Annotated in this window: 54 protein-coding genes, 2 tRNA genes and 1 riboswitch (1 of these 57 cut by a window edge); of the genes, 21 read left to right on the top strand and 35 right to left on the bottom strand. The window is 72.5% G+C overall.

The annotated features are described in order from the left end of the window. The first annotated feature begins 130 nt into the window (after positions 1-130). Positions 131-604 carry a thioredoxin-dependent thiol peroxidase gene (gene bcp, locus ACIRVF_RS21390; RefSeq protein WP_360425146.1) on the top strand — a complete coding sequence of 158 codons (474 nt, stop codon included), beginning with the start codon at positions 131-133 and terminating at the stop codon, positions 602-604. 129 nt (positions 605-733) lie between these two features. Here bcp and ACIRVF_RS21385 read toward each other — a convergent pair whose 3' ends face one another. Beyond that, a complete protein-coding gene (locus ACIRVF_RS21385) occupies positions 734-3127 on the bottom strand; it encodes a chitinase C-terminal domain-containing protein (protein ID WP_402820218.1) in 2394 nt (797 codons plus the stop codon). A 294-nt stretch (positions 3128-3421) separates the two neighbouring features. Here ACIRVF_RS21385 and ACIRVF_RS21380 point away from each other — a divergent pair, with 294 nt between their 5' ends. Then, the gene (locus ACIRVF_RS21380; RefSeq protein ID WP_402819870.1) at positions 3422-4282 is read left to right on the top strand and encodes an HNH endonuclease; all 861 of its coding nucleotides are present in this window, start codon (positions 3422-3424) and stop codon (positions 4280-4282) included. Between the two features lie 64 nt (positions 4283-4346). Next, a tRNA-Leu gene (locus ACIRVF_RS21375) sits at positions 4347-4421 on the top strand. A gap of 66 nt (positions 4422-4487) precedes the next feature. On the opposite strand, the gene rdgB is transcribed toward ACIRVF_RS21375, so the two are convergent. The 4 genes from rdgB to ACIRVF_RS21355 all read right to left on the bottom strand — a co-directional run bounded on the left by rdgB (position 4488) and on the right by ACIRVF_RS21355 (position 6906). Further along, positions 4488-5093 carry an RdgB/HAM1 family non-canonical purine NTP pyrophosphatase gene (gene rdgB / locus ACIRVF_RS21370; RefSeq protein WP_402819867.1) on the bottom strand — a complete coding sequence of 202 codons (606 nt, stop codon included), beginning with the start codon at positions 5091-5093 and terminating at the stop codon, positions 4488-4490. 31 nt (positions 5094-5124) lie between these two features. Beyond that, entirely contained in the window at positions 5125-5514 is a 390-nt protein-coding gene (locus tag ACIRVF_RS21365) for a hypothetical protein (RefSeq protein ID WP_402819864.1), read from the bottom strand. A 145-nt stretch (positions 5515-5659) separates the two neighbouring features. Beyond that, positions 5660-6385, bottom strand: a complete 726-nt coding sequence (rph, locus tag ACIRVF_RS21360) for a ribonuclease PH (protein WP_402819861.1) — start codon at positions 6383-6385, stop codon at positions 5660-5662. Positions 6386-6489: 104 nt separating this feature from the next. Further along, positions 6490-6906, bottom strand: a complete 417-nt coding sequence (locus ACIRVF_RS21355) for a glucose PTS transporter subunit EIIB (RefSeq protein WP_402819858.1) — start codon at positions 6904-6906, stop codon at positions 6490-6492. A 222-nt stretch (positions 6907-7128) separates the two neighbouring features. Between ACIRVF_RS21355 and ACIRVF_RS21350 the strand changes: the two genes are divergently transcribed. The 4 genes from ACIRVF_RS21350 (at position 7129) to ACIRVF_RS21335 (ending at position 12962) form a co-directional block, all read left to right on the top strand. After that, entirely contained in the window at positions 7129-8418 is a 1290-nt protein-coding gene (locus tag ACIRVF_RS21350; protein WP_402820216.1) for a PTS transporter subunit EIIC, read from the top strand. Between the two features lie 531 nt (positions 8419-8949). Next, on the top strand, positions 8950-10209 hold the full coding sequence (locus tag ACIRVF_RS21345; RefSeq protein WP_402819855.1) for a PTS transporter subunit EIIC: 1260 nt from the start codon (positions 8950-8952) through the stop codon (positions 10207-10209). 363 nt (positions 10210-10572) lie between these two features. Further along, positions 10573-11679, top strand: coding sequence for an LLM class flavin-dependent oxidoreductase (locus tag ACIRVF_RS21340; RefSeq protein WP_402819852.1), 1107 nt, complete (start codon positions 10573-10575; stop codon positions 11677-11679). Beyond that, positions 11676-12962, top strand: coding sequence for an LLM class flavin-dependent oxidoreductase (locus tag ACIRVF_RS21335; RefSeq protein ID WP_402819849.1), 1287 nt, complete (start codon positions 11676-11678; stop codon positions 12960-12962). The genes ACIRVF_RS21340 and ACIRVF_RS21335 overlap by 4 nt, the downstream gene beginning before the upstream one ends. Positions 12963-12968: 6 nt before the next feature. Here the strand turns inward: ACIRVF_RS21335 and ACIRVF_RS21330 are convergent, their stop codons facing one another. Together ACIRVF_RS21330 and ACIRVF_RS21325 are read right to left on the bottom strand one after the other, a co-directional pair. Next, positions 12969-13715 (bottom strand): MBL fold metallo-hydrolase, encoded by a 747-nt coding sequence (locus ACIRVF_RS21330; RefSeq protein WP_402819846.1) that lies wholly within the window; start codon positions 13713-13715, stop codon positions 12969-12971. Between the two features lie 239 nt (positions 13716-13954). Then, on the bottom strand, positions 13955-14143 hold the full coding sequence (locus ACIRVF_RS21325; RefSeq protein ID WP_402819843.1) for a MerR family transcriptional regulator: 189 nt from the start codon (positions 14141-14143) through the stop codon (positions 13955-13957). A gap of 188 nt (positions 14144-14331) precedes the next feature. On the opposite strand from ACIRVF_RS21325, the gene ACIRVF_RS21320 reads away from it, so the two are divergent. Continuing rightward, on the top strand, positions 14332-14784 hold the full coding sequence (locus ACIRVF_RS21320) for a type II toxin-antitoxin system PemK/MazF family toxin (RefSeq protein WP_402819840.1): 453 nt from the start codon (positions 14332-14334) through the stop codon (positions 14782-14784). Positions 14785-14823: 39 nt separating this feature from the next. Here ACIRVF_RS21320 and ACIRVF_RS21315 read toward each other — a convergent pair whose 3' ends face one another. The 7 genes from ACIRVF_RS21315 to clpS form a co-directional block, all read right to left on the bottom strand. After that, entirely contained in the window at positions 14824-15792 is a 969-nt protein-coding gene (locus ACIRVF_RS21315; protein ID WP_402819837.1) for a PLP-dependent cysteine synthase family protein, read from the bottom strand. 75 nt (positions 15793-15867) lie between these two features. Further along, entirely contained in the window at positions 15868-16146 is a 279-nt protein-coding gene (locus ACIRVF_RS21310; RefSeq protein WP_402819834.1) for a MoaD/ThiS family protein, read from the bottom strand. Positions 16147-16267: 121 nt separating this feature from the next. Continuing rightward, positions 16268-16387, bottom strand: a complete 120-nt coding sequence (locus tag ACIRVF_RS21305) for a putative leader peptide (protein WP_317621128.1) — start codon at positions 16385-16387, stop codon at positions 16268-16270. A 139-nt stretch (positions 16388-16526) separates the two neighbouring features. Then, on the bottom strand, positions 16527-16958 hold the full coding sequence (locus tag ACIRVF_RS21300) for a Mov34/MPN/PAD-1 family protein (protein ID WP_402819831.1): 432 nt from the start codon (positions 16956-16958) through the stop codon (positions 16527-16529). A 54-nt stretch (positions 16959-17012) separates the two neighbouring features. Further along, positions 17013-18467 carry an amino acid permease gene (locus ACIRVF_RS21295; RefSeq protein WP_402819828.1) on the bottom strand — a complete coding sequence of 485 codons (1455 nt, stop codon included), beginning with the start codon at positions 18465-18467 and terminating at the stop codon, positions 17013-17015. A 221-nt stretch (positions 18468-18688) separates the two neighbouring features. Further along, entirely contained in the window at positions 18689-19261 is a 573-nt protein-coding gene (locus ACIRVF_RS21290) for a DUF2017 domain-containing protein (RefSeq protein ID WP_402819825.1), read from the bottom strand. Between the two features lie 83 nt (positions 19262-19344). Beyond that, positions 19345-19638 carry an ATP-dependent Clp protease adapter ClpS gene (gene clpS, locus ACIRVF_RS21285; protein WP_030284071.1) on the bottom strand — a complete coding sequence of 98 codons (294 nt, stop codon included), beginning with the start codon at positions 19636-19638 and terminating at the stop codon, positions 19345-19347. A 140-nt stretch (positions 19639-19778) separates the two neighbouring features. Here clpS and ACIRVF_RS21280 point away from each other — a divergent pair, with 140 nt between their 5' ends. Together ACIRVF_RS21280 and ACIRVF_RS21275 are read left to right on the top strand one after the other, a co-directional pair. Next, positions 19779-21095 (top strand): nicotinate phosphoribosyltransferase, encoded by a 1317-nt coding sequence (locus tag ACIRVF_RS21280; RefSeq protein WP_402819822.1) that lies wholly within the window; start codon positions 19779-19781, stop codon positions 21093-21095. 240 nt (positions 21096-21335) lie between these two features. Further along, a complete protein-coding gene (locus tag ACIRVF_RS21275) occupies positions 21336-21929 on the top strand; it encodes an isochorismatase family protein (protein WP_402819819.1) in 594 nt (197 codons plus the stop codon). Positions 21930-21973: 44 nt separating this feature from the next. On the opposite strand, the gene ACIRVF_RS21270 is transcribed toward ACIRVF_RS21275, so the two are convergent. Next, a complete protein-coding gene (locus ACIRVF_RS21270; RefSeq protein ID WP_402819816.1) occupies positions 21974-22978 on the bottom strand; it encodes a hypothetical protein in 1005 nt (334 codons plus the stop codon). Between the two features lie 256 nt (positions 22979-23234). On the opposite strand from ACIRVF_RS21270, the gene ACIRVF_RS21265 reads away from it, so the two are divergent. Both ACIRVF_RS21265 and ACIRVF_RS21260 read left to right on the top strand, forming a co-directional pair. Then, on the top strand, positions 23235-23888 hold the full coding sequence (locus ACIRVF_RS21265) for a hypothetical protein (protein ID WP_402819813.1): 654 nt from the start codon (positions 23235-23237) through the stop codon (positions 23886-23888). Between the two features lie 461 nt (positions 23889-24349). Beyond that, entirely contained in the window at positions 24350-24790 is a 441-nt protein-coding gene (locus ACIRVF_RS21260) for a hypothetical protein (protein WP_402819810.1), read from the top strand. 96 nt (positions 24791-24886) lie between these two features. Here ACIRVF_RS21260 and ACIRVF_RS21255 read toward each other — a convergent pair whose 3' ends face one another. Together ACIRVF_RS21255 and ACIRVF_RS21250 are read right to left on the bottom strand one after the other, a co-directional pair. Then, positions 24887-25453, bottom strand: a complete 567-nt coding sequence (locus ACIRVF_RS21255) for a DinB family protein (protein ID WP_402819807.1) — start codon at positions 25451-25453, stop codon at positions 24887-24889. A gap of 129 nt (positions 25454-25582) precedes the next feature. After that, positions 25583-25792: a winged helix-turn-helix transcriptional regulator gene (locus ACIRVF_RS21250; protein WP_402819805.1), complete on the bottom strand. Its 210-nt coding sequence runs from the start codon at positions 25790-25792 to the stop codon at positions 25583-25585. Positions 25793-25834: 42 nt separating this feature from the next. Here ACIRVF_RS21250 and ACIRVF_RS21245 point away from each other — a divergent pair, with 42 nt between their 5' ends. Both ACIRVF_RS21245 and ACIRVF_RS21240 read left to right on the top strand, forming a co-directional pair. Next, on the top strand, positions 25835-25993 hold the full coding sequence (locus ACIRVF_RS21245) for a hypothetical protein (RefSeq protein WP_402819803.1): 159 nt from the start codon (positions 25835-25837) through the stop codon (positions 25991-25993). 40 nt (positions 25994-26033) lie between these two features. Next, on the top strand, positions 26034-26597 hold the full coding sequence (locus tag ACIRVF_RS21240) for a GNAT family N-acetyltransferase (protein ID WP_402819800.1): 564 nt from the start codon (positions 26034-26036) through the stop codon (positions 26595-26597). Here the strand turns inward: ACIRVF_RS21240 and mycP are convergent. The 4 genes from mycP to ACIRVF_RS21220 form a co-directional block, all read right to left on the bottom strand. Beyond that, positions 26591-27844 carry a type VII secretion-associated serine protease mycosin gene (mycP, locus tag ACIRVF_RS21235; RefSeq protein ID WP_402820213.1) on the bottom strand — a complete coding sequence of 418 codons (1254 nt, stop codon included), beginning with the start codon at positions 27842-27844 and terminating at the stop codon, positions 26591-26593. The genes ACIRVF_RS21240 and mycP overlap by 7 nt on opposite strands. A gap of 76 nt (positions 27845-27920) precedes the next feature. Beyond that, entirely contained in the window at positions 27921-29309 is a 1389-nt protein-coding gene (locus ACIRVF_RS21230; RefSeq protein WP_402819797.1) for a hypothetical protein, read from the bottom strand. A 29-nt stretch (positions 29310-29338) separates the two neighbouring features. Further along, on the bottom strand, positions 29339-29779 hold the full coding sequence (locus ACIRVF_RS21225; protein ID WP_402819794.1) for a hypothetical protein: 441 nt from the start codon (positions 29777-29779) through the stop codon (positions 29339-29341). A 96-nt stretch (positions 29780-29875) separates the two neighbouring features. Next, positions 29876-30574 carry an endonuclease V gene (locus ACIRVF_RS21220; protein WP_402819791.1) on the bottom strand — a complete coding sequence of 233 codons (699 nt, stop codon included), beginning with the start codon at positions 30572-30574 and terminating at the stop codon, positions 29876-29878. Positions 30575-30772: 198 nt separating this feature from the next. On the opposite strand from ACIRVF_RS21220, the gene ACIRVF_RS21215 reads away from it, so the two are divergent. Next, positions 30773-31021, top strand: coding sequence for a hypothetical protein (locus ACIRVF_RS21215; protein WP_402819788.1), 249 nt, complete (start codon positions 30773-30775; stop codon positions 31019-31021). A 34-nt stretch (positions 31022-31055) separates the two neighbouring features. Here the strand turns inward: ACIRVF_RS21215 and ACIRVF_RS21210 are convergent, their stop codons facing one another. Beyond that, positions 31056-31826 carry an RDD family protein gene (locus tag ACIRVF_RS21210; RefSeq protein ID WP_402819785.1) on the bottom strand — a complete coding sequence of 257 codons (771 nt, stop codon included), beginning with the start codon at positions 31824-31826 and terminating at the stop codon, positions 31056-31058. A 199-nt stretch (positions 31827-32025) separates the two neighbouring features. After that, the gene (locus ACIRVF_RS21205; RefSeq protein WP_402819782.1) at positions 32026-33534 is read right to left on the bottom strand and encodes an RDD family protein; all 1509 of its coding nucleotides are present in this window, start codon (positions 33532-33534) and stop codon (positions 32026-32028) included. Between the two features lie 544 nt (positions 33535-34078). On the opposite strand from ACIRVF_RS21205, the gene ACIRVF_RS21200 reads away from it, so the two are divergent. Then, entirely contained in the window at positions 34079-34495 is a 417-nt protein-coding gene (locus ACIRVF_RS21200) for an SsgA family sporulation/cell division regulator (protein WP_355671848.1), read from the top strand. A gap of 158 nt (positions 34496-34653) precedes the next feature. Here ACIRVF_RS21200 and ACIRVF_RS21195 read toward each other — a convergent pair whose 3' ends face one another. The 3 genes from ACIRVF_RS21195 to ACIRVF_RS21185 form a co-directional block, all read right to left on the bottom strand. Further along, positions 34654-36045, bottom strand: coding sequence for a glycosyltransferase 87 family protein (locus ACIRVF_RS21195; RefSeq protein WP_402819779.1), 1392 nt, complete (start codon positions 36043-36045; stop codon positions 34654-34656). 333 nt (positions 36046-36378) lie between these two features. Continuing rightward, positions 36379-37836 carry a sensor histidine kinase gene (locus ACIRVF_RS21190; protein ID WP_402820210.1) on the bottom strand — a complete coding sequence of 486 codons (1458 nt, stop codon included), beginning with the start codon at positions 37834-37836 and terminating at the stop codon, positions 36379-36381. Between the two features lie 17 nt (positions 37837-37853). After that, the gene (locus tag ACIRVF_RS21185) at positions 37854-38558 is read right to left on the bottom strand and encodes a response regulator transcription factor (RefSeq protein WP_402819776.1); all 705 of its coding nucleotides are present in this window, start codon (positions 38556-38558) and stop codon (positions 37854-37856) included. A gap of 145 nt (positions 38559-38703) precedes the next feature. On the opposite strand from ACIRVF_RS21185, the gene ACIRVF_RS21180 reads away from it, so the two are divergent. Both ACIRVF_RS21180 and ACIRVF_RS21175 read left to right on the top strand, forming a co-directional pair. Continuing rightward, positions 38704-39252, top strand: a complete 549-nt coding sequence (locus tag ACIRVF_RS21180) for a hypothetical protein (protein WP_402819773.1) — start codon at positions 38704-38706, stop codon at positions 39250-39252. Positions 39253-39422: 170 nt separating this feature from the next. After that, positions 39423-39980, top strand: coding sequence for an Lrp/AsnC family transcriptional regulator (locus ACIRVF_RS21175; protein ID WP_402819770.1), 558 nt, complete (start codon positions 39423-39425; stop codon positions 39978-39980). 15 nt (positions 39981-39995) lie between these two features. Here the strand turns inward: ACIRVF_RS21175 and ACIRVF_RS21170 are convergent, their stop codons facing one another. From ACIRVF_RS21170 to ACIRVF_RS21160, 3 genes are all read right to left on the bottom strand, one after another. Then, a complete protein-coding gene (locus ACIRVF_RS21170) occupies positions 39996-40802 on the bottom strand; it encodes a S16 family serine protease (RefSeq protein ID WP_402819767.1) in 807 nt (268 codons plus the stop codon). A gap of 51 nt (positions 40803-40853) precedes the next feature. Next, positions 40854-41504 carry an IclR family transcriptional regulator gene (locus ACIRVF_RS21165; protein WP_030284022.1) on the bottom strand — a complete coding sequence of 217 codons (651 nt, stop codon included), beginning with the start codon at positions 41502-41504 and terminating at the stop codon, positions 40854-40856. 372 nt (positions 41505-41876) lie between these two features. After that, positions 41877-43709, bottom strand: coding sequence for a DEAD/DEAH box helicase (locus ACIRVF_RS21160; RefSeq protein ID WP_402820207.1), 1833 nt, complete (start codon positions 43707-43709; stop codon positions 41877-41879). Between the two features lie 307 nt (positions 43710-44016). Between ACIRVF_RS21160 and ACIRVF_RS21155 the strand changes: the two genes are divergently transcribed. After that, a complete protein-coding gene (locus ACIRVF_RS21155; protein WP_402819763.1) occupies positions 44017-44445 on the top strand; it encodes an SsgA family sporulation/cell division regulator in 429 nt (142 codons plus the stop codon). A 71-nt stretch (positions 44446-44516) separates the two neighbouring features. Here the strand turns inward: ACIRVF_RS21155 and ACIRVF_RS21150 are convergent, their stop codons facing one another. The 3 genes from ACIRVF_RS21150 to ACIRVF_RS21140 are packed head-to-tail and all read right to left on the bottom strand — an operon-like array spanning position 44517 to position 49011. Further along, positions 44517-47057 carry a bifunctional lysylphosphatidylglycerol flippase/synthetase MprF gene (locus tag ACIRVF_RS21150; RefSeq protein WP_402819760.1) on the bottom strand — a complete coding sequence of 847 codons (2541 nt, stop codon included), beginning with the start codon at positions 47055-47057 and terminating at the stop codon, positions 44517-44519. Then, entirely contained in the window at positions 47054-48370 is a 1317-nt protein-coding gene (locus ACIRVF_RS21145; RefSeq protein ID WP_402819757.1) for an alpha/beta hydrolase, read from the bottom strand. Before ACIRVF_RS21145 ends, ACIRVF_RS21150 begins: the two co-directional genes overlap by 4 nt. Then, positions 48367-49011 (bottom strand): class F sortase, encoded by a 645-nt coding sequence (locus ACIRVF_RS21140; protein WP_402819754.1) that lies wholly within the window; start codon positions 49009-49011, stop codon positions 48367-48369. Before ACIRVF_RS21140 ends, ACIRVF_RS21145 begins: the two co-directional genes overlap by 4 nt. Before the next feature lie 455 nt (positions 49012-49466). On the opposite strand from ACIRVF_RS21140, the gene ACIRVF_RS21135 reads away from it, so the two are divergent. Continuing rightward, entirely contained in the window at positions 49467-50777 is a 1311-nt protein-coding gene (locus ACIRVF_RS21135) for a hypothetical protein (protein ID WP_402819751.1), read from the top strand. 18 nt (positions 50778-50795) lie between these two features. On the opposite strand, the gene ACIRVF_RS21130 is transcribed toward ACIRVF_RS21135, so the two are convergent. Both ACIRVF_RS21130 and ACIRVF_RS21125 read right to left on the bottom strand, forming a co-directional pair. Further along, positions 50796-52235 carry an MFS transporter gene (locus ACIRVF_RS21130; RefSeq protein ID WP_402819748.1) on the bottom strand — a complete coding sequence of 480 codons (1440 nt, stop codon included), beginning with the start codon at positions 52233-52235 and terminating at the stop codon, positions 50796-50798. Between the two features lie 94 nt (positions 52236-52329). After that, a complete protein-coding gene (locus tag ACIRVF_RS21125; RefSeq protein WP_402819745.1) occupies positions 52330-52644 on the bottom strand; it encodes a DMT family transporter in 315 nt (104 codons plus the stop codon). Between the two features lie 44 nt (positions 52645-52688). Then, positions 52689-52754: riboswitch (guanidine-III (ykkC-III) riboswitch) on the bottom strand. 83 nt (positions 52755-52837) lie between these two features. Here ACIRVF_RS21125 and ACIRVF_RS21120 point away from each other — a divergent pair. Next, positions 52838-52909, top strand: a tRNA-Cys gene (locus ACIRVF_RS21120). A gap of 93 nt (positions 52910-53002) precedes the next feature. Here ACIRVF_RS21120 and ACIRVF_RS21115 read toward each other — a convergent pair. After that, positions 53003-54387: the 3' portion of a xanthine dehydrogenase family protein molybdopterin-binding subunit gene (locus tag ACIRVF_RS21115; RefSeq protein ID WP_402819742.1), read on the bottom strand. It continues 946 nt past the right edge of the window; only the last 1385 of its 2331 coding nucleotides appear in the window; its start codon lies beyond the right edge, outside the window — the gene reads right to left on this strand; it ends in the stop codon at positions 53003-53005.

Raw genomic sequence — 54387 nt, 5'->3', positions numbered from 1 at the left:
GTCGTCCTGTCGTCCTGTGGGACCAGCCCAGTCTGTCAGCTGCCGGGCACGGACGCGCGGCCCCACCCACCAACGGGGGTAAGTTTGCCGTGGTACGACCGTCCGTCCCAGCCTCCAGGAGAGTACGACCGTGACTGAGCGCCTCCAGCCCGGCGACACCGCGCCCGCCTTCAGCCTGTCCGACGCCGACGGCAACCAGGTCTCCCTCGCCGACCACCTGGGCCGCAAGGTCATCGTCTACTTCTACCCGGCCGCGCTCACCCCCGGCTGCACCAAGCAGGCCTGCGACTTCACCGACAACCTGGAGGTCTTCGCGGGCGCCGGCTACGACGTCATCGGCATCTCCCCCGACCAGCCGGAGAAGCTCGGCAAGTTCCGCGAGAAGGAGGACCTCAAGGTCACCCTGCTCTCCGACCCGGACCACCGGGTGCTGGAGGCGTACGCCGCCTACGGCGAGAAGCAGAACTACGGCCGCACCTACCAGGGCGTGATCCGCTCCACGATCGTCGTGGACGAGCAGGGCAAGGTCGAGCGGGCGCTGTACAACGTCAAGGCCACCGGACACGTCGCCAAGCTGCTGCGGGACCTCAAGGTCGAGGCCTGACCACTCCCTCCCTTCTTTCCTTCCGTTTCCGTCCTTCCTTCCGCGGCAAACGCAGCGGTGGCGGCCCACCCCCCGACCGGGTGTGCCGCCACCGCCGTTCCTCACCTCCGGTGACCGCCGCCGTCGGGCTCAGCAGGCACCGAGGTCGCTCCAGACGCCCCAGGCGCCGCTGGCGGCCGGGTCGTCGCCCTTGGTCCACCACTTGTTCTGGTAGTAGCGGCCCTTCCAGGACACCTTGGTCGGCGTCGCGTAGGTGGTCCCCGCGTCCCAGCCGGGGGCGGCCGTGCAGGTGCCCGAGGTCGGGGTCGGCGTCGGCGTCGCGGTCGGCGTCGCGGTCGGCGTCGCGGTCGGGCTGGGCGTCCCGGTGGGGGTGCCCGTCGGAGTCGGGGTGGGAGTGCCCGTCGGGGTCGGGGTCGGAGTGGGCGTCGGGGTCGGGGTCGGAGTGGGCGTCGGCGTGCCGCCCTCCACCGCGCCCCGGGTCAGGTCGCCCTTGATCCCGTACGGCGTCCCGCCCACGTTGACCGTCCAGTTCGACGGAGTGGACACCGGCAGGTAGTAGACGAAGTCCATGTCCACCGAGGCCCCCGGCGCCAGCGACTGCCAGCCCGGCAGCTTGACCGACACCCGGTTGTAGGTGCCCTTCAGCCCGCCCGCGTTGCCAGGGCCCGGGTTGTCCTGCCGGATCACCTGCAGCCCGAAGCCGGACTGGTCCTTGGCGTTGCCCGGGGCCGAGTTGCTGTAGTCGAACTGGAACTCGGTGCCGCCCGGCAAGGTCAGCGTCGAGTTGTTGACGATGTGCAGCTTCGGGTTGATCGGGTAGTTCGAGTCGCCCAGCGCGAAGTTGGTGAACGACACGTCGATCGGCAGGGTCTGCTGCGGCAGCGGGACGGTCGAACGGGTCGCGCCGTACGGGCTCGCCGACTTGAACCTGTCGTACATCAGCGAGGTCAGCGTCGAGCCGGGGACGTACTCGCCCTTGCCGCCGTTGGCGGTGGCGTCCCACCGGTAGTCACCCGCGAGCTCCCAGATCATCGCGCCGCCGGCGCCCTGGTTGACGATGTAGTCCGCCTTGGCGCCCACCGACTGCTCGTCCTCGGTGGACAGGAACACCTTCTTGGTGTCGTTCCACAGCCACGGCGCCGCCAGCGAACTGCTGTAGTTGCGGGTGTAGCTGCCCTGCAGCGCGGTGTCGGTCACGCCGTACCTGGCCAGGTAGTCGGGCAGGATGCCCTTCTCCAGGTTCTTGGCGTGCCACATCGGGTTCGACCCGGCCGGGGACTCCTTGCCCGCGTCGTCCTTGTCGTTCCAGATGTTGTCGATGCCGACCGCGCCGTCACCGCAGGCGGTCAGCCCGGAGCCGGCCGGGCAGGTGGTCGCGGCGGCGGTGCCCCACAGACCGTTGGTGCCGCCCTGGACGTTCTTGAAGCCACGGGTGTAGTACGGCAGGCCGACGTTGATCCGCCCGCCCGGCATCGCGCCGCGGAAGTAGTGGTACGACCAGTCGGCGTTGAGGTAGCCGATGCCGCCGTACTGCCCGGTGCCGTACACGTTGGCGGCCGCCAACTCTCCGTCCCTGCCGTCGTCGTAGAGCGAGGCGTTCGGACCGACGTACTTGTTCCAGGCACCGTGCAGGTCGTACGACATGATGTTGACGTAGTCCAGGTACTGGGCCACCTGGAAGGTCTCCATGCCGCGCAGCAGGTAGCCCGAGGACGGCGCCGCGACCGACAGCAGGTAGTGCCTGCCGTCGGCGGCACCCGCCTTGTCCAGGCTCTCCCGCAGGGTCTTCATCAGCGCCGCGTACCCCTTGGCCAGCGAGCCGCGCTTGGAGTTGGCCAGCTGCCAGTCCAGCGGGTTGCCGGCGTCCTTCATCGAGGTCGGGTACTCGTAGTCGATGTCGACGCCGTTGAAGCCGTACTTGCGGATGAAGTCGACGGAGGAGGCGGCGAAGGTGTCGATGCCGGCCTGGTTGACGCTGCCGTCCGGGTTGACCGTCATCGAGTAGAAGCCACCGGAGCCGACGCGCTTGCCGTCGTCCCCGAAGTAGCCGCCGGTTTCGGCCCAACCACCCACCGAGATCAGGGTCTTGACGTTCGGGTACTGCTTCTTGAACTTCGTCAGCAGGTTGAAGTGGCCCTTGTACGGCAGTGTCGGATCCAGCTCCGCGCCCGGCACCCCCGGGAAGGAGATCCCGGTGGCCTCGTTGGTCGGGCCGTCCGCGCCGACCGAGAGCTTGTTGTCCCCGCCGACGTGCCCGAAGGCGTAGTTGAGGTGGGTGACCTTGTCCCAGGGGACGTCGCTCACCAGGTACGGCTGGTCGCCGTTCCTGCCGGTGCGCCAGCCGGTGAAGTACCCGATGATGCGGCGCTGGTGGTCCGCGCCCATCTTCTCGCGCCCAGCGGTGTCGTAGACCGAACAGTACGGGACGTCCACCCCCGGCGTCTGGTACAGCCCGTCCGGCCGGCACGCCGCGTTGTCGACCGCCGCCGACGCCTGCGAGGGCACCGCGCCCAGCGTCGCCATCACCAGCCCGGCCAACGCCGCCGCCGCCAACGAGGCCGTACCCGCCCGGGCGGCGGAGCTCTTTCGGATCAACACTCGGTCCTCCAGGAGAGAGTGTCGGCACGCGCCCGTGGGGAGAGCACGCACGTGGGGGATTCAATTGGCGCCGAAGCTATGTGGTCTGGACCACGCAGGTCAATAGGTCTGTACCAATTGGCAAACACTTCCCAAACCCCCGACAGGCCGTAACCCTTCCGCCCGCCGATCGTTGCCAGACCGGAGAAGGGGGCTCACGAGCCCACAGGGGGAACAACCATGCCGGTCAAGTACACCCGCGAACTGCTCGCCGCCCTCGCGGCCGAGTCCAGCAGCGTCAACGAGATGATGCGCAAACTCGGCGTGCCGATGGCGGGTGGCACGCACAGCTACCTGAGCAAGCGACTCAGGCACTACGGGATCGACACCTCGCACTTCAACCACGGCAGGCCTGACTACGGACGGCGGCAGTACTCACGGGAGGCCCTGGTCGAAGCCGCCGCGAACAGCGACAGCATCAACGCGATGATGGCCTACCTGGGCGTCACCCCGTACGACAGCCTCTACGGATACCTGAAGAAGCGTCTGGCTGACTTCGGCATCGACACCTCGCACTTCAGGCTCAGGGGCTACGGCCGCAGCAGGGTCGAAGCCGTCCCGAAGGAGACCCTGGCGCAGGCCGTCGCCGAACACCGGAGCGTCCGAGGCGTGATCCTCGCCCTCGGGATGACCGACTGCGGCAGTACGCAGACGCTGGTGCGGGAAGCCATCGACTTCCACCGCCTCGACACCGACCACTTCACCGGACGGGCACACAACAAGGGGCAGAAGGCCGGACCGCGACGCACGCCCGAGGAGTTGCTGGTTCGGCGCCCGCCGGGCAGCCAGCGGGTCCCCGGCGATCGGCTTCGGACCATGCTCGTGCACATCGGGCATCCGAACGTCTGCGAGTCGTGCGGCACTCCCCCGACCTGGCTCGGACACCCGATGACCCTGGAGGTCGACCACATCAACGGCGACTGGCTGGACAACCGGCGGGAGAACCTCCGCCTGCTCTGCCCCAACTGTCACGCCATCACGCCGACCTACTGCGGCCGGAACATGAACCGCACCGGCCCCCGGAGGGACGTCGCCGCATAGCTCAATCCGATTTCGAGAAAGCGGCCGCAGCGGGATCCACCTAACGGTAGGCTTGCTTTGACGTGCGCCCGTACTCCAGCTGGCTAGAGAGATGCGGTTTAGGTCCGCAGTGTCGTGGGTTCGAGTCCCACCGGGCGTACTCAGCGAAATGGCCCGTTGCCCTTCGATTCGAAGGGCAACGGGCCACCGTCGTTCCTCCGGCGAATCAGCCGATGAGGTCCTTGACCACCGGGGCCAGAGCCCGGAAGGCCTGGCCGCGGTGGCTGATGGCGTTCTTCTCCTCGGCCGTCAGCTCGGCGCACGTACGCGTCTCGCCGAGGGGCTGGAGGATCGGGTCGTAGCCGAAGCCGTTGGTGCCGGCCGGGGCGGTGCGCAGGGTGCCGAGGAGGCGGCCCTCGACGACGCGTTCGGTGCCGTCCGGCAGGGCGAGGGCGGCGGCGCAGAAGAAGTGGGCGCCGCGGTGGGGTTCGGCGATGTCGGAGAGCTGGGCGAGCAGCAGTTCCAGGTTGGCGAGGTCGTCGCCGTGCTTGCCGGCCCAGCGGGCGGAGAAGATGCCGGGCGCACCGTTGAGCACGTCCACGCAGAGGCCGGAGTCGTCGGCGACGGCGGGCAGGCCGGTGGCGCGGGCGAGGGCGTGGGCCTTGAGCAGGGCGTTCTCGGCGAAGGTGACGCCGGTTTCGGGGACGTCAGGGATCTCGGGGTAGGCGTCGGCGCCGACGAGTTCGACGTCCAGGCCGGCATCGCCGAGGATGGCGCGCAGTTCGGCGACCTTGTGCTGGTTGCGGGTGGCGAGGATCAGACGGGTGGACATATCGCCCACCCTACCGAGAGCGCGGAGGGGTTCAGCCGGTGCAGACCGAGGTGAGGTTGCCCGCCGCGTCGCCGAGTGGCTTGAGGTCGGGGGCCTGCTTGTTGTCGACGGCCTGCTGGACCTTGTCGGCCTGCTTCTGGAGGTCGGTCACGGCCTTGGCGACGTCGGTGTTCTTTGCGCTCTTGCCGATCTGGTCGAGGTCGCTCTTGAGCTTCTGGAGCGCCTTCCCGGCGGCGGCCGAGTCGTTGCTGGAGTTGTCGTAGGCCTTGGTGAGGTCGGCGATGTCGCCGGTGACCTTGACTGCGGTGTTGCCGCAGTCGATGGCCTTCTGGGCGGCGGAGCAACTGACCATGCTGAGCGGGAGGATCGCGATCAGTCCGGCCACGGCGAGGGCGGCGGGGCGGGCGATGCTCGACGGCATCCGGTCCTCCTGGTGGGCGGGGGTTCCGTGGGGAGGGACGCGCGCCACCGGGTGCGCGGTTCCCGCAGCGAGGGCGCTGCGGGAACCGTACGGGCTGCGGCCCGCGCGTGTACAGCGGGCCGCACAGGTGTCCGGGGAGGGGGGTTCAGCCCTCCAGGGCCTTGCGCTGGATCTCGTCGAGTTCGGCGCAGCCGAGGCTGCCGAGGTCGAGGAGCTGGTTGAGCAGGTCGCGGTCGAAGGGGGCGCCTTCGGCGGTGCCCTGGACCTCGACGAAGCGGCCGTCGGCGGTGCAGACGATGTTCATGTCGGTCTCGGCGCGGACGTCCTCCTCGTACTGGAGGTCGAGCATGGGGACGCCGTCGATGATGCCGACGCTGACGGCGCTGACGCCGCCGGTGATGGGCTGGCCCTTGGCGCGGAGGAGCTTGCGGTCGCGGGCCCAGGAGACGGCGTCGACGAGGGCGACGTAGGCGCCGGTGATGGCGGCGGTGCGGGTGCCGCCGTCGGCCTGGAGGACGTCGCAGTCGAGCACGATGGTGTTCTCGGCGAGGGCGCGGTGGTCGACGACGGCGCGCAGGGAGCGGCCGATGAGCCGGCTGATCTCGTGGGTGCGGCCGCCGATGCGGCCCTTGACGGCTTCGCGGTCGCCGCGGGTGTTGGTGGCGCGCGGGAGCATGGAGTACTCGGCGGTGACCCAGCCCTCGCCGCTGCCCTTGCGCCAGCGGGGGACGCCTTCGGTGACGCTGGCGGTGCACAGCACCTTGGTGTCGCCGTAGGAGATCAGGACGGAGCCTTCGGCGTGCTTGCTCCAGCCCCGCTCGATGGTGATGGGGCGGAGCTGGTCGGGGGTGCGGCCGTCGATGCGTGACATAGCCACTGAGCGTAGCCGCTCGGCTCGGCGGCCCGGGCACGCGTCGGCCCGCCGTCCCCTGAGCGGGTCGGCGGGCCGTGGGCGGTGAGCCTGGGTGGCTCAGCTCACATCATGTCCTCGATGTCGGCGGCGATCGGGTCGGCGTCGGTGCCGATGACGACCTGGATCGCGGTGCCCATCTTGACGACGCCGTGGGCGCCGGCGGCCTTGAGGGCGGCCTCGTCGACCAGGGCGGCGTCCTTGACCTCGGTGCGCAGGCGGGTGATGCAGCCCTCGACCTCTTCGATGTTGTCGATGCCGCCCAGACCGGCGACGATCTTCTCAGCCTTGCTGGCCATCTGGTTCTCTCCCTCTGTTTCGGCCCTTCGGCGGCTTTGCCGGGTGCCGTCCTGCGCTGTGCTGGGGTGGTCCTCGACCGTCGGGGCGGTGAGGTCCGTGCCGGTGGCTGACGCGGGTTCAGCTGCGGTCGCGCTGCCGGGTGGCGCGCGACCAGCATGCCCCGAGCCGGTCCGGTCTGCCACGCTAGTCCACTTTTGGCCCACTCCGGCGCGCAGGCTCCGGACCGCCGCCCGAGGATGACGATCAGCGGGGCCCGCGTTCCGGTGTCCGGCCTGCGTCCCAAGGTGGTCTACACCAATATAGGTGTACTCCGGCGAACGCGGGGAGGGCCCCGGGTGTTCCCGGGCCCCGCCCGAGGGTCCCGCACGGGTCTCCCGACGGCAACCGCGCCCGGAGGGCGGATGATGAGTTCGGCAGGCGCCACGGCCCCGCGGACCACGTGGTGGCACACCTTCTACGGCGGGCTCCAGAAGATGGGCCGCTCGCTGCAGCTGCCGGTCGCGGTACTGCCCGCGGCGGGCATCCTCAACCGGCTCGGCCAGCCGGACGTCTTCGGGAAGGACGGCCTGGGCTGGACGAACGTCGCCAAGGTGTTCGCGGCGGCCGGCGGCGCTCTGCTGGATTCCGCGCTCGGCCTGCCGATGCTGTTCTGCATCGGGGTCGCGATCGGCATGGCCAAGAAGGCGGACGGCTCGACGGCGCTGGCGGCCGTGGTCGGCTTCCTCGTCTACTACCAGGTTCTGCACGCCTTCCCGGAGCACTGCAAGCCGCCGACCGTGCTGGTCAGCGACCAGTGCGTGGACTACACCTCGGCGAAGGCGGCCAGCGCGACGTACCAGAACCCGGGGGTCCTCGGCGGCATCCTGATCGGCCTGATGTCGGCCTGGCTGTGGGTGCGCTTCCACCGCACCAGGCTGGTCGACTGGCTCGGCTTCTTCAACGGCCGCCGTCTGGTGCCGATGATCACCGCCCTGGTCGGCACACTGACCGCGGTCGTCGCGCTGTGGGTGTGGCCCCCGGTCGGCCGCGGTCTGAACGACTTCTCGCAGAACCTCGCCGATCTCGGCGCGGGCGGCGCGGGCATCTTCGGCGTCTTCAACCGCGCGCTGCTGCTGATCGGTATGCACCAGCTGCTGAACACCTTCGTCTGGTTCCAGTTCGGCGAGTTCACGAAGGCCGACGGCACCGTCGTGCACGGCGACATCCCGCGTTTCCTGGCGGGGGACCCGACCGCCGGCCAGTTCCAGTCCGGATTCTTCCCGATCATGATGTTCGCGCTGCCCGCCGCGGCACTCGCGATCGCCCACTCGGCCAAGCCGCACCGCCGCAAGGAGATCTACGGCCTGATGCTCTCGGTCGGCCTGACCTCCTTCGTCACCGGCGTCACCGAGCCGATCGAGTACTCCTTCGCCTACATCGCCCCGGCCCTGTACGCCGTGCACGCGCTGCTGACCGGCGCCTCGATGGCGGTCACCTGGGGGCTGGGGGTGCACGACGGCTTCAGCTTCTCGGCGGGTCTGATCGACTACGTCATCAACTGGGGGCTGGCCACCAAACCATGGATGATCATCGTCATCGGGCTGTGCTTCGCCGTGGTGTACTACGCGCTCTTCCGTTTCATCATCGTCAAATTCGACCTGAAAACCCCGGGGCGCGAGGACGAGGCGGAGGTGGAGGACGTCACCAAGGCCTGAATTGCTCCCCGGGCGTCACCCGGAAAGGCCCTCGGACCCGCCGGTCCGAGGGCTCTCGGCATTTCGAGAAAGGACCGAATTCCCCGTCCAACGCCCGTCGAAAAGGTAATTCGGTCGCGATCCGCCCGGCGGAGGCGGTTCTGGACGGGTGCCGACCACGGCCCGGGCGACGTCCCAGCGGCGCGTCCGCGACCCTCCGGTCACTCTCAGCAGCAGCCGCACGCACCGGCGAGCGGCCCGGTCGCCCCGACCCGGCCCCGCGACCCCGCCCCGGCCCGGGCGCCGCAAGGGCTCCGCGCTTTTTGTTGCGCAAATAGCCAAAATCACAATCGCGGCTGAAATCATGATCGTCGTTCCGGGGCTAGGTTTCGATTTCATAGCGCTTCCCGGCGGCGGCGCTATCCGGGGTTCCCCGACTTCTCCACCCGTGCTACAAAACTGGTCTACACCACGTGTGGTGTAGACCAGTTCGCGGTCCGGCCCCGTGTGCCTTCCCCCGACCGACCGCCATGCCGTTAGGAACCCACCCCCATGAGTCAGTCTGCGCAGGCACCGGCGCCCGCCAAGGCTCCGACGCCGATCAAGAAGTTCGGCAACAGCGTCCTTCCCGGCCTCCAGAAGGTCGGCCGCAGCCTCCAGCTGCCGATCGCCGTCCTCCCGGCCGCCGGTCTGCTGGCGCGCCTGGGCCAGCCCGACGTCCATGAGAAGTGGCACTTCCCCGCGAAGCTCGTCGAGGTCTTCGGCGCCGCGGGCACCGCCGTCACCGGCGCGCTGCCGCTGCTGTTCTGCGTCGGCATCGCGATCGGCTACGCCAAGAAGGCCGACGGTTCCACGGCGCTGGCCGCGCTGGTCGGCTACCTGGTCTTCAAGAACGTCCTGACCGCGTTTCCGGCTCACGGCACCGTCACCGAGGCCCTCCCGGCGGGCAAGCCGCAGGACCCGGGCGTGCTCGGCGGCATCGTGGTCGGTCTGCTCGCGGCCATCCTGTGGCAGCGGTTCCACCGCACCAAGCTGGTCGACTGGCTGGGCTTCTTCAACGGCCGCCGCCTGGTGCCGATCATCATGGCCTTCGTCGGCACCGGCCTGGGCGTCATCTTCGGCCTCGGCTGGCAGCCCATCGGCGACGCGATCTCGCACGTCAACAACGGCCTGGTGGGTGCGGGCGCGGTCGGCGCCGGTCTGTTCGGCCTGATCAACCGCGCGCTGATCCCGATCGGCATGCACCAGTTCGTCAACACCTACGCCTGGTTCCAGACCGGTGACTACACCGACGCCCACGGCACCGTCGTCCACGGCGACATCAACCGCTTCCTGGCGGGCGACCCGACCGCCGGCCAGTTCCAGGCCGGCTTCTACCCGATCATGATGTTCGCGCTGCCGGCCGCCGCCCTCGCGATCGCCCACTGCGCCCGCCCCGAGCGCCGCAAGGCCGTCACCGGCATGATGATCTCGATCGCGCTGACCAGCTTCGTCACCGGTGTCACCGAGCCGATCGAGTTCACCTTCCTCTTCATCGCCCCGGCCCTGTACGCCATCCACGCCGTACTGACCGCCGTCTCGATGGCCCTCACCTGGGCGCTCGGCATCCACCACGGTTTCAGCTTCTCGGCCGGCCTGATCGACTACACGATCAACTTCAGCCTGGCCAAGAATCCGCTGCTGATCATCCCGATCGGCCTGGTCTTCGCCGCGATCTACTACTTCGTGTTCCGCTTCGCGATCACCAAGTTCAACCTCAAGACCCCCGGTCGCGAGGACGACGCCGAGATCGAGGACATCACCAAGGCCTGACCTCCCGCTCCGAAGGCCCCGCCCCACCGCCGCTCCCCCGGCGGCCGGGCGGGGCCTTCGGCATGTCCGCAGGGCGGGAACGGCGGTTGACGAACCGACGGACGCCCTGGTCAACTGAAGCCGTGTATCCCTCGTGCCCGCTGGTGACCCGCAGCCACATCGACTTCGGTCGCGTGTGGTCCGCGGCGTGTCGCGGCTGAGCCGACCCCTCCCCCCGCCGCCGCCCGGCTGACGACTTCGCCCGGCGCCGGCCGTCCTCCCCCTTCCGCGCGGCCGCGCGCCCGTACCCGTGCCCGTACCCGGCGCCGGAACGGGCCCCGCCGCTGCCCGCGCGCATCCGCACGAGGAAAGCCAGGCCCCGCCATGCCCCGCCAGTTGCACCTCTCCGCCGCCATCGACCTCGCCATCGACACCACCGCAGACACCACCGCAGGCACTGCCGCAGACACCACCGCCGACAGCCCCCGCCGCCTTGACCCCGGCCACTACGCCGCCCTCGCCCGGCTCGCCGAGCGGGCCGGCCTGGACTTCGTCACCCTGGACGACTCCTTCACCGCCGAACCGAGCCGCCCCGACGCGCTCGCCACCCTCGCCCGGATCGCGCCGCTGACCTCGCGGATCGGCCTGGTCCCCACCGTCACCACCACCCACACCGAGCCCTTCCACACCTCGATCTCGCTCAACACCCTGGACTGGGTGAGCGAGGGCCGGGCCGGCTGGCTGGTCGGCGTCTCCACCACCGAGGCCGAGGCGAAGGCCTTCGGCCGCCGCCCGGTCGCCCCCGAGGACGAGCTGTGGGCCGAGGCGGCCGACGCCGCCGAGGTCGCCGCCCGGCTCTGGGACAGCTGGGAGGACGACGCGGAGATCCGCGACACCGCCACCGGCCGGTTCGTCGACCGCGACAAGCTGCACTACATCGACTTCGAGGGCCGGCACTTCTCCGTCCGCGGTCCCTCCATCACCCCGCGACCGCCCCAGGGGCGCCCGGTGGTCGCGGTACCGGTGGCCGCCGCCGACCTCGCCCGCGACGCCTCCCCCGGTGGGCGCGCCCGGGTCACCACCGCCATCCGGTACGCCGACGTCGTGCTGCTCGACGCCCCCGACCGGGCCGCCCGGCTGACCGCCGCCACCGAACTGCGACTGCGCTCCGGCGAACAGCTGCGCATCCTCGCCCGGCTCGACGCCGCCCTGCCCGACCGGGCCGCCGAACAGCGGCTGCTCACCGAACTCACCGCCACCGGCACCGGCGTGGACGGCTTCCACCTCGTCCCCGCCGACCCCGAACGCGACCTGACCGCCCTCGCCGGGCGGATCGCCCCCGCCCTGCGCGAGGCCGGGCTGCTGCGCACCGGGTACTCCGGCCGCACCCTGCGCGACCACCTCGGCCTGGCCCGTCCGGCCAGCCGCTACGCCGTCGCCCGCACTCCCGCCGCGCATGCCGCCACCGCCCTGGCGGAGGTGGCCCGATGACGGACCGTCCGCTCAAGCAGGTCCACCTCGCCGCGCACTTCCCCGGCGTCAACAACACCACGGTGTGGAGCGACCCGGCCTCCGGCAGCCACATCGAGTTCGCCTCCTTCCGCCACCTCGCGCGAACCGCCGAGCGCGGGAAGTTCGACTTCTTCTTCCTCGCCGAGGGGCTGCGGCTGCGCGAGACCAAGGGCCGCATCCACGATCTGGACGTGGTCGGCCGCCCCGAGTCGATCACCGTGCTGAACGCCCTGGCCGCCGTCACCGAACGGATCGGCCTGGCCGCCACGGTGAACGCCACCTTCAACGAACCGTACGAACTCGCCCGCCGCTTCGCCTCCCTGGACCACCTCTCCGGCGGCCGCGCGGCCTGGAACGTGGTCACCTCCTCGGACGCCTTCACCGGGGAGAACTTCCGCCGCGGCGGCTACCTGGACCGCGCCGACCGCTACACCCGGGCCGCCGAATCCGTCCAGCTGGTAAAGGAGTTCTGGGACGCCGGGGAGGAACCCGTCCGGCACCGCGGACCCCAGTTCGAGGTCGAGGGCCGGCTCTCGCTGCCCCGACCGCCGCAGGGCCACCCGGTGGTCATCCAGGCCGGCGACTCCGCCGAGGGCCGGGAGTTCGCCGCCGCCACCGCCGACGTCGTCTTCAGCCGGCACTCCGACCTCGACGCCGGCCGGGCCTTCCACGCCGACGTCAAGGGCCGGTTGGCCGGCTACGGGCGCGAGCCGCACGAGCTGAAGATCATGCCGGCCGCCACCTTCGTCCTCGGCGACACCGACGCCGACGCGGCCGAGCGCGCCGCCGAGGTCCGCCGGGCCCAGGTCGGGCCGCGGACCGCGATCGCCTTCCTGGAGCAGGTCTGGGGCGTCGACCTCTCCGACCACGACCCGGACGGACCGCTGCCGGGCGTCGACCCCGACCCGGACAGCGCGCTGGTCCAGGGCCGGGTCCGCGTCCCGGACCCGCTGGGCACCGCCGAACGCTGGCGCGCCCTGGCCGCCGAGAAGGGGCTGAGCAGTCGCGAGCTGGTCATCGAGGTGACCGGTCGGCAGACCTTCGTCGGCTCCCCCGCCACCGTCGCCGAGCGGATCGACCACTTCGTCCAGCAGGACGCGGCCGACGGCTTCGTCCTGGTCCCGCACCTGACCCCGGGCGGCCTGGACGAGTTCGTCGACCGGGTCGTTCCGCTGCTCCAGGAGCGCGGGGTCTTCCGCACCGAGTACACCGGCCCGACCCTGCGCGACCACCTCGGCCTGCCGGTCCCCGAGCGGCGCTGAGACGGGTCAGATCTCGTACACCGCGCCGGCCCGGGCCAGCTCGACCGGGCCGGCGTAGGCGGCGGCCGCGTCACGGCGGTTGTGCTCGGCGTCGGTCCACGGCGGGATGTGGGTGAGGACCAGCCGGTGGGCCCCGGCGGCGGCGGCGTGCTCGCCGGCCTCCCGGCCGTTCAGGTGGACGGCCCGGTAGGTGTCGCGCCCGTCGAGGTACGCGGCCTCGCAGAGGAACAGGTCGGTGTCGCGGGCGAGTTCGACCAGTGCGGGGCTCTCACCGGTGTCGCCGGAGTACACCAGCGAGCGGCCGCCGTGCTCCAGCCGGAAGGCGAAGGCGTCGACGGGGTGGTTGACCTGGGCGACGGAGACCCGGAACGGGCCGAGTTCGAAGCTGCCCGGGGTGAGCGTGCGGAACTCGAACACCTCCTTCATTCCGGGGTTCTCCGGCATGTCGTACGCGCGGGCGAGCCGCTCGGCGGTGCCGGCCGGGCCGTACACCGGCAGCAGGTCGGGGCAGCCCTCGGCGCGGTAGTTGCGGGCGACCCAGTAGGCGCACAGGTCGACGCAGTGGTCCGCGTGCAGGTGGCTGAGCAGGACGGCGTCGACGTCGTAGAGGCTGGTGTACTTCTGCAGCGCGCCGAGGGCGCCGTTGCCGAGGTCCAGCACCACCCGGTAGCCGTCGGCCTCGACCAGGTAGCTGGAGCACGGCGAGTCGGCGGACGGGAAGCTCCCCGAGCACCCCACCACGGTCAGTTTCATCCGAGCCCCTCCGCCCCGACACGTCCTGGCTGCTGCTGGGCTGCTTTTCATGTTGTTGGAGCGGCATGGAAAACAGCATGGAAAACAGCATGGAAAACCGCAGGCCGGGCCGGTGGACCGGCCGGTAGCACTGCGTTGGTGTGTCGAGGGTAAGGGCGGAGCGGCACTTTGCCCCCGTCCCCGTGCCGGGCTGTGGCTGGAATCACCCAGACCGCCGGGGCGGGGGCGGCGCGGTCGGTTCAGCGGTGCCGGGGGCGGTTGCGGGCCCAGGAGCGGATGGTCCCGGGGTACCAGCGGGGGTGTCCCCTGTCGTCGACCACGTCCGGGTCGGGCAGCAGGCCGTGCCGCCGGTAGCTGCGGACGGTCTCGGGCCGGACGTCGATGTGCCGGGCGATCTCGGCGTAGGACCAGAGTTCGGAACTCCTCACGAAGGCACCTCCGGGGGGCGGGGGCGGACGTTCCCGAGGCAGCCTTTCCGGGCGACACCGGGGCGTAGCCGACAGAACGGGCTTCGTGGCCGTTCCGTGACGAAACTGGAGCAACACCCGGACGAATGCCCGACTTTCACAGCCGCCACGGTGGTGGCGTTCACCACCGGCCCGGTACGGTTCGCCGCATGACTGGTATCTGGGTGGTCCTGGCCGTGGCGGGCGTCGCCGTCCTGGCGGCCGTCGCGGCGGCTCTGGCAAGGCGCACCCGGCCGGCCGCGCGTCCGACCGGCCCGACCGGCCCGCGGCCGCGCCCGGGTGCCGGGGGCGGACCGGAGCCGCAGGAGATCTGGTGGGCGGAGGTGCCGTTCGAGGACGGCCCGGGCTCCAAGGACCGCCCCTGCCTGGTGCTGCGGGTGCACGGCCGGGCCGCCACCGTCGCGAAGATCACCAGCAAGCACCACGCCGAGCGCCCGGGCGTGCTGCCGCTGCCGCCCGGTTCGGTGGGCGACCGGCAGGGCCGGGCCAGCTGGCTGGAGACCGACGAGCTGCGCGAGGTACCGCTGTCGGCCTTCCGCCGCCGGGCCGGCACGGTGGACCGCCAGGTCTGGGCCCGGGCCCAGCGGTCGCTGCAGAACTAGGGCCCGGCCGGCGGATCTTCCCGGGCGGGCCCTGGCTGCTCAGGCCCAGAGCTGGCCCTGCAGCGCCTCGACCGCCGCCTCGGTGGACTCGGCGGTGTAGATGCCGGTGGACAGGTACTTCCAGCCGCCGTCGGCGACGACGAAGACGATGTCCGCGCGTTCCCCGGCGGCCGCCGCCTTGCGGCCGACGCCGAGCGCGGCGTGCAGGATGGCGCCGGTCGAGACGCCCGCGAAGATGCCTTCCTGCTGGAGGAGTTCGCGGGTGCGGCGGACGGCGTCCGCGGAGCCGACCGAGAAGCGGGTGGTGAGCACCTCGGCGTCGTACAGCTCGGGCACGAAGCCCTCGTCGAGGTTGCGCAGCCCGTACACCAGGTCGTCGTAGCGCGGTTCGGCGGCGACGATCCTCACGCCGGGGACCTTCTCGCGCAGGTAGCGGCCGACGCCCATCAGGGTGCCGGTGGTGCCGAGGCCGGCCACGAAGTGGGTGACGGTCGGCAGGTCGGCGAGGATCTCGGGGCCGGTGGTGGTGTAGTGGGCGCCCGCGTTGTCGGGGTTGCCGTACTGGTAGAGCATCACCCAGTCGGGGTGCTCGGCAGCGATCTCCTTGGCGATCCGGACGGCGGTGTTGGAGCCGCCGGCGGCCGGGGAGGAGATGATCTCGGCGCCCCACATCCGGAGCAGTTCGCGTCGTTCCTCGCTGGTGTTCTCGGGCATCACGCAGACCATCCGGTAGCCCTTGAGCTTGGCGGCCATGGCGAGCGAGATGCCGGTGTTGCCGCTGGTGGGCTCCAGGACGGTGCAGCCGGGGGTGAGCCGGCCGTCGGCCTCGGCGCGCTCGATCATGTGCAGCGCGGGGCGGTCCTTGATCGAGCCGGTGGGGTTGCGGTCCTCCAGCTTGGCCCACAGGTTCACCAGGCCCCCGTCGTTGCCCGGGACGGCGGCGGACAGCCGCGGCAGGCGTACCAGCGGGGTGTTGCCGACGGCTTCGAGCGGACTGTCGTATCGCAAGGGAGGCCTCCGGCCACGGCGGTGGGGGTGAACAGGGGTGGTGCCCCCGGCCCTGCGGGCGGGGGCACCAGGATGTCAGCGGGCGCCGCCGGCCACGGCGGGCAGGATGGTGACGCTGTCGCCGTCGGCGAGGGCGGTGGAGATGCCGTCCAGGAACCGGACGTCCTCGTCGTTCAGGTAGACGTTGACGAAGCGGCGCAGCTCGCCGCCCTCGACCAGGCGGGCGGCGATGCCCGGGTGGCGGGCGTCGAGGTCGGTGAAGAGTTCCCCGAGGTTGCTGCCGTTGCCCTCGACGGCCTTGGCGCCGTCGGTGTAGGTGCGGAGGATGGTCGGGATGCGGACCTCGATGGCCATGGGTGCGCTCCTGTGCGAGTCGTGGAGGTGGGTGGGCCGCAGCGGGCGCGGCAGGGCGGAGGGTCCCCGGGGCTCGGCGCCGCTGGGGAGGCGGCGGGGCCCGGGTGGGGCGGGGCGGCTCTCAGCGCGAGCGCGCGGGCGTGCCGGGACAGATCGCGCCGGCGTGCCGGCACAGGTCGATGTGCAGGCGCGCCACGAGGCGGGTGCCCGGGGCCTGGTTGCTCACATCGACGGAACGCATGGGCTCATCGTATAGATTCCCGGGCCCGCTCCGACATGCCCGTCTCGTGATCCGGATGTTGTCGTTTCCGATGTTGAGACGAAGCGGGCCCGCCGCCCGCTCGCGGCGGGTCGGCGGGCCGGGTCCAGGTGGGTGCCGGTCAGGCCGGGTAGGCCTCGACGACCTGGACGTCTTCCTCCGTGATCTCGCCGTCCACGATGCGGAACGAGCGGAACTGGTAGGGGTCGTCCTCGCCGTTGCCGTCGGCGGTGGAGACCAGGACGTAGTGGGCGAACGGCTCGGAGGCGTAGCTCACGTCGGTGCGGGAGGGGTAGGCCTCGGTGGCGGTGTGCGAGTGGTAGACGATCACCGGCTCCTCGTCCAGGTCGTCCATCTCGCGGTAGAGCTTCAACAGGTCGCCCGAGTCGAACTCGTAGAAGGTGGGCGAGCGGGCCGCGTTGAGCATCGGGACGAACCGCTCGGGGCGGCCGCTGCCGGCCGGTCCGGCGACCACGCCGCAGGCCTCGTCCGGGTGGTCGGCGCGGGCGTGGGCCACGATCCGGTCGCGGATTTCTCGGGTGATGGTCAGCATGTGGTCAGGATAGACACGCCCCGCCGGATGTCCGGCGGGGCGTCCGAGTCGCGGTCAGCGGGCGTCCGCGTTGCCGCTGCCGGCGTGCAGGTGGTCGTGGGCGGGGCCGTGGACGGCCTGCGGGTTGCGGCGCTTGAGCACCTGGTAGCCGACCACCAGCAGCAGGGCCCAGCCCGGGAAGACGTACAGCGAGATCCGGTTGTCCTTGTCCAGGGCGATCAGCACCACGACCATGGCCAGGAAGGCGAGGGCGGTCCAGTTGACCCAGGCGCCGCCGGGGGCCTTGAAGGTGGGCGGCGGCAGGTGGCCGGCCCGCCAGGCCTTGCGGTAGCGGATCTGGGATATCAGGATCATCGCCCAGGTCCACAGTCCGCAGACCGTGGCGACCGAGGTGATGTACTCGAACGCCCGCGCCGGGACGAGGTAGTTGAGTACCACGCCGGCGCCCATCAGCAGGCAGGACAGGGTGATCGCGACGGCGGGGGTGCGGCGGCTGTTGAGCTTGGTGAGCCGTCCGGGGGCCTGGCCGCGCAGGGCGAGGTCGCGCAGCATGCGTCCGGTGGAGTACATGCCGGAGTTGCAGGAGGAGAGGGCTGCGGTGAGCACCACGAAGTTGATGATGCCGGCCGCGGCCGGTATGCCGATCTTGCCGAAGGCGGCGACGAACGGGCTGACGCCGGGCTGGAACTCGGTCCACGGGACGAGCGAGAGGATGACCACCAGGGCGCCGATGTAGAACAGCGCGATGCGCCATGGCAGGGTGTTGATGGCGCGCGGGAGGGTCTTCTCGGGGTTCTGGCTCTCGCCCGCGGTGACGCCGACGAGTTCGACGCCGAGGTAGGCGAACATGACGATCTGCAGGGTCATCACGGTGGCGCCGATGCCCTTGGGGAAGAAGCCGCCGTTCTGCCAGAGGTTGCTGACCGACGCGGTGTCACCGGCCTTGCTGAAACCGAGGGTCAGCACGCCGATGCCGATGAGGATCATGCCGATGATGGCGGTGACCTTGACCATGGAGAACCAGAACTCGATCTCGCCGAACAGCTTCACCGAGATCAGGTTGGCCGCGTAGAGGATCACCAGGAAGGTCAGCGCGCTGGCCCACTGGGGTATGCCGGGGGCCCAGAACTTGACGTACACGGCGGCGGCGGTGGTCTCCGCCATGCCGGTGACGACCCAGAACAGCCAGTACGTCCAGCCGGTGACGTAGCCGGCGAAGGGGCCGAGGAACTCGCGGGCGTACTCGGCGAAGCTGCCGGAGACCGGGCGGTAGGTGAGCAGTTCGCCGAGGGCGCGCATGATCACGAAGATCACCAGGCCGGCCACCGCGTAGGACAGGATGAGGCTCGGTCCGGACTTGGAGATGGCGGTGCCGGCGCCGAGGAAGAGGCCGGTGCCGATCGCGCCGCCGATGGCGATCATCTGGATCTGGCGGCTGCCCAGCCCCCGCTCGTAGCCCTCCTCGTCCGGTTTCGCATCGACCACCTGGTCGTAGATCTGCTCGGCCATGCTCACCGTCCTGGGTGGGTCGCGTTTGTGGGGAGAAGTCGTACCACGCACGGTCCGGATAGCGGTGTTCATCTGAGCGATATTTGAGCATGTCCTGTTATATTTTGCCCGTTTTATGCGAAAATGCCCCGGCCAATCGTCCACATGCTGGACGGAACGGCCGGGGCGTGCCCGAAAGCGGGCAGGATCACCCGGGAGAGTGGGGCGGAAACCGCCCGGGCTCAGTCGGTGATCGCCTCCAGCAGCGACTCCTGGAGCGCCCCCAGCCACAGGTAGGCCATCACCAGCGGCTTGCGCTCGTCACCGTCCGGCAGCTCGTAGAGGCCCTGCTCGTCCTCCTCGGAGACCTCCAGCCGCACCCCGAGGGTCAGCCGCAGGTCGTTCAGCGCGCCCAGCCAGTGCAGGCAGTCGCCGGCCGCCAGCTTGAGCACCCCGGCGCCGCCGAGGCCGTCCAGCGCCCGGACCACCTGCAGCGCGTCGTCCCGCTTGCGGGCCCGCAGGTCGACCTCGGTGTAGCGGCGGAACTCGGCGGCGGCGGCGCGGGCCTCCTCGTCCGCCGGCGCGGCCGGGTCCCCGTAGGCGTCCGGGAAGAGCCGGGCCAGCGCCGGGTCGGCGGGCGCCTCGGACGGACCCTCGGCGAACAGCGCCGCCAGCGGGTCCTCGCCGTCCCCGCCCGGCCCGGGGCCGATCAGCTCCAGCATCTGCACTTCCAGCGACCGCAGGATGGAGGCCTCCACCTCGTCCAGTGCGATCGCCGCGCCACCACCGCCGGCGCTCTCGAACAACCCAGCCATCTGTATCGGTCAGCCCGTCTTCGTCGTCTTCGGCCGCGCCGCCGGACCGGCGGGCGGTCAGTCACTGTGCGCCGGATGGGCGATCAGTCGTGCTGCAGCGTCGCCCACAGGCCGTAGCCGTGCATCGCCTGGACGTCCCGCTCCATCTCCTCGCGGGACCCGCTGGACACCACCGCCCGGCCCTTGGTGTGCACGTCCATCATCAGCTTCCGGGCCTTGTCCTTCGGGTACCCGAAGTAGGCCTGGAACACGTACTGGACATAGCTCATGAGATTGACCGGGTCGTTGTGCACGATGGTCACCCAGGGCGTGTCCGGCTCGGTCACCGGTTGTCCTTCGACCTCCGGGCGCTCGATCTCCACGGGCGCGACACTCACCGCCGGGCCTCCTCGTTGCACACTCGTCCGTGACTCCTCATGGCCCATGCTGCCATCCGGGGGACCCCCGGGCGATTCCGGCCCGGCTCCCGGGACGAGAAATCGTCACTCTGACGCTAAGTGGTAGTAGCATCATCTCCATGGACGCCACTTCAGTGCGCGCGGCCGGGTCGACCGCGCTCCTCACCGACCGCTACGAGCTCACCATGCTGCAGGCCGCCCTGCGCAGCGGGGCCGCGCACCGCCGCTCCGTCTTCGAGGTGTTCACCCGGCGCCTGCCCAGCGGCCGCCGCTACGGCGTCATGGCCGGCACCGGCCGGGTGCTGGACGCCGTCGAGAACTTCCGCTTCGGGACGGCCCAGCTGGACTGGCTCTCCGACCAGCGCGTGGTCGACGAGGACACCCTGCGGTTCCTCGCCGACTACCGCTTCCGCGGCGACATCCACGGCTACCCCGAGGGCGAGGTCTACTTCCCCGGATCGCCGGTGCTCACCGTCGAGGGCAGCTTCGCCGAGACGGTGATCCTGGAGACGGTGATCCTCTCCATCCTCAACTTCGACTCCGCCATCGCGGCCGCCGCCTCCCGGATGACCGCCGCGGCCGGCGCCCGTCCGGTGATCGAACTGGGCGCCCGCCGGGCCCACGAGCAGGCCGCCGTCGCCGCCGCCCGGGCCTCCTACGTGGCCGGCTTCGCCGCCACCTCCGACCTGGAGGCGGGCTTCCTGCACGGCATCCCGACCACCGGCACCTCCGCGCACGCCTTCACCCTGGTGCACGACACCGAGCGGGACGCCTTCCGGGCGCAGATCGACTCGATGGGCCGGGGCACCACCCTGCTGATCGACACCTTCGACCTGCGCGAGGCCGTCCGCACCGCCGTCGAGGTGGCCGGGCCGGAGCTGGGCGCGGTCCGGATCGACTCCGGCGACCTCATCCTGGCGGCCCACCGGGTCCGCCGTCAGCTGGACGAACTCGGCGCCGGCAAGACCCGGATCATCGTCACCTCGGACCTCGACGAGTACGCGATCGCCGCCCTCGCCGCCGCCCCGGTGGACGGCTACGGCGTCGGCACCAGCCTGGTCACCGGCAGCGGCCACCCGACCTGCGCGATGGTCTACAAGCTGGTCGCCCGCGCCGAGACCCCGGACGGCCCGCTGGTGCCGGTCGCCAAGCGGGCGGCCGGCGGCAAGACCAGCATCGGCGGGCGCAAGTGGGCCGCCCGGCGCCCCGACGCCGAGGGCGTCGCGGAGGCCGAGGTGATCGGCACCGGACCGGTCCCGGACGAGCTGCGGCCGCACCTGATGCAGGTACCGCTGGTGCTGGCCGGTGAGACCGTCGGCCGAGAGCCGCTGACGGCCGCCCGCGAACGGCACATCCGGGCCCGCGCGGCGCTGCCGCTGTCGGCCACCCAGCTCTCCAAGGGCGACCCGGTCATCCCCACCGAACTGGTCGGCTGATCCGCCGGTCCGCACCGAGGGCGTCCGCGCGGCCAGGCGTCGGGCCGCCGGGCCCGCTCCCGGACTCCCGGCGCCACCCCGCGGGAGGGGCGCCCGAAGCCGGGTCCCAAGCCTTCCGCCGCCGCACGCCACTCCCTAGAGTCAACCGTAGAGTCCCCTGGAGTCCCGCCCGCGCCGTCCGGCGTCGGCGAGGACCCCCGCCACCGGGGCGCACCGCCCCCACATCCGAGGATGCGAACCATGCACCGGGCACTGATCGTCGTCGACGTGCAGAACGACTTCTGCGAGGGCGGCAGCCTGGCCGTCGCCGGCGGCGCCGAGGTGGCCGCCGCCATCACCGACCTGATCGCCGAGTCCTCCCCCGGCTACCGGCACATCCTCGCCACCCGCGACCACCACATCGACCCCGGCGAGCACTTCTCCGACGAGCCGGACTACGTCTCCAGCTGGCCGGTGCACTGCGTGGCCGGTACCGAGGGCGTGGGCTTCCACCCCAACTTCGCGCCCGCGGTGATCTCCGGGGCGGTCGAGGCGGTCTTCGACAAGGGCGCCTACTCGGCGGCCTACAGCGGCTTCGAGGGACTGGACGAGAACCGCCGCGGCCCGGTGGAGTGGCTGCGCGAGCGGCAGGTCGACGAGATCGACGTGGTCGGCATCGCCACCGACCACTGCGTCCGGGCCACCGCCCTGGACGCGGCGCGGGCCGGCTTCACCACCCGGGTGCTGCTCGACCTCACCGCCGGGGTGTCGCGGGAGACCACCGCCGCCGCGCTGGAGGAGCTGCGGGCGGCCGGGGTCGAGCTGGTCGGCGAGCCGGTGGTCCGCCCGTCCTGAGCCGACCTGAACCGACCTGAGCCGTCCGCGAGGACGGGCGGCGCTCAGACCACCAGCAGCTCCACCACGTCCGTCCCGCCGGCCCGGTAGGCCTCGCGCAGCTCGCCGCCCACCGCCTCCGGGTCGGCGGCCAGCCGGGCTCCGGAGACGTACACCACGCGGATGCCGAGGTACTCCATCCGGTGCTGGCCGCCGCGCACCCAGGCGGCCTCGCCCTCGCTGACACAGCGCAGGTCCGAGTCCACCTCCACCGCGACCCCGCGCTCCGGCCAGTAGAGGTCCGGGATGCCGATGTACGTGCCGCCGCGCATCCGCAGCTCCGGGGCGGCCAGCGGGGCCGGCAGCAGCCACTCGTCCACCAGCCGGTCCACCTGCTCCATGACGAAGTCCCGTTCGGCGGCGAGGAGTTCGTCCAGCGCGGCACGCACCCGGGGCTCCCCGGTCAGCCCCGACTCGACCAGCTCGGTGGCCAACTCCCGCACCGTGCACCTGCTTTCCGGGCGGGCCACGGCCTCGCGCAGCACCTCGCGCACCGGCACCGCCGCGTCGCCCTCCGCCGTCCACTCGCACAGCGCGTCCGCGACCGCCCGGGCGACCGGCGCGCAGGCCAAGCCGTGCACCGAACGCGCCACCAACTCCCGCTCGGTGCGCAGGATCCGCACGTCGCCCGCGTCCTTGAGCCGTCGCTGACGGGGCACCAGGACGTCCACCCCGGTGACCGCGGGAAGCCGGGGCACGGAGGCGAAGCCGTACAGCGCCAGCGCGGCCGCGCCGGTGATCACCGCGCCCTCACGGCGGCCCTCCTCCCGGCCGTTCTGCGCCGCGTACAGCAGCGCCGCCCACATCCGCTGCTCCGGGGTGGGTTCGCCGGACTGGAGCAGGTAGACCCTCGGCAGCAGCCGCTGCCATGGACCGCCCCGGCGGCAGTGCTCGGTGATGACCCGGGCCGGTACGCCCCGGGCGCGCAGCTGGCTCGCGGTGACGACGTTCTGCTGACGCTTCGCCAGCTCCTCCAGGGAAGGCGGCGGCGTGGGGATCCGGTAGCTCATGCCGACACCATCCCCAACCACCGCGACCCAGGTGACACAGCCTGACGCACTGTTACCCAACCGTCGCGAAACCGGGACCAGCCTGCACTAAAGTCCCCATACCCTCACTCATTTGGCGTAAATGACGTTCATATGGCTATCGGATCCGATCGAAAACGATCGCCGACCTGGCGGCCTGACCCAGAGTGATCAAGGGCATACGGCGAGGGACCCTCCGGGCGTCACTCGCACCTCCGGGATTGCCTAGGCTTACGTCATGTCACGTGACGAGACCGCCGGCCTCCGCGCGGCCCAGCTCCGCCTCGGCCGTCTGCCCGGATACGTCCGCCGCCCGGACCCGGCGCGCCGCAGCGGCGAGAAGGGCCATACGTACAAGAAGGGCTGGGAGGTCCGCTTCACCGCCCGGAGCGAGGCCGAGATAGCAGAGATCCGCGACCTGGTGGTCGCCGCCGGGTTCGCACCGGCCAGACCCTTCTTCAAGGGACACCAACTGATCCAGCCGGTCTACGGCATGGCCGCCGTGCAGGCCTACCTGGCCGCCAGACAGGCGGCCGAGGAACACGCCGAGCGGGTCGCGCTCGGCCGCCGACGGCGCGCGACGGGGGCGCATTCGGGCGCGACGCACACCGGAGGGGCGCACCCGGGCGGTGGGCACGCTCCGGGGGCGCATGTGGCGGGCGCGCACGCCGCCGCAACCAATGTGGCGGGCGCGCACGCCGCCGGGACGTCCGGCACCCACCGGTGCGAGCGCGAGGAGGCCTCCGCGGGAGCCGCTGCCGTAGTGGGGGCCGCGGCGGCAGCGGCTCAACTGACCCGCTGCCGGGCCGTCGAGGCCTTCCCCTCCCAGGTCGAACGCGGCCACGCCGCCGACGACCTGCTCTCCGCCACGGAGGCCCTTCCCCGCTCCTGACCGGGCGGCACCGCGCCGCCCCGACCCGCGCCCCGGTCGCCACGAGCCGCCGGGGCGCGTTCGACGCCCCCACCGCCCCCGCCCCGGCACAACCCCCGCCGCGAGTGCGGTTGCGCAGGCGGTTGTGCGCACGCGACTTCGCGCCCTGGGCGTGGACGCCCGGTCCGACAGGCCCTACGGTGGCACCTCAACTGCCGTGCGACCACTGCCGCCCCACACACTCTGACCAGCTGCGACACCCTCACACCCACGCCCCCCGCACCACTGTGCGGCACTCCCCCGACCGACCCCCGACGGGCAGCACCGCCGCCTCGCCGCACCGGCCGCCGACGGAACCGGCCGAGCGCCGGTGGGTTCCGGGCATTCCATCGGATTGGTCACCCAGCGCACCGAGGGCCTACCGTAGAGTGAGCACAGATGATCGACCGTCAGAAGTCCATCTCCCCTTCCGAGAAGACGAGATGACCAACCGTCGCACGAGCGCCGCCGAGCCTCCCCCGGGGCCCGGCGAACCGGAGGACCTCCCGTTGGAGTTCGCGGCCTTCTGCGAACTCCACCGCCCCCGGTACCTCAGCTACGCCCGGGTGTGGCTGACCGAGCACGCCCAGGCGGCCACCGCCGTCCAGCAGGCGTTCGCCGAAATCGCCGTCCAGTGGCGGGATTTGCTCACCAGTCCGAACCCGACCGCGCTCGCCTGGCAGATCCTGCGCGGCACCGTCGCCGAACACACCCGGCAGGAGACCCCCGCCCCGGACCGCCACCCCGCCGACGACGACCTCGCGATCCTGCACTACGTCGTCGGCCTCGCCGCCCCCGAGATCGCCGACGTCATCGGCACCGACACCGCCAGTGTCGCCGGGCGGCTCCGGCGCACCATGCTGCACGAGGCCTCCGGCTGGTGACCCGTCCCGGTCGTCCCGGTGGCTTCGGGTGCCCTGGTGGTTCCGGGTGTCCCGGTCGTTCCGGGTGTCCCGGTCGTTCCGGGTGTCCCGGTCGTTTCAGACCCGCTCGCCCGTCACGTCGAACAGGTGGTGCACCGGGTCGTGGATCAGGTAGCGGGCGAAGGTCTCGACCGTGAACCGCGCCCCGTCGCTACGGTCCCCGGTCCGCCGCCACTGCTCGTCCGACACCGCCTCGAACGCCGCCGCCAGCGCCTCCCCGGCCTCCGCCAGCTCCCCGGCCACCACCTGCGGCAGCTGCTCCCGGTAGCGCTCGGCGGCCGCCGTCTCGTCCTGGTCCCAGTTCGGGAAGAGGGGGCCGTCCTGGTCGAGCATCAGGTTCAGCCGGACCAGGAACAGCCGGAAGACGTCCCGGACGTGGCAGGCGTACTCAAGGTCCGACCAGATCTCCGGGCTCGGGCGACGGCGCAGCCCGTCCCCGTCGCCCGCGAGGACCGCCAGCCAGCTCCGCGCGTTGTCCCGGAGCATCCCGGCGACATCCGTGGCGGGCACCGCCGGGGTGTCCAACCCGCAGTCGGGGCAGGGACGTTCCAGCACCCAGGTCCAGTCCTTGGTGTCCGGGACGATCGCGTCGTCGGGGCTCGCGTGGTTCTCAGAAGTGCTCATGGCCCCAGCATCGCCGCCCCGCGCCCCCGCCCACCAGCGGCAGAGACGCCAGCGACCACCGAAATGCTGCCAGCAGCCGGCCCGGCCGGCCGGCTCTCGGGCCGTCCCCGCTCAGCGCTCGGCGCGCTCCTACTCCAGCCGGGCCGCCAGCAGGCTCCCGAGGTTCTCGCGGCTCCAGTCGCACACCGCGTCCATCGGGCCGAGCAGCGTCCGGCCCAGCGGCGTCAACGCGTACTCCACCCGCGGCGGGTTCTCGGCGTACTCCGTGCGCACCACCGGTTCCCCGAGGCCCACCGCACCGTCTCGCTCGGCCACTCCGCCGCCCTCGACCTGCTCCACGACTCCCCCGCCACCCTCGACTGGGTCGTCGTCACCCCGCCCATGGACCTCGACCGCACCGCCCCCGGCACCGGCCGCTACCGGGTCGGCGGCCCCCACGTCCCCGGCCCCCGGATCGCCCAGGCCGAGCTCGCCGTCGCCCTCGTCGACGAACTCACCACCCCGACCCACCACCGGGAGCAGATCGCCGTCGCCGAATGAATTCCCTGCACGAACCGGCCCCGGCGGCATTCTGGGCACCATGGCCACGGACCTCTCAGCCCTCGCGGTGAAACCCACCCTGCACGGCCCCACCGTCCGCCTCGTCCCCCTGGACGCCCGGCACACCGAACCGATGTGGGAACTCTGCACCGACCGGGAGACCAACCGCCTCACCGGCACCCGCACCGCCTTCACCCGTGACCGCATCGCCCAGTGGTGCGCCACCCGCCGCGACCAGCCCGACCGGCTCGACCTCGCCGTCGAGGACCCGGCCACCGGCCGCTTCCTCGGCGACACCGCACTCACCGACGTCGACCCGGACAACAGCTCCGCGAGCTTCCGGATCGCCCTCACCCCCGACAGCACCGGCCGCGGCATCGGCACCGAGACCACCCTGCTGGTGCTCCGCCACGCCTTCGCGGCCGTCGGCCTCCACCGCGTCCACCTCGAAGTCTTCGAGTACAACGAACGCGCCGCCCGCGCCTACACCAAGGCCGGGTTCGTCCTCGAAGGCCGCGCCCGCCAGGCCCACCACTGGGACGACCGCTACTGGGACGTCCTCCACATGGCCGCCCTACGCGACGACTGGCTCAGCACTCACTGAGCGGGCCCCTGGTAGGGCGGCACAGCGGCCCGCTTACGGCGGCGCGCCATCACCACGGCGGCGGCGGACACGCCGAGGACGACGGCTCCGGCGGCTACGGCGGCGATCACCAGTCCGGTATCGCCGCTGCCGCCGCCGGAGGTGGCTTCGGGGACCACGGAGGGCTGGTCCGTCGCGTCGGATTCGTCGTCAGTCGGCGGCGTCCCTTTCGACTCCGGTCGCTTCAGCAACGGATTGTCCTTCGGCCCATTGTCCACAGCGGGGTTCGCCTCCAACGCCTTCGCGGGTGAGACGGTTCCGTAGCCGTAGTGATTGTTCGGCACCACAGTCCCGTTGGCAGGAGGGGTGGCCGACTTGATCATCCGGTTGATGACCTGACCGGCGGACAGGTTCGGATACTTGGACCGAATCAGCGCGGCAGTGGCGGAGACGTACGCAGTGGCGTCAGAGGTGCCGCTCACGCGGTCGTAGCTCGTCGATGACTTCGCCGTAGCTCGGTAGATCCCCACACCAGGTGCCACAAGGGTGGTTTCGGGACCAGAAGTGGACTTTTCCCACACAGCCCCGTTGGAGTCCACTGCTCCTACCGCGACCACTCCCGGGAAGGCGGCCGGATATTCGACATCCTTGTCCACCCCGGTGTTGCCCGTGCCGGAGACCAGCACGACATCCTTCGACACTGCGTAGTTGACGGCTTTCCGCAGATTCGAGTTGAAGCGCGAGTCACCTGCGAGGGAGATGTTGATGACACCCGCGCCATGGTCTGCCGCGAAGCGGATCGCATCTGCCAGATCATGCTGTTGAGAATTGGGGTTCGGCTGGGCGCTGGGGCCATCGCCATCCGTCCCCACCTTCACCGGCAAGATCTTCGCCTTGGGGGCCAGTCCCATGATCCCGGCCTGTGTGCCATGCCCGTGCCCTGCGATCAGGCTGGCCATGCCCGTGCCGTGACCGTCGCCGTCGACGCGGCCGTCCGTTTTCCCGCCGGAGAAATCAGCTCCGGGAAGGACCTGACCCACCAGGTCCTGATGGTCCTGGTTCACCCCAGTGTCAATCACGGCAACGACCACCCCGTCGCCCTGGCTCGTCGTCCAGATCTTCGCCTCGGCCTCGAAGGTTTTCAAAGGCCACTGCTGGTCCCTGATCTGATCAGCAGATGCCGGCGGAACCGCGACGCTCGCCATAAGAGCCGCAGCGGCGAAAGCCGCTCCACCGCGCGCCACCCAGCGGCTCGCCAATTCGGTCACCCCACTCAACGAGGCATCCCGCAGATCACCGACCTACGGGATGCGATCAGATCACCTGTCCGTTTGCGGACCGGCCTCATTCCACCACGTTCGGGTTGCTCGGCTTGTCCGACGCCCAGGTCTCCTCGTCCTCGACGAGATAGTCCGGCCGCGCTCCGCCCTTCTCGCGGTCCTTCTTGCGGCGCTGCGCTTCACTCATCGGGATACCGGGAGAGATGGCGCCTGCACTACGGGCCGCGGGTTCGGTGCTCACTCGATTTCGGACCCCTAGCCCGGATCCGCCTTCCGTGAATGCCTGCTTGCTACGTGCTCCGGCACCGGGAGGTGGCGTCTCACGAACAGCTCCACCGGGCCGGGCCATGGACCCACCAACCGGGGCTGTCCCCGTACCGCCGACGGCATTGACGGCGCGGCCTCCCCGCGGTCCCGTACCCTCAACCGGCGTCGCATCGCCGGTGAACTCCTTGCCGCCGAAGCCGAACCTGCTCTGACCGATGCCCGGACCGACCGGAGCAGTCTGCACGGCCGGTCCCGTAGAACCGGCAGTCGTTTGCCCACCTCCACCGCCGATCGGCCCGCTCGTGGGACCCGCAGGCGACGTCGCGTTCAGGCCGGACGTCTGGGTTCCCGAGGTAACGGGACTCGGCACGCTGCCGTTGGGACGGGACACCGGGGAACCTGAGATGCCTGCATCGGAGCGGCTCACCGTGGTCGACGTCTTCGGCGGCGCCTGGGCCGTGCCTCCCTTGATCCCGGCTTCGGCGGGGACAGCCGTGCTCCGTGCCGACGAGTTGGAGACCACAGGCGACGCGGCAGGCTTGGACCGACGCGGCGAGGTAAGGGTCTCCGGCGCTCTTCCGGGTCCGAAGGAAGTCCCCGAGACGACCGCCATGGCCATGGCTGCCGCTCCACTTGGATCGTTCTGCGCTCCCGAGTCAGGATTGTCAACCCTCACTCGCGGCTTGGAGTCAGGCAGCGGCGGCGGCGGCTTCAGGGCCGGCGTCGCGACGCGGTAGTGCATCGCGAGGGTCTGCATGACGGCGGCCGCTTCGGCCTTCTTCCGGTCGGCGACCTGGATGTGGTCGTCCTCGCTGCTGAAGAAGTCGCCGACGGTGTCCTTGATCTTGTCCCAGTTGTCGGGTTCCTCGGGCATGTTGCGCTTGGCCGTGGCCATCGCCTCGGACATGTTGTGGAGGGTGTTGGCCGCGTCGTTGGCGTAGGCGGCAACCTCGTTGATGTTCGAGGCGAGGGTGAGCATGGAGGTGTGGAAGGAGTCGCTGGTCGTTCCGTCCCAGCTGGTGGCGGCCTCGGTGCTGACCTTCGTCAGAGTTTTGCGGATCTCCTTGAGGGTGGTCGCCGCCTTGCGCCATGGGTCGCCGGCGGCCATGACCGCGCCGGGGTCGAGGGCCTGGGCCATCTTGCGGAGATCGGCATGGCTGTACTTGGTAAAGTCGGTGTAGACCACGGGTGGTTCACCTCCGGTCGGGTGGTGGGTCAGATGGTGGCGTTGCCGTGCTGGGACGGGACCTGGTTCGCCTCGTACGCGGCCTCGCTGGCGGCCGAGGGCTGGGCCACGGACCAGCCGTCACCGGACAGCGTGAGCTTCGTGGCCACGTGCTGGTCGTGTTCCTCGTAGTTGGTCGCGGTGAGTTCGGCCTTCTTCTGGGCCTGGTCGATCGCCTGCTGCAGCTGGTTGAGCACGTCCCGCAGGGCGTCCCGCATGGTGCTGTAGTGGCCGTGGATCTCGGTGGCCTCGGCGAAGGTGCCGAAGGCGGTCTTGCCGATGCCGCTGCGCCCGTGGGTGGCGTTGCCGTCCGCGTCCTTCTCGAACTCCTTGAGCAGCAGCCGCACTTGGCCGGCGAACGTGCGCAGCTGCTCGATCTCGACCCGGTAGCCCTGGTTGGCCCCGCCGGTCGAGCCGGTCCCTGTTCCCATTGCGGCGCCCCCCGTGCGTCCGTTCCTGGCGTTCGGGGCCCGGAGCCCCGGTGCCTATGTCTAACACACCGGGCCGGAAGCCCGCCCGGTACACGGTCAGTTCGCGGGCGTCCGGCCGTGCTGGGCCTCGGTGAGGGCGCGGCGGCAGAGGGAGTCGGCGTGCCGGGTGGTCTCGGGCAGCCGGTAGCGGCGGGCGAGTTCGAGGGTGGTGTGCACGGCGGTGTCGAGGCCGATGCGGTGGCCGACGGAGACGAAGACGGGTTTGACGCCGGGCCGGGTACGGACGGCGCGACCGACCTCCTCACCGGTGGCGGGGTCGGTGAGCGGGGTGCAGGAGCCGCGGTCCTGGCCCGGGGCGTGGTGCTCGAAGGTGAAGGGGGTCTTGGCGACACCGAGGGTGCGCAGGCCGGTGAGGACGCCGAGGTGGCTGGCGAGGCCGAGGCGGCGCGGGTGGGCGAGGCCGTAGCCGTCGCAGACGACGGTGTCGGGGGTGCGGGTGAGGGCGGCCAGTGCGTCGAGGACGGCGGGGAGTTCGCGGAAGGCGAGCAGTCCGGGGACGTACGGGAAGGCGATCCGGCCGACGGCGGTGGCCTCTTCGACGACGTCCAGGGTGTCCCGGTCGAGCAGGACGGCCGCGGCGACGACGAGGTCGTGGTCGTCGTCGTAGGCGACGTCGACTCCGGCGATCAGCCGGCACGGGGCGTCGTCGTCCACGGCCCGGACGAGCGGCCGCAGCCGTTCCTGTTCGGCGAGCGCCTGGGCGTCGGTGGTGGGCCAGTCGGCGGGGATGGGCACGGTCGGTTCCCCCGGTCTGCGTGGTGTCGGTCGGGCTCCACCGTACCGAGCAGTGCGGACGACCCCGGGGTGAGCCCGTGCGCCCCCTGTGCCCCTGACCCCGCGGGCTAGCCTGGTCGTACGAACTCCCTTGCCGGGTAGGCCTCCTGGAACCGGCACCATTCCCGCCCGTTCCCCGACGTGCGAAGGACCCCCGCCATGCCGCGTCCGTCCGCTGCCCAGTTCTGCCTCGGCTCGTTCACCGTCGTCGCCACCGCCGTGGCACTGCTGGCCGTCTCCGGCGCCTCGGGCGTCCTGGAGGTCGCGGTGCTGGTGGCGTTCGCGCTGGCGCTCGGCACCGTGGTGACGGTGCTCTCGGTGTCCGTCTCGCACCGCTCGGCCGCGGTCACCGACGGCTCCGGGGCGTCTCCGGCCGCGGCGGGGCACGAGTACGCCCGGCAGCGCTGATCCGCCGCCGGGCGCCGTCGTCCCGCTGCCGCGCTCAGACCTCGGTGGTGACCACCACGGTCTTCGCGGCCTTGTCGTGGATGCACTGCCGGTAGGGCTTGTCGAAGACGCCGAATACGCCGTCGATGATCCACCACAGGGCGGCGCAGCAGATCACGGCCGGGAGGATGAAGACGGCGGCCCGGGTCCAGGCGGCGGCCTGGGTGGGCGTGTTCCCGTCGATCAGCATGGCGACCCGGATCTTCATCGCCTTCTTGCCGAGGGTCTGGCCGTCCCGGCCGAGCATCAGGGCCTCGTAGACGAGGTAGATGGCGCAGCCGAGCCAGAAGGCTTCGGTGCTGCCCTGGCGCGTGCCGAGGTCGACGAAGGGGGCCACGACGACGACGGCGATGATCTGCACGAGGATGTAATCGATGAGGCGGGCGAGGATCCGCCTGGGCCAGGTGCCGATCGGCGGCATGCCGGGGACGGGGCCACCGCCGGGGGCGCCGTACATGCCGGGGCCGGTGCCGTAACCGGGCGGGGGCTGGTCGTACGGCGAACCACCGTGGGGCGACTGGCCGTAGGGGCTCTGACCGGGGGTCGGTCCGCCGTAGCTGCCACGGTAGGCGCCGGGGCCCTCGGAGGGGGCATCGGACGGGGGGCCCGACGGGCCGTCGGCCGGGCTGCCGTGGGGCTGGTCGGACGGGGTGGGGCGCGGCGGTTCGCCTTCCGGCGTGCCGCCGCCCGGGGTGGGGGGCTGCTTGTCGAAGGAGGGCTGACCGCCCCCCTCCGGCTGGGGGCCTGAGGGGTCGTGGGTGCTCATCCCCCGAGTAGAACATCACACATTCTCAAGACTTGGAACATTTTGTCCGTTTTGCCGTCCACCGCCCGGCCCGGCCACCGGGCGCACCGGGTCGCCGCGCACCCGGGCGCACCCGGCGCCACACCATCGGGCGCACCCGGCGCCACACCATCGGGCGCACCCGGCGCCACACCATCGGGCGCACCCGGCCACCGTGCCCTCAGCCGCGGACCACCCGGGTCCGGGCCGCCCGGTCCTGCCAGCCGCGCCGCGCCGGACGGTCGAACAGCGGCCAGACCAGACCGAGCAGCAGCACCACGCCGAGCTGCCGGACGATCCACCGCAGCAGCGAGCGACCGAGGCTCAACCGGGCCCGGCTGCGGGGGGCGGTGGCGTCCACCACCCGGATACGGGCCAGTCGCTTGCCGAAGGTCTGGCCGGTCCGGGCGATCGGCAGCACCTCGTAGACCAGGCTGACGAACACCAGGATGCCGATCAGCGCGGCGAGCTTGCCCAGCACCACGTCGTCCACCAGCCAGACCTGGACGTGGCGGCGGGCGAGGGAGCTGGCCATCCTGGCCTGGTCGAGCTTCTGCTGGAGGTGCTCGGCGACCGAGCCGCCGAGCGGGATACCGGCTGCGACGGCGACCACCAGCAGCACCGCGGTGTCCACTGCGCGGGCGGCCAGCCGTCGCCCCAACCCGGCGGGCGCCGGGGCCGCCGACCGACCGCGGACGGTGGCCTCCCGGGCCGGCCGCACGGCGGGCAGCGGGGCGGCGGGAGGCGCCGCGGGCCCGGCCACCGGCGCGGGAGCCTCGACCGGACGGGTCGCCACCCGGACCGGGACGGGCGACTCCTCGGGTTCGGCCGCCACCTGGACCACCGGCATCGCCATGACGGCCTCGACCGTCGCCGACACCTCGCGGACCGCCACCGCCACGGCGGGCGCGGCGGCACCGGCGACCTCCACCGCAACAGCAGCGCGCTCCCCCTCCGCGCGCCCCTCCTCTTCCTCGGGCGCCCCCGGAAGCACTCCCCAGGACACCCAGCGCGCGGACCCTCCCGTCTCCATCAGCCCCCGCTGGGCCTGTGGATCCGCCTGCCACCCGGAGGCCCCGGGCGCCCCGGAGGCCTCCTCCGCCGAGGGCTCGACGGTGCGGAACACCGGGCCGCCGATCACCTCGGCGACCCGCGGCCCGACCACGAAGGACGCCCCGCCCGTGGTCTGGTCGAGGTACACCGGCCCGGTGTCGCCGGATCCCGGGACCTCCCGGGACGACGACGGCGCACGCGAAGGCGCGGGCACCACCACGGGCAGCTCCGGACGCTCGGGCGACGCCGACAGTGCCACCGGCGCCGACACCGCCAGGGGCCCCGGCTCGTGAACCGGCCCCGCCACCTGCACGGGCGCCGACACCTGCGCGGACGCCTGAACCGCTGCCGACGCCGACGGCACCGACACCGGCGGCACCGACACCGGCGGCACCGACACCGGGAACGCCGGAGGCGGCACCGCCCGCGCCGCCGCGAGGTCGGGGGCGGGCCGCCGGGCGGCGTACCGGGGCGGCCGCAGCACCTCGCCCTCGGCGGGCGCCGGCCGGGTGGTGCCCGGCACCCAGGCCGAGCCGCCCCAGTACCGGACGAAGCCGGGGATCGACGGGTCGGGGTAGTAGCCGGGCTCGGGAGCGACGGCCGGGTCGCCGTCGGCGGCGAAGGGGCGGTCCGTCATGGGGTCTTCTCTCCTGTCAGGTCCTGACGAGGGGCGGCGGGGGCGACCGGCCCTCAGCAGGTCGAAACGGGTCCGAACGGGTGGAGGAAACGGGTGGAGGAGACGGTGCGGGAAACGGGTGGAGGAAACGGGGCGGGAAACGGGCTCGGGAAACGGGCTCGGAAACGGGTGCGGTACGGCGGCGCGCGAACGGGTCGAACGGATCGAGCAGGTCGAACGGGCATCACGCCAGCGCACGCCCCGGGCGACCGGCGCACGTGGGGCTCCACCGAAGGCGGACAGTCGCCGGACAGTCACAAAGGGTAGTACCTCGCCGGAGTGCCGACGGGAAGTTGGCGATTCCCCGGACAGCGGCGGGCCACCCGGGGTAAGGAACCGGGCGCGCGGCGGCAGCCCGCGCGCCGCGTCCCCGGCCGTTCACCACCCCGCACGGAACATCCCGAAGAAATTTCGGAAACGTGTGTAAGGACCGCGCCGGACCGCCCTCTCAAAGGTCACAGGGCCCGGAACCGGGCACGAACCGAAGGCAGAGAGGTAGACGATCATGGACCGCCCCGTCAGCGTCGTGGAGCACGAGCTGGAGCTGAACCTGGTGCTCTCCCCGGAGCACAGCGTCCCCGTCCCGGCCCGGCTGACCTACGGCAGCCACGACCCGTACGCGGTGTACATCACCTTCCACCTGGACACCGGCTCCCCGGTGACCTGGGTGTTCGCCCGCGAGCTGCTGGTCGAGGGCACCTTCCGCCCGTGCGGCCAGGGCGACGTGCGGATCTGGCCGACCCGCTCGGGGCGGCGCAGCGTGCTGTGCCTGGCGCTGAGCTCGCCCGCCGGTGACGCGCTGCTGGAGGCGCCGCTGCCGGCCGTCGCGGCCTGGCTGGAGCGGGCCCACCGGCTGGTCCCGCCGGGCAGCGAGCTGGCCGCCCTCGACATGGACGGCTCGCTCGCCGAGCTGCTCGCGTAGGCGTGCCGGTCGTGCGCCGCAGCGTGCACTGGTACGTCCAGGAACTCCGTGACGCCCGGGAGCACCGCCCCGCGCAGGAGCACCGGCACACCGGCGGCCAGAGGGTCGACGGCGGCAGCCGGAACAGGGGAGGCAGGGGCGACGGCGCCCCCGCCGGGTCAGCGGGCCGCGGGGGCCTGCTGACGACCGCGGGCGGCGTCGGGGCCGCCGCCGTCGCGCTGTCCGGGCAGCCGGACGAGGGGGGCACCGGCGGAGCGTCGCCGTGCCCTTATCCGGATGGCGGCGGCGAGCAGGAAGCAGAGTCCGACCCACGGATAGATCGAGGTGGGCAGCTGGCGCAGCGGTGACATGTGGAGGACGGCCGCACCGAGCGGCTTCGCCGCCCACATCGCGAAGGACAGGAAGGCGAGCAGGGTGGCCCAGAACGCGGCCCGCCAGCGCAGCCGGCGGACCGCGGCGGGGCGGGCGTGCTCGACCGAGGCCTCGGCGGCGAGCAGGACGAGCATCGGGACGCACCAGACCCAGTGGTGGGTCCAGCTGATCGGCGAGATCAGCACCGCTGTGACGGCCGCGACGCAGACGCCCCAGGCCTCGGACCGGGGCAGCCAGCGGCCGCTGCGGGCGGCCCAGGCCGCGACGGCGAGACCGGCGACGGCCACCACGCCGACCCCGAGGGTGGCGAGGATGCCGGGGTCCGGGGTGTGCAGCAGCCGGGCGAAGGCGCCGCGCAGCGACTGGTTGTCGACGATCTCGGTCTTGCCGACCCGGGACGAGTCGTAGAGGTACTTGGTCCAGAAGCCCCAGGTGGCGTCGGGCAGGAAGAGCGTGCCGATCAGGAAGGTGCCGAGGAAGGTGAGGCCGGCCGTGAAGGCGGCCCGGACCCGGCCGGTGATCAGCAGGTAGACCGCGAACAGGCCGGGGGTGAGCTTGATGCCGGCGGCGATGCCGATCGCCAGGCCCTTGCTGCGGCGCCCGTCCGACCGGGTGAGGTCCCAGAGGATCAGGCAGCCGAGCGCGAGGTTGATCTGGCCGTACCGGAGCGTGGTGAAGACGGGTTCGAGCCAGACGCCGAGGCCGGTGACCAGGACCACGCCGATCGGCCGCAGCTCGCGGCGTGGCCAGCCCACCAGCTTGAAGGACAGGTGGGCCATCAGGGCGAGCAGCACGAGGTTGCCGAGAGTGATCGCCACCCGGAGGAAGGCGATCGGGAACCAGGTGGTCGGGACGAACAGCATGGCCGCGAACGGGGGGTAGGTCGCGGGCAGGTTCCACTCGGTGACGCGCAGCGCGTAGAGGTCGTTGCCCTGGGCGACGGCGGCGCCCTCCGCACGGTAGACGATCATGTCGACCATCGAGGTGTGCACGAAGTGGCGCACCACTGCGTATGCGACCAGTGACAGCAGTGCCAAGGACGCGGCGACCAGCATCGGACGGCGGGGGGCCTCGCGCAGCGCGCGCACGGGGGCACCGAGCCCGCTCCGCAGCCGGTCGGACAGGGAGGCGGGCGGTGGGGCGGGTACGGCCCGCACCGGGCTGTGCTCGTCTTGCACCGCTGTCACTGTCCACTCCGTCCACCGCTCGGCCAACCAGCGACGATACCGGATGCGACCCGCCCCGTCCTGGGCACGATCGACTACGCAAAGTGACGAAAGTGCCCCGGCCGCCCGTGCTCGGCTGCGGACTGAGCACGGACGGCCAGGGCTGTCGAGGCGGCCCGGAGAGGGGGCGGAGCGGGCACGGACCGACGGCGGGGGCCCTGCGGAACGGACCCGCCCGACCGACGTTAGCCGCGCCCGGGGCCCGGATCGACGGGCTGAGCGAGGGATGGACCTCCCTTAGGCCTCCGTTGAGGAACAGCCCGGACGGCCGCTCCCGGTCCGCCGTCATTTCGGGATCGCCACGCCCCGGATCCGCCGCCGTCCGGCCCGGGCGGGCGAGGCCTCCTCCGGGCGGGTGCGCAGCCGCAGCCGGGTCTCGGCGCCGCCGAGCACGGCGGAGCGGCCGAGCGCGACGTCCCCGCCGGTGGACTCGGCGAGCTTGCGGACGATGTCCAGCCCGAGGCCGGTGGACCCCTCCCCGCCGTGGCCCTCGCCGCGCTTGAGGGCGGCGGCCGGGTCGCTGTAACCGGGGCCGGCGTCGCCGACCAGCACGATCACCGAGCCGTCGGTGGCCAGGACGTCGACCGAGAAGGCGGTGCCGACGGCGGTGTGCCGGAAGACGTTGCCGAGCAGCGCGTCGACGGCGGCGGCCAGGTCGCCGCGCTGGACCGGTACCGGCGCGGGGCGCCCGGCGCCGGCCAGCTGCCAGCGGCGGCCCTCGTCCTCGGCGAGCGCGGACCAGAAGCCGACCCGCTCGCGGATCACCTCGGCGGCGTCGCAGCCGACCGCGACGGCGGGCGCGTCCTCGGGGGCGCGGCGGGCGGAGCGGATGATCTGGTCGACCTCGCGTTCGAGCTGGGCCACCGCGTGCCGGGTGGCGTCGGCCGCGTCGCCGTTGCCGAGCGAGGCGGCGTTGAGGCGCAGCACGGTCAGCGGGGTGCGCAGCCGGTGCGACAGGTCGGCAGCCAACTCTCGTTCTGCGGCGAGGAGTTGTACGACCCGGTCGGCCATGGTGTTGAACGCGTGGGCGGCTTCGCGCAGTTCCTCGGGGCTGCCGTCGACCTGCTTGCCCTCCACCGGGACGCGCACCGCGAGGTTCCCGGCGCCGAGCGAGCGGGCGGCGGCGGCGAGCCGGCGGGCGGAGGCGACGATCCGGCCGCCCATCCGGTCGGCGACCAGCACCGAGATGGCGACCAGGCCGAGCGCGACCGCGGAGAGCACCAGCCAGGCGGTGGAGACGCCCCGGGTGAGGTCGCTCTCGGCGACGAACACCTCGACCACGGCCGTCCGGCCGGTGTCCACCGCGACCGGCTGGAGCAGCGCGTAGCCGCCGGGGACGGCGACGGTGAAGGCCCGGCCCTGGCCGCCCGCCGTGGCCACGTCCGCCGCGGCGGCCCGCCCCTCCCCGATGGTCGGCCCGCCCGGCGCCTCGGTGTCGGCTCCCCCGGCACCCGTCGCTCCGGCTCCGCCCGCCCCCACCGCCCCCGCCGCCCCGGCCGGCACCGGCAGGTGCACCGCCATCCGTCCCTGCGCCCCCGCGTCGGTGCTGGCCAGCGCCCGGTCGATGGCGTCCTGGTCGGTGGTGATCGCCAGCGCCGGCCCGAGCGCCGCGGCCTGCCGTTCGGCGGCGGTGAACGCCCGGTCCCGGGCGGTCTGTTGGACCATCAGGCCGAGCGGGATGAGGAAGGCCAGCGCGACCATGGTGGTTCCGGCCACCGCGGCCCTGATCAGGGCCCAGCGCAGCGAGTGCGCGAACCGCTTCACGTCCGGTGCCCCGCGGGGCCCCCGGGGGCCTCCAGCCGGACCCCGACGCCCCGGACGGTGTGCAGGTAGCGGGGGCTGGAGGCGGTCTCGCCGAGTTTGCGGCGCAGCCAGGAGAGGTGGACGTCGATGGTCTGGTCGCCGCCGTAGGTCTGCTGCCAGACCTCGGCGAGGATCTCCTTGCGCGGCACCACCACCCCGGGCCGGGCCGCCAGGAAGGCCAGCAGGTCGAACTCACGCCGGGTCAGGTCGAGCACCCGCCCGTCCAGGACGGCCTCGCGCCGCTGGAGGTCGACGACCAGTCCGCCGACGCGCAGCAGCTGGGCGACGGGCGCTGCGCCGCCGCCGAGCCGGCGCAGCACGGCGGTCATCCGGGCGCTCAGGTGCTCACCGGAGAAAGGTTTCACCAGGTAGTCGTCGGCGCCGTCGTTGAGCAGCCGGACGATCTCCGCCTCGTCGTCCCGCGCGGTCGAGACGATCACCGGGACGTTGGTCAGGCCCCGGATCATCTTGAGCGCCTCGCTGCCGTCCAGGTCGGGCAGGCCCAGGTCCAGGATCACCAGGTCGCAGCCGACCTGCGCGACCTCCCGCAGCGCCTCCAGAGCCGTCCCCACGCTGCGGACCGCGTGACCGGTGTCGGTCAGATGGCGGATGAGCGCGGAACGTACGAAGGGGTCGTCCTCGACCACGAGCACTGTTGCCATGGCCCTGCACGGTACGCCATCCGCGGGCAGTGGTCTGTACCTCGGGGGCCGCTCGGGTAAGGGTCCGGACATTGTGCAACTGCCTTGCCGAACAGCGGGGGTGCCACTCTCCGCCGATCGGGAAATACGGCAGGATGTGCGGACGATGCGGAACGGACTGGTACAGCTCTGCGCCTGGGCGGCGGCCACCGGGGCGGCGGTGGCGCTGTCCTGGCTCGGCGTGCACGCGGTGCTCACCGGGGCCGCGTTCGAGCAGCCCACCGCGCTGCCGCTGCCCTCCCCGAAGGCCGGCGGCCCCCCGCTCAGCGCGACCGCCACCCCCGGCCCGGTGCCGACGGCGGACACCCCGACCCAGCCCGCGTCCCCCACCGCGACCGCGACCTCAGCGGCCACCACCGCCGCACGCACCCCGGCCACCACTCCGGCCACCACCCCGCCCGCCAGACGGCCGGCGCCCACCGCCACCACCACGTCCACGGTGCGCAGCTACCCCGTCCCCGGCGGCCGGGTCGCCCTGGACATCCGCGCCGACCGGGCCTCGCTGGTCTCCGCCACCCCGGACCCGGGCTGGCAGATGCAGGTGTGGAACGGTGACCAGTGGATGCGGGTGGACTTCACCAAGGACACCCAGGCCAACTCGGTCTTCGTCTACTGGAACGGCCACCCGCCGGTGGTGGAGACGGCGGTTCGCTGATCCGGCGCCGGTCCGGTCGCCGGCCGGCGAAGGGCTCGCACCCGGGCAGGTACGTCCGGCACGCCCCCGCGGGGCGCAACCGTTCCGTTTCGTCCTGGTCAAGCTGTGCCCCGGGGCGGGAGAATCGGCAGCACCGCCGTACAGAATGCCCACCGGAGGACGGAGCCGCGATGCCCCCCGCCCAGTCCCCGAGCTCCCCCGGCTCGCCCGACTCCCCCGCCCGGCAGGGCACTTCCACCACCCCGGCGGGCGGCGGGAACGACTCCATCGACGTCCTGGACGGCCGGCTGATCCGGCTGCTGGCGGAGGAGCCCAGGATCGGCGTGCTGGAGTGCTCGCGCCGGCTGCAGGTCGCCCGGGGCACGGTGCAGGCCCGGCTGGACCGGCTGCAGGCCAAGGGGGTGATCAGCGGCTTCGGCCCGGAGGTGGACCCGGCCGCGATCGGCTACCCGGTGACGGCCTTCGCCACCCTGGAGATCTCCCAGGGCCAGGGCGCGGACGTGCGGGCACACCTGGCGCGGGTGCCGGAGGTGCTGGAGCTGCACACCATCACCGGCATCGGGGACATGCTGGTGCGGATCGTGGCCCGGTCGAACGCGGACCTCCAGCGGGTGATCGACCGGGTGGTGGGCTTCGACGGGATCGTCCGCTCCTCCACCGCGATCGTGCTGGAGAACCCGGTGCCCTACCGGATCCTGCCGCTGGTGGACCAGGCCGCCGCCGAGTAGGGCCCCGGTCCGGGGTCAGCAGCTGGGGACGTCGCCGCCGCTCTTCAGCGCGTCCAGCGCCGCGACCGACTCGGCGAGCGTGCCCACCGGCACCAGCCGCAGCGTGCTGGGGGTGTTCACCTTGGCGTCCGTGCACTCCTCCTTGGGGACCAGGAAGACCGTCGCGCCGTCCCGGGCCGCCGCCTGGGTCTTCAGCGGGACGCCGCCGACCGGGCCGACGGTGCCGTCCTTGTCGATGGTGCCGGTGCCCGCGATCCTCAGCCCGCCGGTGAGGTCGCCGCCCTTGCCGTCGCCGGCCAGCTTGTCGACGATGCCCAGCGCCAGCATCTGCCCGGCGCTGGGGCCGCCCACGTCGCCGAGGTCGACCTTGACCTTCACCTGGTCCGGCGAGAGGTGGAGGTAGCCGAGGGCGGCCGCGGTGGCGCTGTCCTGCGACTGCGCCATCTGCTCGGCGGTCTCCTCGTTGGCCTTGGCCGGGCTGCTCTGCGGGTACACCACCTCGGTCGGCTGGACGGCCTCCTTGGGGTCGAACCAGGCCTGCAGCGAGCGCCACAGGGAGGTCCGCTGGTCCGCGTTGGTGGCCGTGATGGTGACCATCCGCAGCTCGCCCGTGGTGCTGCGCAGCGGCGCCCCGCTGATGGTGAGCACCGGCTTGTCCCGGTACGAGCCCAGGGTGTCCGCGGTCAGGCCCGGCCAGGTGACGGTGTACGGCAGCGGGACGAACGCCGCCACGCCGAACAGCGCGGCGATCAGCACCCCGCAGAGCGCGAGCGCGCGGATCCGCGGGGACGGCAGGGCCTTGGGCAGCTTGGTGTCGGACACAAAGGGAATCCAAACACACCCGGCGCCGTGATTCCCCACTGCCGCCGGGCGCTACCTCAGGGCGTCGGCGACCTCGGTGGCGGCCTCCACCACCCGGGGGCCGACCCGCTCGGGCACCAGCCCGTTGAGCATCACGACCCCGACGCTGCCCTCGATGCCGCTCAGCCCGAGCAGTGCTGCGGCGGCCCCGCTGGCCCCGGACTGCTCCTCCGCACGGGTGATGACGAAGCCCTGTTCGGGCCGGCGCTGGCTGGGGAAGGTGCGGGCCTCCAGGATCGCCCGGCCGGCCGCGCTCTCGGTGAGCGGGTGACGCAGTCCGGTGCGGTAGGCGACGTGGAAGTCGGTCCAGCTGGGCTCGACCACGGCCACGGCGAGCGCCTCGTTGCCGTCCACCAGGGTCAGGTGGGCGGTGGCGCCGAGGTCCTCGGCCAGGCTGCGCAGTGCGGGCAGCGCGGCCTCGCGCAGCAGCGGGTGCACCCGGTGGGCCAGTCGCAGCACGCCCAGGCCGACCCGGGCCCGGCCGCCGATGTCGCGGCGGACCAGGCCGTGCTGTTCCAGGGTGGCGAGCAGCCGGTAGACCACGGTGCGGTTGACGGCCAGCCGGGCGGCGAGCTCGGTGACGGTGAGCCCTCGCTCGGAGTCGGCGAGGAGCTTGAGGACGCGGACGCCGCGGTCCAGCGTCTGGGAGGTCTCGGCAGTCACGACGGGCGGTCCTTTCCGCGGCGCTCGCGGGGCGTGCGGCGCCGGGCCCGGGGGGAGGGGTCGCGCGCAGGTGGGGGTGGCCGCGCTCGGGCCGCGCGGCGTCGTCCTTGACGACCGCGCGGTCCTGCGGAGCCCGTCCCGCGGGGGTTGCCCGGCGGAAGAGCGTGGGGGAAAGGTAGTGAAGGAAGTCTCGCGACGGAAGTGGTTGTCCAAAATTCGGGCGCGATCGTCATCGCGACCGCCGCGAATTCGGGACGAACCGCACCATTTCGACGGCTCTGCCAGAGCGTCAGTTCGACGCCGGTCCGATGTCCGGACACGCCGGAACGGGCGGGTCCGGTGCGGACCCGCCCGGGACCGCCCGCCGGACCGTTACTTCGCCCACTCCCGGATCTTGGCGATCCGGGCCTTCAGCTGGTTGGCGGTGGCCTGCGCGGTGAGCGGCCCGCCGCACTGGCGGCGCAGCTCGTTGTGGATGGTGCCGTGCGGCTGGCTGGTGCGGTGGTGCCAGGCGGCCACCAGCGCGTTCAGCTCCTTGCGCAGCTCGCGCAGCTCCTGGTGGGTGACCACCGGCCGCTGCTCGGCCGGCAGCTCCAGCAGGTCGGCCTCCTCGGCGGGCTTGGTCCTGCTGCGCTGGATCTGCCGGTGCTGGCGCTTCTGCAGCAGCATCTGCACCTGGTCCGGCTCCAGCAGGCCCGGGATGCCGAGGTAGTCCTCCTCCTCCTCGCTCCCGGGGTGGGCCTGCATGCCGAACTCCATGGCGTTGTACAGCACCCGGTCGAAGACCGCCTCGGAGCCCAGCGCCTCGTAGGAGAACTCCTCGCCGCCCGCGCCGTCCGGCCCGTCGTTGGCCCGCTCGGCCTCGGCGAGCAGCCGGTCCTCCTCGTCGAAGAGGCCGTCGCCCTCCTTCTTCGGCCGGTCCAGCACGTGGTCGCGCTGGAGCTCCATCTCGTTGGCGAAGCCCAGCAGCATCGGGATGGTCGGCAGGAACACCGAGGCCGTCTCGCCGCGCTTGCGGGCACGCACGAAGCGGCCGACGGCCTGGGCGAAGAACAGCGGGGTGGAGATCGAGGTGGCGTACACCCCGACGCACAGCCGGGGCACGTCGACGCCCTCGGACACCATGCGGACGGCGACCATCCAACGCGAGGTGCCCGCAGCGTAGTCGGAGATCCGCTTCGAGGCCTCGGCCTCGTCGGAGAGCACCAGGGTGACCTTCTCGCCGCTGATCTCGCGCAGCATCTTGGCGTAGGCGCGGGCCACGTTCTGGTCGGTGGCGATCACCAGTCCGCCGGCGTCCGGGATGGCCTTGCGGACCTCGGTCAGCCGGCGGTCGGCGGCCTGGAGGACGGACGGGATCCACTCGCCCTGCGGGGACAGCGCGGTGCGCCAGGCCTGGGCGATCAGGTCCTTGGTCATCGGCTCGCCGAGCCGGGCCTCCAGCTCGTCGCCGGCCTTGGTGCGCCAGCGCATGTTGCCGCTGTAGCTGAGGAAGATCACCGGGCGGACGACGTGGTCGGCGAGCGCGTGCCCGTAGCCGTAGGTGTAGTCGGCGACGGACTTGCGGATGCCGTCGCTGCCCGCCTCGTACGCGACGAACGGGATCGGGTTGGTGTCCGAGCGGAACGGCGTCCCGGTCAGCGCCAGCCGGCGGGTGGCCGGCTCGAAGGCCTCGAAGCAGGCCTCGCCCCAGGACTTCGAGTCACCGGCGTGGTGGATCTCGTCCATGATCACGAGGGTCTTGCGGGCCTCGGTGCGGTTGCGGTGCAGCATCGGGTTGACGCCGACGCCCGCGTAGGTGACCACGATGCCGTGGTAGTCCCGGGAGAGCGGCCCCGAGGAGTACGCCGGGTCCAGCCGGATGCCTATCCGCGCGGCGGCCTCGGCCCACTGCTTCTTCAGGTGCTCGGTCGGCGCGACGACCGTCACCTGCTGCACCAGGTGGTTGTGCAGCAGGTACGAGGCCAGGGTGAGCGCGAAAGTGGTCTTGCCTGCGCCCGGGGTGGCGACCGCGAGGAAGTCGCGCGGCTGGGTCTCGATGTACTTGTCCAGCGCCCCCTGCTGCCAGGCCCGCAGCTTGCCCGCGGTGCCCCAGGGGGCACGGCCGGGGAAGGCCGGGGAGAGGTGGTGCGAGGCGGCGGGCGCGGCATGGCCGGCGGCCCGGACGGGCTCCTGCAGCTCCGGTGTGTCGGAGAACAGCGGCATCGAGGAGGCGGCGGCAGTACTCACGGTCTCCGAGGGGGATCATCGCAGGTCAGAGGCGGTTTTGCGGCCCCGTCCCGCGGTCGGGCGGCGATCGGACAACCCGCCCAGCGTACCGGTCCGGGGCTGTTCGGGCCTCCAGGCCGGGCTCCGCGCCGGACCCGGACGGCCGGAAACCGATGTGACGCAGGTCACAGTGCATCGCCCGCGGAACCGGGTAATCCCCGGTGCCCCCGGCACTCTCACCAGGGTGAGGCCGCGCCAACCCCACCTGCCGTCGCGCGGCCCCGCCGAACGAAGGGACCCACCCTTGTACTCCGCCGTCGAAGAGACCGTCCAGGCCCGGCTGATCCTCTCCCCGCACCGCTCCGCCCGGCTGCGCGTGGTGCTGTCCTACCTGCCGGAGGACCCGTTCGCGGTCCGGATGACGTTCCCCGCCGAGTTCTCGCTGGACGACGCCGTGGACGGCCCGAGCACCGAGGACGTCGTCTGGGTGTTCGCCCGCCGGCTGCTCTCCTCCGGCCTGGAGGTGCCGGCCGGCGTCGGCGACGTCCACGTCCGGCCCACGGCCGCCCGGAGCACCATGGTCGAGCTGCGGGCCCCCGAGGGCACCGCGCTGCTCCGGTTCGACACCGCCGACCTGCGGCGCTTCCTGTGGCGCAGCCGGCTGCTCGTCCCCGAGGGCGAGGAGCACCTGCACCTGGACGCCGACCGCGCGCTCGCCCAGCTGCTCGGCTGACGAGGCGCCGGCGTCCGGGAGCGCCCCGCCCTTACGGACGTCAGAGCCGGCCACCGCCGGTCGCCGGCGGCTCAGCCGGACAGCTTGCGCATCAGCCGGACCCCCTGCGCCGGCGTGAGGTGCGGCAGGTAGGCCTTGCCGATCGCCCTGGTGATGCCGGGCAGCGCGGCCGGGTCGGGGTAGGCCATGTACATCGGCCGGTACTCCGGCTGGAACTTCGCCTTGAACGCCAACAGCGAGCGGAAGCCGTACACCGGCTCCAGCGCCCTGCCCATCCAGTCCAGCGTCCGCTGCAGGCCGGTGGGCTCCTCGTCCTGCCTGGCGCGGGCCAGCGGCGCGCCCGACAGCGACAGGAAGCGCGCGCCCTCGGCCTTGAAGCCGAGCGCGGCCGAGGCGATCAGGAACTCGTTCACGCCGCGGAAGCCGTCCGAGCGCCGCCGCATGAAGTCCAGCGTCCAGCCGGCCGGCACGCCGTCCTCGTACACCGGCATCCAGCTGGTCAGCCCGTGCACCACCCGGTCGGCGTCCACCGCGACCAGCACCCGCACGTCCGGGTCGTCCAGCTCCTCCAGTCCGCCGAGGGTGAAGCCCATCTCGGGCAGGCCCTTCTCGGACACCCACTCCTCGGAGATCGCCCGGATCTGCTCCCGCAGGGCGAGCGGCGCCTCGTGGTACGTCCACCACTCAGCGGTGATGCCCTGCTTGCCGGCCTTGTTCAGGGCGGTGCGGATGTCCTGCCACTTGCGGCCGGTGAAGGCCAGCTCGGGCAGCGGCACCACGGTGTCCTCGGCGACCTGCACCGAGCGCCAGCCCAGCTGGGCGGCGGACGCCCTGGTCCCGGCGCCGACGCTGTAGAAGCACGGCGTCCAGCCCCGGGCGTCGCAGTAGCGGGCGAATCCGGCCACCGCCCGGGCCCGGTCCTCCGGGACGCCGAAGGGATCGCCGGTGGTCAGCGCCACGGTGCCGACCACCCGGTAGGCGACGGCCGCGCGGCCCTGCTCGTCGAACCAGTAGTGGTTGCCGTCCCAGGTGGTGATGAAGGACAGCGTCCCGCCGCCGTGCGCGGTGAGCAGAGCCCGCGCCCGGGCGGCCGCCTCCGCGTCGGCGTGCAGCATCGGACGGCGGAACGCCGACAGCAGCGCGCCCAGCGCGACCACCCAGAACGCCAGCCCGCAGTACGTCTCCAGGAACAGCGCCGTCGGGCCGACCGCGATCGGGTAGTCCGGCAGCAGGTCGTTGTAGGCGGGCGGCAGGAACTGGGCGGGCAGCCCGTTGGCCAGCCCTCGCAGGCCCGCGCCCGGCTCGAACTGCCCGGCCACCAGTCGCCCGAGGCCCACGTACGCCGCCGAGGCGGCCAGCGCGGCCCCGCCGACCACCAGGGCCAGTCGGCGCACCGCCCGGCCGGACAGCCGCAGCCGGAACCGCTGCCGGGTCGCCAGCAGCAGAGCAGTGGTCAGCAGCGGCAGCAGCATCGCCTCGACGAAGTACTGCACCATGTCCCCGCTGACCGGCCCGGCCTCGAAGTACAGCCAGGTCAGCAGCGCCGTCCAGAGCACTTCGGTGGCGACGCTGATCCGCCAGGCGAACCGCAGGCCCCGGCGCAGCCCCTCGGCGAGCACCAGCAGCAGCGCCGGGAACAGCGCAGCCATCAGGCGGCCCGGGGTGTCGAATATCCGCTCGACGGCGTGCGCCCGAGCGCAGTCGTGCGCCGAGACCGCGCAGAAGTCGGCCACCTCCTCCGGGCCGAGCCGGTGGGAGAAGTAGAGCTCGGAGAAGGCGTTGAAGGGGCCGCTGGCGTTGTCGTACAGCGAGGCGACCAGCGGCCCGCAGGCGGCGGCGACCAGGCAGAGCGCGACCAGCACCCGGGTCTCGGAGTGCGAGGAGCCGTGGCTGCGCGGGTACGGCCGGCCGCGGCTGAGCAGCGCGCCCACGCCGAGGCCGAGCAGCGCGGCGGCACACCGCTGGACGCTCTGCAGGTGGCCGACGTACAGCGTCATGACCAGCGGGACGAGCAGCACCAGCAGGTGCAGCCGGCGGCGCCAGAGCACGGTGAGCCGGTAGCCGAGCACCCCGGCGAGGGCGAACAGGCCGGCTCCGGGCCCGACCGAGGTCTGGTCGGCCACCGAGGCCGTCCACTGCTCGCCGACCAGGGAGCCGGCCTCGACCAGCCCGGTGCCCAGCAGGGTGCCCGCGACCTGCCCGCCGACCAGCACCGCGAGGGTGGGCAGCCGGCCGAGCCGGCGCTCGGCGGCCGGGCCGACCAGGAGCAGCAGCAGGCTGGTGAAGACGTACGCGCCGATGCCCGGGCACCACAGCAGCGAGCTGACCGGCGTCCACCAGCGGCCCTCGCCGAGCGTGGGCAGGCCGACGCCGGTACGGGAGAGCAGCGGCGCGGCGGGCCCGCCGGACAGGCTCCCGGTGGCGGCGCCGAGCACCCAGAGCCCGGCCAGCAGCGAGAGGGTCAGCGGCGCCGAGCGCAGCTGGTGGCCGAGTGCCCGGGCCGCCCGGCGGATCCGCTGGGGGCCGGCCTCCGGGGTGCGGGTGACCGGGGCGAGGTCGGCGCCCTGGTCCCGCTCGGCGGCGCGCGGCGGCGCGGCGAGGAGTCTGGTCACCGGATCAGTCCCGTCTGCTGGGCGAGCCAGGTCAGGTTCTGCTCGAAGGCCTGCCGGAACACCGTCCAGCTGTGCCCGCCGGGGATGGTCTGGTAGCCCACCTTCATGCCCGCCGCCTGTGCCGCCGCATGGATCTTCTCCTGTCCCGGCCGGAACCACGGGTCGTTGGCGCCGACCACGATCATGGCGGCGGTGTCGGGGTACTTCCTGCCGGCCATCAGGTGCACCGGGTCGACGGCGTCGAACGCCGCCTCGTCGCCGCCGAAGGCCTGGTCCACGGTCTCCTGGTGGGTGCCCAGGGTCGGCTCCTCCTGCCCGGAGATGTCCAGGAAGGTCCCGTACACGTCGGGCGCGTTGACGGCCAGCTGCAGGGCGCAGGTCCCGCCGAGCGACAGCCCGCCGATGGCGAGTGCGCCGCGGCCGGTGGCGGTCTGCAGGTTGCGGTGGATCCAGTCCGGGACGTCGACGCCGAGGTAGGTCTGGGACTTGGCGATCCGGGAGTCCATGCAGAGCGGGTTGGCGAAGTTGCCGCCGGTCTGGTCGACGACCAGCACGATCGGCGCGAGGCCCTGGTGCTCGGCGGCGAAGGCGTCCAGGCTCTCCCGGATGGCGCCGGAGTTGACCCAGTCCTCCGGCGCGCCGGGCTGACCGGGCATCAGCACCACGACGGGCAGCAGTGGCCGGGGGTTGGCCCGGTAGGCGGGCGGCAGGTAGACGTAGCCGGGGCGGGGACTGAAGCCGGACCTGGTGCCGGGGACGGTCACGGTGGAGAGGGTGCCCTTGGCCGGCAGCCCGGCCGGCGGGTGCCAGAGCTCGGAGAGCGGGCGGCCCGGCGAGCCCTGCACCACGGCGGCGGCCCGTCCCGTCGTCAGTTCGTCGGTGCGCGGCGCCAGCATGGCCCGGGCGGTCGGGTACTGGTCGAAGCCCCGGTTGACCTGCGAGGCGGCCATCACCACCACCAGGGTGAGGCCGCCGACGGCCAGGAACCTGCGGCGGGTGGGCAGCAGCGGCGCCCGGAAGCAGAGCAGGGCGACGGCGAACAGCGCGACGGCCGTCCAGCGCAGGACGAAGTCCGGGGTGCCCTCCGGGAACGGGTGCCACCAGTCGTCGACGACGACCTTCACCAGGACGGTCAGCACGGCGCCCAGCAGCAGCGCCCCGAGGATGCGCGGGGCGCGCCAGCGCTCGTGCCGGGACACCGCCAGCAGGGCGAGCGCGACCCAGCCCGCGGCGAGCAACGCGTACGGGACGGGACCGTGGGTGAGCGGCCAGTCGATCGGGTTCCAGCGGGTGGCGAGGGTGAGCGTGCTCATGCGGCTTTGCCCGGCGCTCTGGTGTCGGCCAGGAATCCGTAGGCCACGACGTTGCCCTCGTAGCCGTGTTCCTCGCTGTACGCGCCGCCGCAGGTGATCACCCGCAGTTGTGCGTCGGCGGCCTGGCGGTAGACCCGGTCGTCCGGGAAGTCCTTTCGGTCGTGCACTTCGATGGCGTACAGCTGGTAGACGGCGGTGGCACCGTCGGCCCGGATGATCTCGATCCGGTCGCCCCGGCGGAGCGCTCCCAGGTGGTAGAAGACGGCCGGCCCGGACCCGTTGTCGACGTGCCCCGCCAGGATGGCGGTGCCGCGCTGGCCGGGGCTGGCGCCGCCGCGGTACCAGCCCGCGAGGTTGCGGTCGGCCGCGGGCGGGGCCTGGAGGTGGCCGTCCAGGTCCAGGCCCAGCTCGGTGACCGGGGCGTCCAGCCGCACGGACGGGATGCGGATCCTGGTCGGGGCCGACGGGCCGAGCGGCGGGACGACCGAGACCGGGGCGAAGCCGGACAGCGCCTGCCCGGTGCCGGGCGCGGGCGGCAGGACGACCGAGCCGCCGCCGTGCAGCAGCCAGGCGCCGAGCACCAACGCGGCACCGGCCGCCAGGGTGCCCGGCCAGGGGCTCCTGCTCCGCTGGACGCCCACGGGTGCTCCCCTCTGCCGCTCGGATCCCGTTCCTGAGAGTTTCCTGGGAACTCATTCAATCGGATCGGACCCTAAGGCACGTCCCCATCGCGGTCCTATCCGCACCCGCCGATCGGCAGGGTCGACGGCCCTGGTCCTGCGCTCGGCGAGGGCCCGGCGACCCAGCGTGACGGCGCTGTCCCGCGTACGGCCGCGGCGCTCACCACCCGTCGAACAGCATCGACGTCCCGGCCCGCCGGTGCGGTTGCGTCAATCGGGCGATCGATCACGACCGTTCGCTGCGCCTCTCGGACCGTTTCGGCCCTCATGGCATGCTGACCCGGTCACGGGCTCCATCCCCCTCCGGTCGGACCGGACTTCCGCACGCCGCACGCCTGCCGCGGGCCCGCCGCCCGCCCGCACGCACGCCGCACGCACCCCCGTCGCCGGCACGCCGCACGCCTGCCGATCGCCTCATGAACGGAGTGACCATGGACGCGCTCTCCCGCCGAACCCTGCTGGCCGCCGGAGCGGTCACCGCCGCCACCCTGGCGGCGGGCTGCGGCAGTGACCGGGCCGGCGGGGGCGGGGAGCACAAGGCCGGCAACGCGGTCCCGGTCGCCCCGAAGCCCGGCGACCAGAGCGCCACCCCGGCCCCGGCCCCGCAGAAGCCGCAGACCGTGCTGATCGGCGACGGCTCCACCTCGGACACCGGCCCCCAGCCGCACCAGCCCGTCGTCGAGCGGCTCCAGCCCGGCCAGCGGCCCCCGCAGTTCGTGGTCTTCTCCTGGGACGGCGCCGGCGAGCTCGACAACGGCCTGTTCGCCCGCTTCCGCCGGCTGGCCCGGGAGCACAACGCCTCGATGACCTTCTTCCTCAGCGGCCTCTACCTGCTGCCCGAGTCCAAGAAGGACCTGTACCGCCCGCCGCAGCACAAGGTCGGTGCCTCCGAGATCGGCTACCTGAGCGACCAGCACATCCACGACACCCTGGAGAACGTGCACGCCGCCTGGCTGGAGGGCCACGAGATCGGCACCCACTTCAACGGCCACTTCTGCGGCTCCACCGGGGTCGGCCAGTGGTCCCCGGAGGAGTGGGACAGCGAGATCCAGCAGGCGATGGACTTCGTGACGAACTGGCGCACCAACACCGGCTTCACCGACCTGCCGGCGCTGCCCTTCGACTACCGCAAGGAGCTGATCGGCAGCCGCACCCCCTGCCTGGAGGGCCAGCGCAACCTGCTGCCCACCGCGGTCAAGCGTGGCTGGCGCTACGACAGCAGCGGCAACGGCACCCAGGTGTGGCCGCAGAAGATCCAGGGCGGGGCCCTGTGGGACCTCCCGCTGCAGTCCATCCCCTTCCCCGGGCACACCTTCCAGGTGCTGTCGATGGACTACAACATCATGTTCAACCAGTGCGGCCCCAACACCAAGGCGGACCCGGCGCTCTACCCGGGCTTCCAGACCCAGGCCCGGGACTCCTACCTGATGGGCTTCGACCGCACCTACAACAGCAACCGGGCGCCGTACATCATCGGCAACCACTTCGAGGAGTGGAACGGCGGCATCTACATGAACGCCGTCGAGGACGCGCTCAAGTCGATCGCGGAGAGGCCCGAGGTCCGGCTGGTCTCCTTCCGCCAGCTGGTGGACTGGCTGGACGCCCAGGACCCGGCGGTGCTGCGCAAGCTGCAGAGCCTCGGCCCCGGCCAGTCCCCGGCCGGCGGGTGGGAGAACTTCCTCGGCACCCCGGCGGCGCCCCCGGTCCCCTCCCCCACCGCCGGCTGACCGCCGGGCGTCGGACGGTCAGGTCCGGGCCCGGACCCGGCCGGCGAGCAGCGCCCCCAGCACCGCCACCGAGGCCATCACCAGCAGGATCGCGGCGAAGGCGCCGGGCGAGGCCCCGGCCCCGGCGCCGTCGTGGGCGGCGGCGAGCGCGCCGCCGCCCAGCGCCGCGAACAGCACACCCGCCGCGCCGGTCAGCAGCACGTTGCCCAGCGCGTCGCTCATCTGCAGCGCGGCCGAGTTGGCCCCCGCGTCCTCGGGCGCCGAGAGCCGCATCATCAGCACGCTGACGCTGGCGACCGTCAGCCCCATCCCGACGCCGCCGACGCCCCAGGCCACCGACGCCGTCCAGGACGGCACCGCCGGGATCAGCACCAGCGCGGCGCCCGCGATCGCCACCGCGGTCAGCACGAAGCCGCCGCGGATCATCGCCCCGCGGTAGCGCTCCGCCCCCGGCCGCCCCTGCAGCCAGGAGCCCAGCGCCCAGGAGAGCCCGCCGCTGGTCAGGGTGAGCCCGGCCAGCGTCGGCGAGAAGTCGCGCTGGGTGGTCATCATCAACGGGATGAAGGCCTCGGCGGCGAAGAACGCCCCCGCCGCCACCCCGCGCAGCAGGATCACGGTCGGCAGCCCGCGCCCGGCACGCAGGGTCCGCTCGGGCAGCAGCCCGAGGACGGCCGGCACCAGCAGCGCCGCCCCGGCGATCCCGGGGAGCAGCCCGACCAGGTCGCGCCGCTGGCCCGCGTACTGCAGCAGTCCGGCGCCGACCGCGGCCATCGCGGCCAGCAGGGTGCGGCGGCGGTCGAAGTCCGCCCCCCGCGGCACCGGGTGCTCCCGCTCGGAACGCGCCAGCGCCGGGCCCATCACGCCCAGCGGCAGCAGGATCAGCACCGGCACGGCCAGGAACACCCAGCGCCAGCCGAGGTGCTGGGTGACGGCCCCGGAGACCAGCGGCCCGACGATCGAGGGCAGCACCCAGGCCGAGGAGAAGGCGGCGAACACCGACGGCCGCAGCCGCTCCGGGTAGGCCCGGCCGACCACCACGTACAGCGCGACGATCACCAGCCCGCCGCCCAGGCCCTGGATCGCCCGCCCGGCCACGAACACCCACATCCCGGGGGCCGTCCCGGCCACCACCAGGCCCGCGCCGAACACCGCGATGCCGGCGAACAGCGGCTGAAGCGGGCCACGCCGGTCGCACCACTGGCCGGAGACGACCAGGGCGAACAGCGTGGTGGTGAAGTAGCCGGAGAAGGCGAAGGCGTACAGCCCGAGGCCGTTCAGCTGGCGGGCCGCGGTCGGCATCGCGGTGTTGACGGCGGTCGCCTCGAAGGCGATCACCAGGACCACCGACACGATCCCCAGCGTCAGCGCGCGGTAGCGGCCGCTGAGGACCCCGCCGCCGGGGTCGGTTCCGGTGGGTATCGGGGCGGAGTCGACCGAGGTGGGGGAGGCAGTGGTCATACGTGACATCGTAAGGGCCGTCCGCTCTCGTGGCCCCTGACCAGAGTCGGTGACCGGATCGGTCCGCGGGCCTAGGACCGGTGGCCCCGGCGGGTCAGTGCAGCACCTTGAGCCCCACCACGCCGGAGACGATCAGCAGCAGGCAGCCGATCCGGGCCGCTGTCGCCGGGTCGCCCAGGACGGCCATGCCGTAGAGCGCGGTGCCGACCGCGCCGATGCCGACCCAGACGGCGTAGCCGGTGCCGATCGGGATGGTGCGCATCGCGTACGCCAGTCCGCCCATGCTGAGCAGCAGCGCGACGCCGAAGACGAGGCCGGGAACGAGTCGGGAGAAGCCCTTGGACGATTCCAGGGCCACCGCCCACACGGTCTCCAGGAGACCCGAGACGATCAGAACGAGCCAAGCCATGACGGCCGTACCTCCGCAGTCCACAGCGGCCGGATTGCCGCTGAACTGCGTCGTCTTGTCGTCACCGGGTACGACGCGCTCGTCCGGGGTGGCGGGAAGGCAGCCACCGCCTCCGACGGTAGCACGGATTGACACACGGAATTCACACGAGTTCATTGACCCCATTCCGGGGATCGGCCATCCTGAATTCACTGGCCGTGTGCCCGAGTGGCTCAGGGAACCGTCTGCAAAGCGGTGTACGCGGGTTCAATTCCCGCCACGGCCTCGAAAAAGGGAATTACCGGTCGGCCCGAAAAGGTCGACCGGCAATTCCGCGTTCTCCGTTCCGGATCCGCGCATTCGGATCCGGATTCCGCGCTCAGGCCGTGACGGCGTCCTCCGCCCGGATCGGCAGCCGGCCGACCGGCAGGCCGGTGGCGGCCCGGACGGCGGCGGCGACGGCCGAGGGCGCGACCACCGCGGGCACCGCGCTGACCGCCTTGGCGCCGAAGGTGGCCACCACGTCCCGCTCCTCCAGCAGGGCGGCGATCCGCACCTCCGGGGTGTCCAGCGAGGTGGGCATCCGGTAGCCGGTGAGCGAGGGGTTGCCCAGCAGCCCGCCCGTGGTCTGGAGGTCCTCCATCAGCGCCAGGCCCACGCCCTGGGCCACGCCCGCCTCGATCCGGTCCTCGATCTGGCGCGGGTTGAGCGCCCGGCCGACATCCTGGGCGACGGTCATCTCGACCACCCGCACGGCTCCCAGCTCGATGTCCACGTCCACCACCGCGCGCATCGCGCAGAAGGAGATGGAGACGAAGGCGTCGCCCTGCCCGGACTCGTCCAGCGGCTCGGTCGGGTGCGGGCGGCACTGGGCGGTGGCCCAGAGCTCCTTGCCCTCCAGCGCCTCGGCGACCGGCATGCCGAGCACCCCGTCGTAGGAGGTGATCTTGCCGTCGGCGATCTGCAGCAGTTCCACCGACATCCCGAAGTTGGCCGCGATCGGCTGCAGCAGCTGGTGACGGACCATCAGCGCGGCCCGCTCGACCGCCCCGCCGGACACCCAGGTGTGCCGGCCCCGCGCGGAGGGCCCGGCGATCGACTGGTCGCTGTCGGCCGGCGCGATGTAGACCTCGCTGACGCCCAGCACGGTCTGCACGATCTGCCGGGCCAGCGTGGCGAAGCCCTGCCCGGCGTCGACGGCCGCGCAGATCACCGTGGCGTGATCGCCGCTGACCCGCACGGTGGCGGTGGAGACCTCGTCCTCGCCCTCGGCGCCCAGCATGTGCACCATGCCGACGGCGTAGCCGATCCCGCGCCGCACCGCGGCCGGGTCCCCGGCGCCGCCCGGCCCGCCGGGCAGCAGCCACTCGGCGTCCGGGTCGTCCACCGGCAGGGCCGGCAGCGGCTCGGCGGCCACCGCGTCCAGCAGCGCCTTCACCGGCGCCGGGCAGGTGACGGCCTGTCCGGTGGGCAGCGGGTCACCGGTGGACATCGCGTTCCGGCGGCGGATCTCCACCGGGTCCACACCGACCCGGGCGGCCAGCTGGTCCAGCTGCGACTCGTACGCGAAGCAGGCCTGCAGCGCGCCCTCGCCGCGCATCCGCCCGGCCGGCGGGTTGTTGGTGCGCACCGCCCAGGCGTCCACGAACACGTTGGGGCAGACGTAAGGGCCGACCGAGAAGGCCGTCGCGGCGGCCAGCGCCTCGGCCGAGACGTCCGCGTAGGCGCCGCCGTCCAGCAGGATCTGCGCCTCCACCTTCACCA

Origin of the sequence: Kitasatospora sp. NPDC101157 (assembly GCF_044768255.1) — a bacterium.
Lineage (GTDB): Bacteria > Actinomycetota > Actinomycetes > Streptomycetales > Streptomycetaceae > Kitasatospora.
This window is presented reverse-complemented; position numbering and strand designations above follow the sequence as displayed.

What these genes read in the sequence shown, in the direction of transcription:
- ACIRVF_RS21205 (WP_402819782.1), bottom strand. Translation starts at nt 33,534, where the DNA reads ATGACGGACCGCCCCTTCGCCGCCGACGGCGACCCGGCCGTCGCTCCC.
- ACIRVF_RS21350 (WP_402820216.1), top strand. Translation starts at nt 7,129, where the DNA reads ATGAGTTCGGCAGGCGCCACGGCCCCGCGGACCACGTGGTGGCACACC.
- ACIRVF_RS21290 (WP_402819825.1), bottom strand. Translation starts at nt 19,261, where the DNA reads ATGGCTGGGTTGTTCGAGAGCGCCGGCGGTGGTGGCGCGGCGATCGCA.
- ACIRVF_RS21175 (WP_402819770.1), top strand. Translation starts at nt 39,423, where the DNA reads ATGCCCCCCGCCCAGTCCCCGAGCTCCCCCGGCTCGCCCGACTCCCCC.
- ACIRVF_RS21200 (WP_355671848.1), top strand. Translation starts at nt 34,079, where the DNA reads ATGGACCGCCCCGTCAGCGTCGTGGAGCACGAGCTGGAGCTGAACCTG.
- ACIRVF_RS21265 (WP_402819813.1), top strand. Translation starts at nt 23,235, where the DNA reads ATGTCACGTGACGAGACCGCCGGCCTCCGCGCGGCCCAGCTCCGCCTC.
- ACIRVF_RS21160 (WP_402820207.1), bottom strand. Translation starts at nt 43,709, where the DNA reads ATGCCGCTGTTCTCCGACACACCGGAGCTGCAGGAGCCCGTCCGGGCC.
- ACIRVF_RS21135 (WP_402819751.1), top strand. Translation starts at nt 49,467, where the DNA reads ATGAACGGAGTGACCATGGACGCGCTCTCCCGCCGAACCCTGCTGGCC.
- ACIRVF_RS21255 (WP_402819807.1), bottom strand. Translation starts at nt 25,453, where the DNA reads ATGAGCACTTCTGAGAACCACGCGAGCCCCGACGACGCGATCGTCCCG.
- ACIRVF_RS21270 (WP_402819816.1), bottom strand. Translation starts at nt 22,978, where the DNA reads ATGAGCTACCGGATCCCCACGCCGCCGCCTTCCCTGGAGGAGCTGGCG.
- ACIRVF_RS21185 (WP_402819776.1), bottom strand. Translation starts at nt 38,558, where the DNA reads ATGGCAACAGTGCTCGTGGTCGAGGACGACCCCTTCGTACGTTCCGCG.
- ACIRVF_RS21275 (WP_402819819.1), top strand. Translation starts at nt 21,336, where the DNA reads ATGCACCGGGCACTGATCGTCGTCGACGTGCAGAACGACTTCTGCGAG.
- ACIRVF_RS21335 (WP_402819849.1), top strand. Translation starts at nt 11,676, where the DNA reads ATGACGGACCGTCCGCTCAAGCAGGTCCACCTCGCCGCGCACTTCCCC.
- ACIRVF_RS21380 (WP_402819870.1), top strand. Translation starts at nt 3,422, where the DNA reads ATGCCGGTCAAGTACACCCGCGAACTGCTCGCCGCCCTCGCGGCCGAG.
- ACIRVF_RS21295 (WP_402819828.1), bottom strand. Translation starts at nt 18,467, where the DNA reads ATGGCCGAGCAGATCTACGACCAGGTGGTCGATGCGAAACCGGACGAG.
- ACIRVF_RS21240 (WP_402819800.1), top strand. Translation starts at nt 26,034, where the DNA reads ATGGCCACGGACCTCTCAGCCCTCGCGGTGAAACCCACCCTGCACGGC.
- ACIRVF_RS21260 (WP_402819810.1), top strand. Translation starts at nt 24,350, where the DNA reads ATGACCAACCGTCGCACGAGCGCCGCCGAGCCTCCCCCGGGGCCCGGC.
- ACIRVF_RS21180 (WP_402819773.1), top strand. Translation starts at nt 38,704, where the DNA reads ATGCGGAACGGACTGGTACAGCTCTGCGCCTGGGCGGCGGCCACCGGG.
- ACIRVF_RS21345 (WP_402819855.1), top strand. Translation starts at nt 8,950, where the DNA reads ATGAGTCAGTCTGCGCAGGCACCGGCGCCCGCCAAGGCTCCGACGCCG.
- rph (WP_402819861.1), bottom strand. Translation starts at nt 6,385, where the DNA reads ATGTCACGCATCGACGGCCGCACCCCCGACCAGCTCCGCCCCATCACC.
- ACIRVF_RS21210 (WP_402819785.1), bottom strand. Translation starts at nt 31,826, where the DNA reads ATGAGCACCCACGACCCCTCAGGCCCCCAGCCGGAGGGGGGCGGTCAG.
- ACIRVF_RS21225 (WP_402819794.1), bottom strand. Translation starts at nt 29,779, where the DNA reads ATGGGAACAGGGACCGGCTCGACCGGCGGGGCCAACCAGGGCTACCGG.
- rdgB (WP_402819867.1), bottom strand. Translation starts at nt 5,093, where the DNA reads ATGTCCACCCGTCTGATCCTCGCCACCCGCAACCAGCACAAGGTCGCC.
- ACIRVF_RS21245 (WP_402819803.1), top strand. Translation starts at nt 25,835, where the DNA reads ATGGACCTCGACCGCACCGCCCCCGGCACCGGCCGCTACCGGGTCGGC.
- ACIRVF_RS21145 (WP_402819757.1), bottom strand. Translation starts at nt 48,370, where the DNA reads ATGAGCACGCTCACCCTCGCCACCCGCTGGAACCCGATCGACTGGCCG.
- ACIRVF_RS21280 (WP_402819822.1), top strand. Translation starts at nt 19,779, where the DNA reads ATGGACGCCACTTCAGTGCGCGCGGCCGGGTCGACCGCGCTCCTCACC.
- ACIRVF_RS21305 (WP_317621128.1), bottom strand. Translation starts at nt 16,387, where the DNA reads ATGCGTTCCGTCGATGTGAGCAACCAGGCCCCGGGCACCCGCCTCGTG.
- ACIRVF_RS21320 (WP_402819840.1), top strand. Translation starts at nt 14,332, where the DNA reads ATGACTGGTATCTGGGTGGTCCTGGCCGTGGCGGGCGTCGCCGTCCTG.
- ACIRVF_RS21130 (WP_402819748.1), bottom strand. Translation starts at nt 52,235, where the DNA reads ATGACCACTGCCTCCCCCACCTCGGTCGACTCCGCCCCGATACCCACC.
- ACIRVF_RS21215 (WP_402819788.1), top strand. Translation starts at nt 30,773, where the DNA reads ATGCCGCGTCCGTCCGCTGCCCAGTTCTGCCTCGGCTCGTTCACCGTC.
- ACIRVF_RS21330 (WP_402819846.1), bottom strand. Translation starts at nt 13,715, where the DNA reads ATGAAACTGACCGTGGTGGGGTGCTCGGGGAGCTTCCCGTCCGCCGAC.
- ACIRVF_RS21300 (WP_402819831.1), bottom strand. Translation starts at nt 16,958, where the DNA reads ATGCTGACCATCACCCGAGAAATCCGCGACCGGATCGTGGCCCACGCC.
- ACIRVF_RS21385 (WP_402820218.1), bottom strand. Translation starts at nt 3,127, where the DNA reads ATGGCGACGCTGGGCGCGGTGCCCTCGCAGGCGTCGGCGGCGGTCGAC.
- ACIRVF_RS21340 (WP_402819852.1), top strand. Translation starts at nt 10,573, where the DNA reads ATGCCCCGCCAGTTGCACCTCTCCGCCGCCATCGACCTCGCCATCGAC.
- ACIRVF_RS21310 (WP_402819834.1), bottom strand. Translation starts at nt 16,146, where the DNA reads ATGGCCATCGAGGTCCGCATCCCGACCATCCTCCGCACCTACACCGAC.
- ACIRVF_RS21125 (WP_402819745.1), bottom strand. Translation starts at nt 52,644, where the DNA reads ATGGCTTGGCTCGTTCTGATCGTCTCGGGTCTCCTGGAGACCGTGTGG.
- ACIRVF_RS21365 (WP_402819864.1), bottom strand. Translation starts at nt 5,514, where the DNA reads ATGCCGTCGAGCATCGCCCGCCCCGCCGCCCTCGCCGTGGCCGGACTG.